Source organism: Pseudomonas sp. PDM25, from assembly GCF_019219045.1.
Taxonomy (GTDB): domain Bacteria; phylum Pseudomonadota; class Gammaproteobacteria; order Pseudomonadales; family Pseudomonadaceae; genus Aquipseudomonas.
This window is the reverse complement of record NZ_JAHUWL010000004.1, coordinates 342,433-397,757: the sequence shown is the minus strand read 5'-3', so window position 1 is coordinate 397,757 and position 55,325 is coordinate 342,433. Positions and strand designations below refer to the sequence as shown.

59 protein-coding genes (2 of these 59 only partly in view) are annotated in these 55,325 nt (G+C 60.2%); 37 read left to right on the top strand and 22 right to left on the bottom strand.

The features are described 5' to 3' along the window. The 7 genes from gshB to KW848_RS09990 form a co-directional block, all read left to right on the top strand. Positions 1–309 carry the 3' portion of a glutathione synthase gene (gshB, locus tag KW848_RS10020; protein WP_056738965.1) on the top strand. It extends 645 nt beyond the left edge of the window, so the window shows 309 of its 954 coding nt (coding positions 646–954); its start codon lies beyond the left edge, outside the window; its stop codon occupies positions 307–309. A 77-nt stretch (positions 310–386) separates the two neighbouring features. Then, positions 387–1,286, top strand: coding sequence for an energy transducer TonB (locus KW848_RS10015; RefSeq protein WP_111448459.1), 900 nt, complete (start codon positions 387–389; stop codon positions 1,284–1,286). A 181-nt stretch (positions 1,287–1,467) separates the two neighbouring features. Continuing rightward, on the top strand, positions 1,468–2,040 hold the full coding sequence (locus tag KW848_RS10010) for a YqgE/AlgH family protein (RefSeq protein ID WP_218536700.1): 573 nt from the start codon (positions 1,468–1,470) through the stop codon (positions 2,038–2,040). After that, a complete protein-coding gene (gene ruvX / locus KW848_RS10005; RefSeq protein WP_005792259.1) occupies positions 2,040–2,477 on the top strand; it encodes a Holliday junction resolvase RuvX in 438 nt (145 codons plus the stop codon). Before KW848_RS10010 ends, ruvX begins: the two co-directional genes overlap by 1 nt. Before the next feature lie 84 nt (positions 2,478–2,561). Next, complete coding sequence (gene pyrR / locus KW848_RS10000; protein ID WP_008152613.1) at positions 2,562–3,065, top strand: bifunctional pyr operon transcriptional regulator/uracil phosphoribosyltransferase PyrR; 504 nt, start codon at positions 2,562–2,564, stop codon at positions 3,063–3,065. A gap of 27 nt (positions 3,066–3,092) precedes the next feature. Further along, complete coding sequence (locus KW848_RS09995; RefSeq protein ID WP_007897943.1) at positions 3,093–4,097, top strand: aspartate carbamoyltransferase catalytic subunit; 1,005 nt, start codon at positions 3,093–3,095, stop codon at positions 4,095–4,097. Then, positions 4,094–5,365, top strand: coding sequence for a dihydroorotase (locus KW848_RS09990; RefSeq protein WP_008152614.1), 1,272 nt, complete (start codon positions 4,094–4,096; stop codon positions 5,363–5,365). The genes KW848_RS09995 and KW848_RS09990 overlap by 4 nt, the downstream gene beginning before the upstream one ends. A 116-nt stretch (positions 5,366–5,481) precedes the next feature. Here the strand turns inward: KW848_RS09990 and KW848_RS09985 are convergent, their stop codons facing one another. Beyond that, positions 5,482–5,913, bottom strand: a complete 432-nt coding sequence (locus tag KW848_RS09985; RefSeq protein WP_218536699.1) for a TM2 domain-containing protein — start codon at positions 5,911–5,913, stop codon at positions 5,482–5,484. A 250-nt stretch (positions 5,914–6,163) separates the two neighbouring features. Between KW848_RS09985 and KW848_RS09980 the strand changes: the two genes are divergently transcribed. After that, positions 6,164–6,781, top strand: a complete 618-nt coding sequence (locus KW848_RS09980) for a C40 family peptidase (RefSeq protein WP_111448455.1) — start codon at positions 6,164–6,166, stop codon at positions 6,779–6,781. A gap of 126 nt (positions 6,782–6,907) precedes the next feature. Here KW848_RS09980 and KW848_RS09975 read toward each other — a convergent pair whose 3' ends face one another. Beyond that, positions 6,908–7,942: a type IV pilus twitching motility protein PilT gene (locus KW848_RS09975; RefSeq protein ID WP_218536698.1), complete on the bottom strand. Its 1,035-nt coding sequence runs from the start codon at positions 7,940–7,942 to the stop codon at positions 6,908–6,910. Between the two features lie 195 nt (positions 7,943–8,137). On the opposite strand from KW848_RS09975, the gene KW848_RS09970 reads away from it, so the two are divergent. The 10 genes from KW848_RS09970 (at position 8,138) to KW848_RS09925 (ending at position 15,129) form a co-directional block, all read left to right on the top strand. Continuing rightward, a complete protein-coding gene (locus KW848_RS09970) occupies positions 8,138–8,824 on the top strand; it encodes a YggS family pyridoxal phosphate-dependent enzyme (protein ID WP_218536697.1) in 687 nt (228 codons plus the stop codon). 33 nt (positions 8,825–8,857) lie between these two features. After that, complete coding sequence (proC, locus tag KW848_RS09965) at positions 8,858–9,676, top strand: pyrroline-5-carboxylate reductase (protein ID WP_218536696.1); 819 nt, start codon at positions 8,858–8,860, stop codon at positions 9,674–9,676. Positions 9,677–9,686: 10 nt separating this feature from the next. Next, positions 9,687–10,277: a YggT family protein gene (locus KW848_RS09960; RefSeq protein WP_046045226.1), complete on the top strand. Its 591-nt coding sequence runs from the start codon at positions 9,687–9,689 to the stop codon at positions 10,275–10,277. 4 nt (positions 10,278–10,281) lie between these two features. Continuing rightward, positions 10,282–10,569 carry a DUF167 domain-containing protein gene (locus tag KW848_RS09955; RefSeq protein ID WP_111448451.1) on the top strand — a complete coding sequence of 96 codons (288 nt, stop codon included), beginning with the start codon at positions 10,282–10,284 and terminating at the stop codon, positions 10,567–10,569. Between the two features lie 190 nt (positions 10,570–10,759). Then, entirely contained in the window at positions 10,760–11,899 is a 1,140-nt protein-coding gene (locus KW848_RS09950; RefSeq protein WP_074871658.1) for a homoserine O-acetyltransferase, read from the top strand. 7 nt (positions 11,900–11,906) lie between these two features. Then, the gene (gene metW, locus KW848_RS09945; RefSeq protein ID WP_218536695.1) at positions 11,907–12,527 is read left to right on the top strand and encodes a methionine biosynthesis protein MetW; all 621 of its coding nucleotides are present in this window, start codon (positions 11,907–11,909) and stop codon (positions 12,525–12,527) included. A 26-nt stretch (positions 12,528–12,553) separates the two neighbouring features. After that, positions 12,554–12,988 (top strand): DUF4426 domain-containing protein, encoded by a 435-nt coding sequence (locus KW848_RS09940; RefSeq protein ID WP_111448450.1) that lies wholly within the window; start codon positions 12,554–12,556, stop codon positions 12,986–12,988. After that, positions 12,985–13,581, top strand: coding sequence for an RdgB/HAM1 family non-canonical purine NTP pyrophosphatase (gene rdgB, locus KW848_RS09935; RefSeq protein WP_008152637.1), 597 nt, complete (start codon positions 12,985–12,987; stop codon positions 13,579–13,581). The genes KW848_RS09940 and rdgB overlap by 4 nt, the downstream gene beginning before the upstream one ends. Next, complete coding sequence (hemW, locus tag KW848_RS09930) at positions 13,578–14,783, top strand: radical SAM family heme chaperone HemW (RefSeq protein ID WP_256365090.1); 1,206 nt, start codon at positions 13,578–13,580, stop codon at positions 14,781–14,783. Before rdgB ends, hemW begins: the two co-directional genes overlap by 4 nt. Positions 14,784–14,805: 22 nt before the next feature. Further along, entirely contained in the window at positions 14,806–15,129 is a 324-nt protein-coding gene (locus KW848_RS09925) for a DUF3392 domain-containing protein (RefSeq protein WP_218536694.1), read from the top strand. Positions 15,130–15,259: 130 nt separating this feature from the next. On the opposite strand, the gene trmB is transcribed toward KW848_RS09925, so the two are convergent. The 4 genes from trmB to KW848_RS09905 all read right to left on the bottom strand — a co-directional run bounded on the left by trmB (position 15,260) and on the right by KW848_RS09905 (position 17,512). Next, positions 15,260–15,985 carry a tRNA (guanosine(46)-N7)-methyltransferase TrmB gene (gene trmB / locus KW848_RS09920; protein ID WP_111448446.1) on the bottom strand — a complete coding sequence of 242 codons (726 nt, stop codon included), beginning with the start codon at positions 15,983–15,985 and terminating at the stop codon, positions 15,260–15,262. Between the two features lie 9 nt (positions 15,986–15,994). Next, the gene (locus tag KW848_RS09915) at positions 15,995–16,789 is read right to left on the bottom strand and encodes a thiazole synthase (protein WP_008068101.1); all 795 of its coding nucleotides are present in this window, start codon (positions 16,787–16,789) and stop codon (positions 15,995–15,997) included. A 60-nt stretch (positions 16,790–16,849) separates the two neighbouring features. Beyond that, positions 16,850–17,050, bottom strand: a complete 201-nt coding sequence (thiS, locus tag KW848_RS09910; RefSeq protein WP_008026157.1) for a sulfur carrier protein ThiS — start codon at positions 17,048–17,050, stop codon at positions 16,850–16,852. Between the two features lie 90 nt (positions 17,051–17,140). Then, positions 17,141–17,512 carry a DUF423 domain-containing protein gene (locus KW848_RS09905; RefSeq protein ID WP_192409123.1) on the bottom strand — a complete coding sequence of 124 codons (372 nt, stop codon included), beginning with the start codon at positions 17,510–17,512 and terminating at the stop codon, positions 17,141–17,143. 74 nt (positions 17,513–17,586) lie between these two features. Here KW848_RS09905 and mtgA point away from each other — a divergent pair, with 74 nt between their 5' ends. After that, entirely contained in the window at positions 17,587–18,309 is a 723-nt protein-coding gene (gene mtgA, locus KW848_RS09900) for a monofunctional biosynthetic peptidoglycan transglycosylase (protein ID WP_218536693.1), read from the top strand. 205 nt (positions 18,310–18,514) lie between these two features. Here the strand turns inward: mtgA and rpoH are convergent, their stop codons facing one another. The 4 genes from rpoH to ftsY all read right to left on the bottom strand — a co-directional run bounded on the left by rpoH (position 18,515) and on the right by ftsY (position 22,684). After that, on the bottom strand, positions 18,515–19,369 hold the full coding sequence (gene rpoH, locus KW848_RS09895; RefSeq protein ID WP_007897890.1) for an RNA polymerase sigma factor RpoH: 855 nt from the start codon (positions 19,367–19,369) through the stop codon (positions 18,515–18,517). Between the two features lie 113 nt (positions 19,370–19,482). Continuing rightward, a complete protein-coding gene (ftsX, locus tag KW848_RS09890; protein ID WP_218536692.1) occupies positions 19,483–20,505 on the bottom strand; it encodes a permease-like cell division protein FtsX in 1,023 nt (340 codons plus the stop codon). Continuing rightward, complete coding sequence (gene ftsE / locus KW848_RS09885; RefSeq protein ID WP_056738938.1) at positions 20,502–21,173, bottom strand: cell division ATP-binding protein FtsE; 672 nt, start codon at positions 21,171–21,173, stop codon at positions 20,502–20,504. The genes ftsX and ftsE overlap by 4 nt, the downstream gene beginning before the upstream one ends. Beyond that, a complete protein-coding gene (ftsY, locus tag KW848_RS09880) occupies positions 21,170–22,684 on the bottom strand; it encodes a signal recognition particle-docking protein FtsY (RefSeq protein WP_218536691.1) in 1,515 nt (504 codons plus the stop codon). The genes ftsE and ftsY overlap by 4 nt, the downstream gene beginning before the upstream one ends. Before the next feature lie 344 nt (positions 22,685–23,028). Between ftsY and KW848_RS09875 the strand changes: the two genes are divergently transcribed. The 5 genes from KW848_RS09875 (at position 23,029) to KW848_RS09855 (ending at position 28,375) form a co-directional block, all read left to right on the top strand. Continuing rightward, complete coding sequence (locus KW848_RS09875; protein WP_218536690.1) at positions 23,029–24,384, top strand: pitrilysin family protein; 1,356 nt, start codon at positions 23,029–23,031, stop codon at positions 24,382–24,384. After that, a complete protein-coding gene (locus KW848_RS09870) occupies positions 24,377–25,867 on the top strand; it encodes a pitrilysin family protein (RefSeq protein WP_218536689.1) in 1,491 nt (496 codons plus the stop codon). The genes KW848_RS09875 and KW848_RS09870 overlap by 8 nt, the downstream gene beginning before the upstream one ends. Continuing rightward, complete coding sequence (rsmD, locus tag KW848_RS09865; protein WP_218536688.1) at positions 25,867–26,478, top strand: 16S rRNA (guanine(966)-N(2))-methyltransferase RsmD; 612 nt, start codon at positions 25,867–25,869, stop codon at positions 26,476–26,478. The genes KW848_RS09870 and rsmD overlap by 1 nt, the downstream gene beginning before the upstream one ends. Positions 26,479–26,541: 63 nt before the next feature. Then, positions 26,542–27,540, top strand: coding sequence for a hydrolase (locus tag KW848_RS09860; protein ID WP_218536687.1), 999 nt, complete (start codon positions 26,542–26,544; stop codon positions 27,538–27,540). A gap of 4 nt (positions 27,541–27,544) precedes the next feature. Next, on the top strand, positions 27,545–28,375 hold the full coding sequence (locus tag KW848_RS09855; protein ID WP_218536686.1) for an AraC family transcriptional regulator: 831 nt from the start codon (positions 27,545–27,547) through the stop codon (positions 28,373–28,375). Positions 28,376–28,438: 63 nt separating this feature from the next. Here the strand turns inward: KW848_RS09855 and KW848_RS09850 are convergent, their stop codons facing one another. Together KW848_RS09850 and KW848_RS09845 are read right to left on the bottom strand one after the other, a co-directional pair. Beyond that, positions 28,439–29,293 carry a sulfurtransferase gene (locus KW848_RS09850; RefSeq protein ID WP_218536685.1) on the bottom strand — a complete coding sequence of 285 codons (855 nt, stop codon included), beginning with the start codon at positions 29,291–29,293 and terminating at the stop codon, positions 28,439–28,441. A 43-nt stretch (positions 29,294–29,336) separates the two neighbouring features. Beyond that, entirely contained in the window at positions 29,337–30,008 is a 672-nt protein-coding gene (locus KW848_RS09845) for a TetR/AcrR family transcriptional regulator (protein WP_218536684.1), read from the bottom strand. Between the two features lie 146 nt (positions 30,009–30,154). On the opposite strand from KW848_RS09845, the gene KW848_RS09840 reads away from it, so the two are divergent. From KW848_RS09840 to KW848_RS09820, 5 genes are all read left to right on the top strand, one after another. Then, a complete protein-coding gene (locus tag KW848_RS09840; protein WP_218536683.1) occupies positions 30,155–31,585 on the top strand; it encodes a coniferyl aldehyde dehydrogenase in 1,431 nt (476 codons plus the stop codon). 31 nt (positions 31,586–31,616) lie between these two features. Next, entirely contained in the window at positions 31,617–32,162 is a 546-nt protein-coding gene (locus KW848_RS09835; RefSeq protein ID WP_218536682.1) for a twin-arginine translocation pathway signal protein, read from the top strand. A 159-nt stretch (positions 32,163–32,321) separates the two neighbouring features. Next, positions 32,322–33,917 (top strand): GMC family oxidoreductase, encoded by a 1,596-nt coding sequence (locus KW848_RS09830; RefSeq protein WP_218536681.1) that lies wholly within the window; start codon positions 32,322–32,324, stop codon positions 33,915–33,917. Between the two features lie 115 nt (positions 33,918–34,032). Continuing rightward, positions 34,033–34,512, top strand: a complete 480-nt coding sequence (gene coaD, locus KW848_RS09825; RefSeq protein WP_008150570.1) for a pantetheine-phosphate adenylyltransferase — start codon at positions 34,033–34,035, stop codon at positions 34,510–34,512. 102 nt (positions 34,513–34,614) lie between these two features. After that, positions 34,615–34,866: a YfhL family 4Fe-4S dicluster ferredoxin gene (locus KW848_RS09820; RefSeq protein ID WP_008150569.1), complete on the top strand. Its 252-nt coding sequence runs from the start codon at positions 34,615–34,617 to the stop codon at positions 34,864–34,866. Between the two features lie 130 nt (positions 34,867–34,996). On the opposite strand, the gene KW848_RS09815 is transcribed toward KW848_RS09820, so the two are convergent. The 3 genes from KW848_RS09815 to KW848_RS09805 are packed head-to-tail and all read right to left on the bottom strand — an operon-like array spanning position 34,997 to position 37,030. Continuing rightward, positions 34,997–35,320, bottom strand: a complete 324-nt coding sequence (locus KW848_RS09815; RefSeq protein ID WP_192409105.1) for a multidrug transporter — start codon at positions 35,318–35,320, stop codon at positions 34,997–34,999. Positions 35,321–35,373: 53 nt separating this feature from the next. Then, positions 35,374–36,186: a bifunctional DNA-formamidopyrimidine glycosylase/DNA-(apurinic or apyrimidinic site) lyase gene (gene mutM / locus KW848_RS09810; protein ID WP_111448431.1), complete on the bottom strand. Its 813-nt coding sequence runs from the start codon at positions 36,184–36,186 to the stop codon at positions 35,374–35,376. A gap of 28 nt (positions 36,187–36,214) precedes the next feature. Then, positions 36,215–37,030: an HDOD domain-containing protein gene (locus tag KW848_RS09805; RefSeq protein WP_165933976.1), complete on the bottom strand. Its 816-nt coding sequence runs from the start codon at positions 37,028–37,030 to the stop codon at positions 36,215–36,217. 322 nt (positions 37,031–37,352) lie between these two features. Between KW848_RS09805 and KW848_RS09800 the strand changes: the two genes are divergently transcribed. The 5 genes from KW848_RS09800 (at position 37,353) to ilvD (ending at position 44,324) form a co-directional block, all read left to right on the top strand. Next, positions 37,353–38,549: a class I SAM-dependent rRNA methyltransferase gene (locus KW848_RS09800; protein WP_008150557.1), complete on the top strand. Its 1,197-nt coding sequence runs from the start codon at positions 37,353–37,355 to the stop codon at positions 38,547–38,549. Positions 38,550–38,972: 423 nt separating this feature from the next. Further along, the gene (locus KW848_RS09795) at positions 38,973–40,052 is read left to right on the top strand and encodes a SagB family peptide dehydrogenase (protein WP_218536748.1); all 1,080 of its coding nucleotides are present in this window, start codon (positions 38,973–38,975) and stop codon (positions 40,050–40,052) included. After that, positions 40,049–41,026 carry a diiron oxygenase gene (locus tag KW848_RS09790; RefSeq protein WP_218536680.1) on the top strand — a complete coding sequence of 326 codons (978 nt, stop codon included), beginning with the start codon at positions 40,049–40,051 and terminating at the stop codon, positions 41,024–41,026. The genes KW848_RS09795 and KW848_RS09790 overlap by 4 nt, the downstream gene beginning before the upstream one ends. Beyond that, positions 41,019–42,224 carry a multidrug effflux MFS transporter gene (locus KW848_RS09785; RefSeq protein WP_218536679.1) on the top strand — a complete coding sequence of 402 codons (1,206 nt, stop codon included), beginning with the start codon at positions 41,019–41,021 and terminating at the stop codon, positions 42,222–42,224. The genes KW848_RS09790 and KW848_RS09785 overlap by 8 nt, the downstream gene beginning before the upstream one ends. 258 nt (positions 42,225–42,482) lie before the next feature. Continuing rightward, the gene (ilvD, locus tag KW848_RS09780; RefSeq protein ID WP_111448426.1) at positions 42,483–44,324 is read left to right on the top strand and encodes a dihydroxy-acid dehydratase; all 1,842 of its coding nucleotides are present in this window, start codon (positions 42,483–42,485) and stop codon (positions 44,322–44,324) included. Positions 44,325–44,396: 72 nt separating this feature from the next. Here the strand turns inward: ilvD and KW848_RS09775 are convergent, their stop codons facing one another. Together KW848_RS09775 and KW848_RS09770 are read right to left on the bottom strand one after the other, a co-directional pair. Then, complete coding sequence (locus KW848_RS09775; RefSeq protein ID WP_218536678.1) at positions 44,397–45,611, bottom strand: SGNH/GDSL hydrolase family protein; 1,215 nt, start codon at positions 45,609–45,611, stop codon at positions 44,397–44,399. Positions 45,612–45,789: 178 nt separating this feature from the next. Next, positions 45,790–46,857 carry a haloacid dehalogenase-like hydrolase gene (locus KW848_RS09770; protein WP_218536677.1) on the bottom strand — a complete coding sequence of 356 codons (1,068 nt, stop codon included), beginning with the start codon at positions 46,855–46,857 and terminating at the stop codon, positions 45,790–45,792. A 240-nt stretch (positions 46,858–47,097) separates the two neighbouring features. Between KW848_RS09770 and KW848_RS09765 the strand changes: the two genes are divergently transcribed. Next, positions 47,098–48,489, top strand: coding sequence for an L-cystine transporter (locus KW848_RS09765; RefSeq protein ID WP_111448424.1), 1,392 nt, complete (start codon positions 47,098–47,100; stop codon positions 48,487–48,489). A 117-nt stretch (positions 48,490–48,606) separates the two neighbouring features. Here KW848_RS09765 and KW848_RS09760 read toward each other — a convergent pair whose 3' ends face one another. Then, positions 48,607–49,119, bottom strand: coding sequence for a dihydrofolate reductase (locus tag KW848_RS09760; protein WP_218536676.1), 513 nt, complete (start codon positions 49,117–49,119; stop codon positions 48,607–48,609). 85 nt (positions 49,120–49,204) lie between these two features. Between KW848_RS09760 and KW848_RS09755 the strand changes: the two genes are divergently transcribed. Further along, positions 49,205–50,584 (top strand): DUF2868 domain-containing protein, encoded by a 1,380-nt coding sequence (locus tag KW848_RS09755; protein WP_218536675.1) that lies wholly within the window; start codon positions 49,205–49,207, stop codon positions 50,582–50,584. Continuing rightward, the gene (locus KW848_RS09750) at positions 50,577–51,953 is read left to right on the top strand and encodes a GTPase/DUF3482 domain-containing protein (RefSeq protein WP_218536674.1); all 1,377 of its coding nucleotides are present in this window, start codon (positions 50,577–50,579) and stop codon (positions 51,951–51,953) included. The genes KW848_RS09755 and KW848_RS09750 overlap by 8 nt, the downstream gene beginning before the upstream one ends. A 146-nt stretch (positions 51,954–52,099) precedes the next feature. Here the strand turns inward: KW848_RS09750 and KW848_RS09745 are convergent, their stop codons facing one another. From KW848_RS09745 to KW848_RS09730, 4 genes are all read right to left on the bottom strand, one after another. Beyond that, positions 52,100–52,522, bottom strand: coding sequence for a hypothetical protein (locus KW848_RS09745; protein ID WP_218536673.1), 423 nt, complete (start codon positions 52,520–52,522; stop codon positions 52,100–52,102). 85 nt (positions 52,523–52,607) lie between these two features. Continuing rightward, entirely contained in the window at positions 52,608–53,174 is a 567-nt protein-coding gene (locus KW848_RS09740; protein ID WP_218536672.1) for a phosphonate degradation HD-domain oxygenase, read from the bottom strand. Next, the gene (locus KW848_RS09735; protein WP_218536671.1) at positions 53,174–54,307 is read right to left on the bottom strand and encodes a TIGR03364 family FAD-dependent oxidoreductase; all 1,134 of its coding nucleotides are present in this window, start codon (positions 54,305–54,307) and stop codon (positions 53,174–53,176) included. The genes KW848_RS09740 and KW848_RS09735 overlap by 1 nt, the downstream gene beginning before the upstream one ends. Positions 54,308–54,431: 124 nt before the next feature. Beyond that, on the bottom strand, positions 54,432–55,325 hold the 3' portion of the coding sequence (locus KW848_RS09730; protein WP_150659029.1) for a putative 2-aminoethylphosphonate ABC transporter substrate-binding protein. The gene runs 132 nt beyond the window's last position; the window shows 894 of its 1,026 coding nt (coding positions 133–1,026); its start codon lies off the right edge, out of view; it ends in the stop codon at positions 54,432–54,434.

Genomic DNA, 55,325 nt, shown 5'->3' with positions numbered 1-55,325 from the left:
GACGGCGAGCCGGTGGATTACTGTCTGGCGCGGATTCCGGCCGCTGGCGAAACCCGTGGCAACCTCGCCGCCGGGGGCCGTGGGGAAGCCCGACCGCTGACCGAGAAAGATCGCTGGATCGCCGCCCAAGTCGGCCCGACCCTGCGTGAGAAGGGCCTGCTGTTCGTCGGTCTCGACGTAATCGGCGAGCATCTGACGGAGATCAACGTCACCAGCCCGACCTGCATTCGCGAGATTGATAACGCGTTCGGCACCGACATCGGCGGCCTGTTGATGGATGCCATCGATCAGAAGCTCAAGGCCCGTTGATATAGAACAGCCAAGAAACGACCAACATTGCGTTATCATCCGCGGCCTGTGAAAAACGCGATGTTGGTTTTTTTGTCATGACGCTCCCGTCCGATCTACCTGCTGAACTCGCCCATCGTGGCGTGCGCCCGGCTGATCGCCTCGGTTTTACCCTGTTTCTCGCGGCGCTGATTCACCTGGCCTTGCTGTTGGGCGTCGGTTTTACGATGGTCGAACCCCAGCAAATCAGCAAAACCCTGGAAATCACCCTCGCCACCTTCAAAAGCGAAAAGAAGCCTGAGAAAGCCGATTTCCTCGCTCAAGAGAATCAGGAAGGCAGCGGCACCCTGGATAAAAAGGCAATTCCCAAGACCACCGAGGTCGCGCCTTTCCAGGACAACAAGGTGCAGAAAGTCACGCCACCGCCGGCGGCCAAGCCTGAAGTGAAGGAAGCCGCACCGAAGGCAGCCGTGACGACCGTCGCGCCCAAGCCGAAAAAGGCCCCGGCCAAAACCGAAGAACCCAAACCCGTCACCAAACCCGCCGTCGCCGCGCCGACGTTTGACAGTGAACAGCTGTCCACCGACATCGCCAGCCTGGAAGCGGAACTGGCTAACGAACAACAGCTGTATGCCAAGCGCCCGCGCATCCACCGCCTGAGCGCCGCGTCGACCATGCGCGACAAAGGCGCCTGGTATAAGGACGAGTGGCGCAAGAAGGTCGAGCGCATCGGCAACCTGAATTACCCCGACGAAGCGCGACGCAAGCAGATCTACGGCAATTTGCGCCTGATGGTGTCGATCAACCGCGACGGCTCGCTCTTTGAAGTGCTGGTGCTGGAGTCGTCCGGGCAACCGCTGCTGGATCAGGCGGCACAGCGCATCGTGCGGCTGGCGGCGCCGTTTTCACCGTTTACCGGGGATTTGTCGGACATCGATCGCCTGGAAATCATCCGGACCTGGAAGTTTGCCCGCGGGGACAGACTCTCCAGCAACTGACACCCCACAAATCCCCTGTGGGAGTGGGCTTGCTCGCGAAGGCGGTCAATCATTCAACATTGATGTCGACTGACACACCGCCTTCGCGAGCAAGCCCGCTCCCACATTTGGTCTGTGCCGACTGCCAAATTGCGCCATCCTCGGCTTGTCAGTTTGCGCCACCAACGCCACACTAGCGCTCATGAAGAACGTCAGCCCCAGCTACCTCAAGCATCAGTTCCTGATCGCCATGCCTCACATGGTCGACCCGAACTTTGCGCACACCTTGACCTACATCGTCGAGCACACGGCCAATGGTGCCATGGGCCTGGTGGTCAATCGTCCGCAAGACCTCAACCTGGCCGATATCCTCGAGCAACTGCGCCCCGACATCGAACCGCCGGTGCTCTGCCAGCATGTGCCGATCTTCATCGGCGGCCCGGTGCAGACCGATCGCGGTTTTGTCCTGCACCCCTCGGGGCAGAGTTATCAGGCCACCGTCGAGCTCGATGAGAAACTGGCCCTGTCGACCTCCCAGGACGTGCTGTTCGCCATCGCCGACGGCGTCGGTCCGGCGAAAAGCCTGATTGCCCTCGGGTACGCTGGCTGGGAAGCCGGGCAGCTGGAAGCCGAACTGGCCCAGAACGCCTGGCTGACCTGCCCGTTCGATGCCGAAATTTTGTTCAACACCAGCAGCGAACTGCGCCTGGAAGCAGCGGCCAAGCACCTGGGCGTCAATCTCAGCCTGCTGACCAGCCAGGCGGGACACGCCTGATGGCCCTGCGCCTGATTTTGGGTTTCGACTACGGCACCAAACAGATCGGCGTTGCGGTCGGCCAGGTGATTACCGGCCAGGCCCGCGAGCTGTGCACCTTGAAGGCACAAAACGGTATTCCCGACTGGAATCAGGTCGAAGCCCTGATTAAAGAGTGGAAACCCGATGCCGTGGTGGTTGGCCTGCCCTTGAACATGGACGGCACGCCGAGCGACATGTGCCTGCGCGCCGAGAAATTCGCCCGCCGTCTCAACGGCCGCTACAACCTGCCCTTCTATACCCACGATGAACGCCTGACCACCTTCGAAGCCAAGGGTGAACGGCGTGATCGTGGCGGACAAAAGGGCAGCTACCGCGACAACCCGGTGGACGCCATCGCCGCTGCCCTGCTGCTGCAAGGCTGGCTCGACGAAAACACCGCATTGTTCGAATCCTGAAGAGCCGCAACACGCGTCTCTACTTAGCGACAACCCGAGCCACCTCTCCAGCAGAACCCGGCTCGGGCCCAAGAAGGAGCAACCATGAGCCTGCCCAATCCCGCCGAACTGATCAGCCAGATGGCGACCCGTCTCAAGGCGCACCTGGAACACCGTGGTATCAGCGAGCCGCGCTACATCGGTATTCGTACCGGTGGTGTCTGGGTCGCCCAGGCGTTGCTCGATGAACTGGGCAGCGACTCGCCCCTCGGCACCCTGGACGTCTCCTTCTACCGCGACGACTTCAGTCAGAACGGCCTGCACCCACAAGTGCGCCCGTCCGCCCTGCCGTTCGAGATCGAAGGCCAACACCTGGTGCTGATCGATGACGTGCTGATGAGCGGCCGGACCATCCGCGCCGCCCTCAATGAGCTGTTCGACTACGGCCGCCCGGCCAGCGTGACATTGGTGTGCCTGCTGGACCTGGACGCCGGCGAGCTGCCGATCCGCCCGAACGTGGTCGGCGCGACCCTGTCGCTGGCCGCCCACGAACGGGTGAAACTGTCCGGCCCGGAACTCAAGCTCGAACTGCAAGACCTCGCCCTTTAATTCGCCCTATTGAGAGTCCCCCTCGCGATGACGCCTCTAGAAACCAAGCGCCCGCTGCAGCTCAATGATCAGGGCCAGCTGCGCCACTTCCTCTCGCTCGACGGTTTGCGCCGCGAGCTGCTGACGGAAATCCTCGACACCGCCGACTCGTTCCTCGAAGTCGGCGCCCGGGCGGTGAAGAAAGTCCCGTTGCTGCGCGGCAAGACCGTGTGCAACGTGTTCTTCGAGAACTCCACCCGCACCCGCACCACTTTCGAACTGGCGGCCCAGCGGCTGTCGGCGGACGTGATCACCCTGAACGTGTCCACCTCGTCGGCGAGCAAGGGCGAAACCCTGCTCGACACCCTGCGCAACCTGGAAGCCATGGCCGCCGACATGTTCGTCGTGCGCCACGGTGATTCCGGCGCGGCGCACTTCATCGCCGAACACGTGTGCCCACAAGTGGCGATCATCAACGGCGGCGACGGCCGTCACGCCCACCCGACCCAAGGCATGCTCGACATGCTCACCATCCGTCGGCACAAGGGCGGTTTCGAAAATCTCTCGGTGGCTATCGTCGGCGACATCCTGCACTCGCGGGTGGCGCGCTCGAACATGCTGGCGCTGAAAACCCTCGGTTGCCCGGACATCCGCGTGATCGCGCCGAAAACCCTGCTACCGATCGGCATCGAGCAATACGGCGTGAAGGTTTACACCGACATGACAGAAGGCCTGAAAGACGTCGACGTGGTGATCATGCTGCGCCTGCAGCGTGAACGCATGACTGGCGGCCTGCTGCCGAGCGAAGGTGAGTTCTACCGCCTGTTCGGCCTGACCACCGCGCGCCTGGCCGGAGCCAAACCGGATTGCATCGTCATGCACCCGGGGCCGATCAACCGTGGGGTTGAAATTGAGTCGGCGGTGGCCGACGGCCCGCACTCGGTGATCCTCAACCAGGTCACCTACGGCATCGCAATTCGTATGGCCGTGCTGTCCATGGCCATGAGCGGGCAAACAGCCCAGCGCCAATTCGAGCAGGAGAACGCCCAGTGAAGCTCAGCATTCTCGGCGCACGCGTCATCGATCCGGCCAGCGGCCTGGATCAAGTTACCGATATCCATATTGAAGCCTGCAAGATCATTGCCCTTGGCGCCGCACCCGCCGGTTTTGTCGCCGTCGATACCCTCGACGCCAAAGGCCTGGTCGCCGCCCCTGGGCTGGTTGACCTGAATGTCGCCCTGCGCGAGCCGGGCTACAGCCGTAAAGGCTCAATCGTCAGCGAAACCCGCGCCGCTGCGGCCGGTGGCGTCACCAGCCTGTGCTGTCCGCCGAAAACCAAACCGGTGCTGGACACCTCGGCCGTGGCCGAACTGATCCTCGACCGCGCCCGCGAGGCCGGCAACACCAAGGTGTTCCCGATCGGCGCCCTGAGCAAAGGCCTGGACGGCGAACAGTTGGCCGAGCTGGTCGCCTTGCGCGATGCCGGTTGCGTGGCCTTCGGCAACGGCCTGGACAGCTTTCGCAACACCCGCACGCTGTGCCGGGCGCTGGAATACGCCGCGACATTCGACCTGACGGTGATTTTCAACTCTCAGGACCATGACTTGGCCGAAGGTGGCCTGGCCCACGAAGGCCCGACCGCCAGCTTCCTCGGTTTGCCGGGCATTCCCGAAACCGCTGAAACCGTGGCGCTGGCCCGGGACTTGCTGCTGGTCGAGCAAAGTGGCGTGCGCGCGCACTTCAGCCAGCTCACCAGCGCCCGTGGCGTGGCCTTGATCGCTCAGGCCCAGGCTCGCGGCCTGCCGGTGACGGCCGATGTCGCCCTGTATCAGCTGATCCTGACCGACGAAGCGCTGATCGACTTCAGCAGCCTCTATCACGTCCAGCCGCCGCTGCGCACCCGCGCCGACCGCGATGGCCTGCGTGAAGCGGTGAAATCCGGTGTCGTCTCGGCGATCTCCAGTCATCACCAACCCCACGAGCGGGACGCCAAACTGGCGCCGTTCGGGGCCACCGAGCCGGGCATCAGCAGCGTTGAACTGCTGCTGCCGTTGGCGATGACGCTGGTGGAGGATGGTTTGCTGGACCTGCCAACGCTGCTGGCGCGCTTGAGCACCGGACCTGCCGAGGCATTGCGCCTGCCGGCGGGCAAACTGGCGGTAGGTGGACCAGCGGACATCGTGCTGTTCGACCCGGCGGCTTCGACCGTGGCCGGCGAAACCTGGCTGTCCAAAGGTGAAAACTGCCCGTTCATTGGCCACAGCCTGCCGGGCGTGGTGCGTTACACCTTGGTGGATGGACGCATCAGCCACCAGGCGTAAGACCGCGTCGCCTGCATTCGCGAGCAAGCCCGCTCCCACATTTGACCGAGTTCCCCCAGAGGAATGCGGTCAAATGTGGGGGCGGCGGTGCGACGATTCGACTTGCTCGCGAAGGCTTACTGAAAAGCGCCTCTATTCTGCGCATTGCGAATCGACACCTGGTCGTTCAGCGTCCAGAAGTCATACAGAACCCCCAGAAAGAAAAACCCGCCCGTCACCAGGTACAGCAATCCGCTGATCCACTTCCCCTGATACATGCGGTGTACGCCGAATACCCCAAGAAACGTCAGCAGAATCCACGCAACGTTGTACTCAATGGGCCCTGCGGTAAAACGCAGGTCCGCTTCACGATCCATGGCCGGGATCAGAAACACGTCAATCAGCCAACCGATACCCAACAAACCGAGGGTTAGGAACCAAATCGTCCCCGTTACCGGCTTGCCGTAATAGAAGCGGTGAGCGCCGGTAAAACCGAAAATCCACAGCAGGTAACCGATGACCTTGCTGTGCGTGTCTTGATGCGAAACGGGTTGTTGATAGGTGTTCATGAAGGACCTCGATTCACACGATAGATAAATATTCTTTAAATCTTTGTGACTTTTTTACAGGTGGCCGACATATGGCAAATGCTACCTTGTGTCCCGTCAAACCCTTGTAACACAAGCGTTGTGTCCGACAATCGCGTCTATTTTCCGCTTATTTGGTTCCGTTGACCCCAAGGTTGAATCGACCAACGGCCGCGGAAGGGCCAAAAAAGCTGTTATAAAGTTGCGCGCTAACTTATATGAGCCTTGCCTAATGCGTCCATTTTTCAAGACATGGCTAACCATTTGCCTTTTGATGCCACTGGCCGCCCACGCCACCAATCGTGAGCAACGTCTTCCTAACGTTAATGGTTACACCCCAAAATCCCATATTTCTGCTCCTTCGAGCAAAAACAAACAGACCGTAAAACGCGCTCCTCAACTGAGCAGCAACAGTGGCCTGGTTCCGCCGATGGCGACCAAGGAAAGCAGCAACGTGCTGAGCCGCGCCGTAAACGTCCTCGGTACTCCTTACCGTTGGGGCGGCAGCAGCCCAAGTAAAGGGTTCGACTGCAGTGGCCTGGTGAAATACGCGTTCAATGACGCCACGTTCGACCTGCCGCGCACTTCCAACGCCATGGCCAGCGGTCATGGGGAGAAAGTCGATCGCAAGGATCTGAAGCCTGGCGACCTGATTTTCTTCAACATCAAGAGCCGTCAGGTCAATCACGTCGCCATCTACCTGGGCAACGACCGCTTCATCCACGCACCACGTCGTGGCAAGTCGGTAACCATCGACACGCTGAAGAAACCCTATTGGGAAAGCCACTACGTGGTTGCCAAGCGGGTTATGCCAAAAGAGAAGAACACCTTACAGGTTGTTCAGCGCTGATTTGTGGCGAGGGGACTTGTCGGAACGCCGCACCGCCCCGTTGGACTGCGCAGCAGTCCCGATTTTGGGGTCGCTTCGCAACCCAACGGGGACAAGTCCCCTCGCCACAGGTCCGCTCTCAATCCCTCAAAAACCATCCGGCGTCCGCGCCTTCTCCCGCGCATGCTCGCGGCTGATCAAGCCCTTGCTCACCAGCTCCTTCAAGCACATATCCAGCGTCTGCATCCCCAGGTTGCCCCCGGTCTGAATCGACGAGTACATCTGCGCCACCTTGTCTTCACGGATCAGGTTACGGATCGCTGACGTGCCGAGCATGATTTCGTGGGCCGCGATCCGCCCGCCGCCGATTTTCTTGACCAGCGTCTGCGACACCACCGCCAGTAACGACTCGGACAGCATCGAACGAACCATCGATTTCTCGTCCCCCGGAAACACGTCCACCACCCGGTCGATGGTTTTCGCCGCCGATGTCGTATGCAGCGTGCCGAACACCAGATGACCGGTTTCGGCGGCGGTCAACGCCAGGCGAATGGTCTCGAGATCCCGCATCTCCCCCACCAGAATCACGTCCGGGTCCTCCCGCAGGGCCGAGCGCAGGGCCGTGGCGAAGCTGCGTGTATCGCGATGGACTTCACGCTGATTGATCAAACATTTGCGCGACTCGTGGACGAACTCGATCGGGTCTTCGATGGTGAGGATGTGTTGATGACGATGGCTGTTCAGGTGATCGATCATCGCCGCCAAAGTGGTGGATTTGCCGGAACCGGTGGGGCCGGTCACCAGCACCAGCCCCCGCGGCGCTTCGGTAATCTTGCGAAACACCTCCCCCATACCGAGGTCGTCCATGCTCAGGACCTTGGATGGAATGGTCCGGAATACCGCGCCAGCACCGCGATTGTGGTTGAACGCGTTAACCCGAAAACGTGCCACGCCGGGCACCTCAAAGGAGAAGTCGGTCTCCAGGTGTTTCTCGAAGTCCACCCGCTGCGTGTCGTTCATGATGTCGTAGATCAGCGCCTGCACCTGTTTGTGGTCCAGGGCTGGCAGGTTGATGCGCCTCACATCGCCGTCGACCCGAATCATCGGGGGCAGGCCGGCAGACAGATGCAAGTCGGATGCGCCCTGTTTCGCGCTGAAAGCCAGCAGCTCAGTGATATCCATAGCGTTCCTCAATTCCAGTAGAATGCCGCGAACCTTCAGCCGCCGGCGCCTAATCCTCGCCTGATAAAGTCGCCGAGCGATGATCAGGCAAGGCAAAAGTCGGCGAAGAAGCGGAGTTGACGTCAGTCAATGAGCATTCTGAGTCGACTTTTAACGCCGCATGATCGAGTGTAGGCACTTTTCAGGCAGGATTTGATGTCCACGATAGCAGACAACATTGCTCAGGTTAGTTCACGCATCCACGCTGCCGCCGTTGCCGCAAAGCGCGACGCAGACAGCGTCCAGCTGCTGGCCGTGAGCAAGACCAAGCCCGCCGAGGCCCTGCGCGAAGCGTATGCCGCAGGGCTGCGCGACTTTGGCGAGAACTACCTGCAGGAAGCCTTGAGCAAACAGCTCGAATTGGCCGACCTGCCCTTGATCTGGCACTTCATCGGCCCCATTCAATCGAACAAGACTCGCGCTATCGCCGAGCACTTCGCCTGGGTGCATTCCGTGGATCGTTTGAAAATCGCACAACGTCTGTCCGAACAACGTCCTGCCGAGTTGCCCCCACTGAACATCTGCATCCAGGTCAACGTCAGCGGTGAAGCCAGCAAGTCCGGCTGCACCCCGGCCGACCTGCCGGCCTTGGCCAATGCCATCAGCGAACTGCCGCGCATCAAGCTGCGCGGGTTGATGGCAATCCCCGAGCCGACTGAAGATCGCGCCGCTCAGGATGCGGCTTTTGCTGCCGTACAAAGCCTGCAAGCCAGCCTGACCCTGCCGCTCGACACACTTTCCATGGGCATGAGCCACGACCTTGAGTCGGCCATCGCCCAAGGCGCCACGTGGGTCCGTATTGGTACGGCCCTGTTTGGCGCCCGCGACTACGGCCAGCCATAACGTGGCTGACATACCTCTCTATAAGGACCTGACATGAGCAAGACTCGTATTGCCTTTATCGGTGCCGGCAACATGGCGGCCAGCCTGATCGGCGGCCTGCGCGCCAAAGGTCTGGACGCCGCGCAGATCCGCGCCAGCGATCCGGGCGCTGAAACCCGCGCTCGCGTGAACGCTGAACACGGTATCGAGGTGTTCGCCGACAACGCCGACGCCATCCAGGGCGCCGAAATCATCGTACTGGCGGTCAAGCCCCAAGCGATGAAAGCCGTCTGCGAAGCGCTTCGCCCAAGCCTCAAGCCCAATCAACTGGTGGTCTCGATTGCGGCCGGCATCACCTGCGCCAGCATGAACAACTGGCTCGGCGCCCAACCGATCGTGCGTTGCATGCCCAACACTCCGGCGCTGCTGCGTCAGGGTGTGAGCGGTTTGTTCGCCACGGCGCAAGTGAGTACCGAGCAACGCAAACAGGCGCAAGAACTGCTGTCCGCCGTTGGCATCGCCCTGTGGCTGGATGAAGAGCAGCAACTGGACGCGGTCACCGCCGTTTCCGGCTCGGGCCCTGCGTACTTCTTCCTGCTGATCGAAGCCATGACCGCCGCCGGCGTGAAGCTCGGCCTGCCAGCAGACATCGCTGCACAACTGACCCTGCAAACCGCTTTGGGCGCTGCTCATATGGCGGTGGCCAGTGACGTCGACGCTGCGGAACTGCGTCGCCGCGTGACGTCGCCTGCGGGCACGACGGAAGCGGCGATCAAGTCGTTCCAGGCCGGCGGCTTCGAAGCCCTGGTAGAAAAAGCACTTGGCGCCGCTGCGCACCGCTCGGCCGAGATGGCCGAACAATTGGGTCAATAAGGAGCCTTACATGATTGGATTGAACACTGCAGCGGTCTACGTGCTGCAAACCCTCGGCAGCCTGTACCTGCTGATCGTGCTGCTGCGCTTCGTACTGCAACTGGTACGCGCAAACTTCTACAACCCGCTCTGCCAGTTCGCCGTGAAAGCCACTCAGCCGCTGCTCAAGCCATTGCGTCGGATCATCCCGAGCATGTTCGGCCTGGACATGTCCTCGCTGGTGCTGGCGATCCTCGTGCAACTGGCGCTGATGGCCCTGACCCTGCTGCTGACGTACGGCACCATCGGTAACCCGCTGCAATTGCTGATCTGGTCGCTGATCGGCGTGACTGCGCTGTTCCTGAAGATCTTCTTCTTTGCCCTGATCATCAGCGTGATCCTGTCCTGGGTCGCACCGGGCAGCCATAACCCTGGCGCCGAACTGGTGAACCAGATTTGCGAGCCGGCCCTGGCGCCGTTCCGCAAGATCCTGCCGAACCTCGGCGGCCTGGATATCTCGCCGATCCTGGCGTTCATGGTACTCAAGCTGATTGACATGCTGGTGATCAACAACCTCGCCGCCATGACGATGATGCCGGAAATCCTGCGTCTGCTGATCTGACCCGATGAGCTACTTTCGCTGGGACGGTGACGACCTGATTCTGGAGTGTCACCTGCAACCGGCGGCCCGCAGCGATGATTTCTGCGGGCTGCATGGGGATCGATTGAAGATCCGCCTGACGGCGCCGCCGGTTGAAGGCAAGGCCAATGCGTATTTGATAGCGTTTCTGGCCAAGGCGTTTGGGGTGTCCAAGAGTCAGGTGAGCTTGATAAGCGGCGAGTTGAACCGGCAGAAGCGAGTGCGGATTTGCTCGCCGAAGAAGTTGCCGGATTTGCCTGGTTTGATGCGATAGAACCGATAAACCGAGGCGCGGCCTTCGCGAGCAAGCCCACTCCCACAGGGGAACGCATTCCAATGTGGGAGCGGGCTTGCTCGCGAATGGCGCACCTCGGTCTGACTGAATGAAATCAGGCCCGGCCTTTGCTTGCCGCTAGCCACACCGGTCTTTAGACTTACGCCTCATTTCAACGAGAGCAGGGTCGATGCCAGCTGCCTTTCCCCCCGATTCTGTTGGTCTGGTGACGCCGCAAGTGGCGCACTTCAGCGAACCCCTGGCCTTGGCCTGCGGCCGTTCGCTCCCAGCTTATGACCTGATCTACGAAACCTACGGCACGCTGAATGCCGCGGCGAGCAACGCCGTGCTGATCTGCCACGCCTTGTCCGGTCATCATCACGCTGCCGGCTTCCACAGCCCCGACGACCGCAAACCCGGTTGGTGGGACAGCTGCATCGGCCCCGGCAAGCCAATTGATACCAACAAATTCTTCGTGGTCAGCCTGAACAACCTCGGCGGTTGCAACGGCTCTACCGGCCCGAGCAGCGTCAATCCGGAAACCGGCAAGCCGTTCGGCGCTGACTTCCCGGTACTGACCGTGGAAGATTGGGTTCACAGCCAGGCGCGCCTGGCTGACCTGCTGGGCATCGGCCAATGGGCTGCCGTGATTGGCGGCAGTCTCGGTGGCATGCAGGCGATGCAATGGAGCATCACCTACCCCGATCGCATTCGCCACTGCCTGGCCATCGCCTCGGCCCCCAAGCTGTCGGCGCAGAACATCGCCTTCAACGAAGTGGCGCGCCAGGCGATCCTCACCGACCCCGAGTTCCACGGCGGTTCGTTCCAGGAAGCGGGCGTGATTCCCAAGCGTGGCTTGATGCTGGCGCGGATGGTCGGGCACATCACGTACCTGTCCGATGACTCGATGGGTGAGAAATTCGGTCGGGGCCTGAAGAGCGAAAAGCTCAACTACGACTTCCACAGCGTCGAATTCCAGGTCGAAAGCTACCTGCGTTATCAGGGCGAAGAGTTCTCCGGGCGTTTCGACGCCAACACGTACCTGCTGATGACCAAGGCGCTGGATTACTTCGATCCGGCGGCGAACTTCGACGATGACCTGGCGAAAACCTTCGCCAACGCCCAGGCCAAGTTCTGCGTGATGTCTTTCACCACCGACTGGCGCTTCTCCCCTGCCCGCTCGCGGGAGCTGGTGGACGCGCTGATGGCGGCCAAGAAAGACGTCTGCTACCTCGAGATCGACGCTCCGCAAGGCCACGATGCCTTCCTGATTCCGATCCCTCGATATTTGCAGGCATTCAGCAATTACATGAACCGCATTACGTTGTGAGAAAGCCATGAGAGCTGATCTGGAAATCATCCAGGAATGGATCCCCGTCGGCAGCCGCGTGCTCGACCTCGGTTGCGGCGATGGCGAATTGCTGACCTGGCTGCGCGACAACAAGCAAGTGACCGGCTATGGCCTGGAAAATGACCCGGACAACATCGCCGAGTGCGTGGCCAAGGGCATCAACGTGATTGAGCAGGACCTGGACAAAGGCCTGGGCAACTTTGCCAGCAACAGCTTCGACGTCGTGGTCATGACCCAGGCGCTGCAAGCCGTGCACTACCCGGACAAGATCCTCGACGAAATGCTGCGCGTCGGTCGCCAGTGCATCATCACCTTCCCCAACTTCGGTCACTGGCGCTGCCGCTGGTACCTGGCGAGCAAGGGCCGGATGCCGGTGTCCGACTTTCTGCCGTACACCTGGTACAACACGCCGAACATCCACTTTTGCACCTTCGAAGACTTTGAAGCGTTGTGTCGCGAACGTGAAGCCAGGGTCATTGATCGGCTTGCCGTGGATCAACAACACCGTCACGGGTGGGCCAGTAAGCTATGGCCTAATCTATTAGGTGAAATTGGTATTTACCGCGTCAGCAGCCCCGGGCTGCAAGACCACAAGGTCGCGGTCTGAATCGCGACACTTCGAGGAGAACGAACATGGGTCGTCTAGCGCTGTTTGTACTTACTGCCTGCCTGAGCGTCACCGCCATGGCCGCCGACGTCATCAAAGGCGAGCGCAAGGAAACCTTTGGCGATGTAACGGTGCACTACAACACCTTCAACTCCACCTTCCTGACACCGGACATCGCCAAAGCAGCCGGGCTGACACGCAGCAAGAACCAGGGTGTGATCAACGTCTCCGTGCTCAAGGACGGCAAACCACTGACCGCTGAAGTCAGCGGATCGGTGAAAGACCTGACCAGCCAGACCATACCGTTGAAGTTCAAACAGATCACCGAACAAGGCGCGATCTACTACATCGCCCAGTTCCCGGTCGATCAGCAGGAAGTCCGGACCTTCGACATCAAGGTGCAGAACGGCGATAAAATCAACACCATCAATTTCAACCAAGAGCTCTTTCCCGGCGAATGATCAACTTCACGCAACTCGTACTGGCCAGCCACAACGCCGGCAAACTCAAGGAACTTCAGGCCATGCTCGGCGAATCGGTGCAACTGCGCTCGATCGGCGAGTTCAGCAGCGTCGAGCCTGAAGAAACCGGCCTGTCGTTCGTCGAGAACGCCATCCTCAAGGCCCGCAATGCCGCGCGCATCTCCGGCCTGCCTGCACTGGCGGACGATTCGGGGTTGGCGGTGGATTTCCTCGGCGGTGCGCCGGGGATCTACTCGGCTCGTTACGCTGATGGCCAGGGCGATGCGGCGAACAACGCCAAACTGCTCGACGTGTTGAAAGACGTGCCGCAAGCCGAACGCGGTGCACAGTTCGTCTGCGTGCTGGCGCTGGTGCGTCACGCCGACGATCCGTTGCCGATTATCTGCGAAGGCTTGTGGCACGGACGCATCCTGCCAGCGGCCAGCGGCGAACACGGTTTTGGTTACGATCCGCTGTTCTGGGTGCCGGAGCGCGATTGCTCCAGCGCCGAACTGAGCCCGAGCGACAAGAACCTCATCAGCCACCGCGCCCGTGCAATGGATCTGCTGCGCCAGCGTCTGGGCCTGAAATGATCCATGACTCATCCGCGTCGCCGCTGATCTTCGGCGGTGCCGCCCAATCGCCTCGGGCCGCCCTCCCCGTGCTACCACCCCTGGCGTTGTACATCCACATCCCGTGGTGTGTGCGCAAATGCCCTTATTGCGACTTCAACTCCCACGCTGCCAGCCCGGTGCTGCCGGAAGAAGAGTATGTGGACGCGTTGCTCGCCGACCTCGATCAGGACCTGCATGCGGTCTATGGTCGTGAGCTGAGTTCGATCTTCTTTGGGGGCGGCACGCCGAGCCTGTTCAGCGCTGAAGCCTTGGGCCGTTTGCTCAAAGGCGTGGAACAGCGCATCCCCTTCGCCAGCGACATCGAAATCACCCTGGAAGCCAACCCCGGGACGTTCGAACAAGAGAAGTTCGTCGCCTACCGGGCCCTGGGCATCAATCGCCTGTCGATCGGCATCCAGAGTTTTCAGGAAGAGAAACTCAAGGCCCTGGGGCGGATTCACAACGGTGACGAAGCGGTACGTGCCGCCGGCATGGCCCGTCAGGCCGGGTTCGACAACTTCAATCTGGACCTGATGCACGGTTTGCCCGATCAGTCCCTGGACGACGCCCTGAGCGACCTGCGCCAGGCCATCGCCCTGAAGCCGACGCATTTGTCCTGGTATCAACTGACCCTGGAGCCGAACACGGTGTTCTGGAACCAGCCGCCAACGCTGCCGGAAGACGACACGCTGTGGGACATTCAGGAAGCCGGCCAGGCGTTACTGGCCGAGCACGGTTACGCGCAATACGAAGTCTCGGCGTATGCCCAGCCCGGCCGTCCGGCGCGGCATAACCTCAATTACTGGAGTTTCGGCGACTTCATCGGCATCGGTGCCGGGGCTCACGGCAAGCTCAGCCACCCGGACGGGCGCATCGTCCGTACCTGGAAGACCCGCTTGCCGAAGGACTACCTCAACCCGGCCAAAAGCTTCAAGGCTGGGGAGAAAGCCCTGACCAATGAGGAAATGCCGTTCGAATTCCTGATGAACGCCTTGCGCCTGACCGAGGGCGTTGAATCGCGACTGTATCCGGAACGCACCGGGATGAGCCTGGAAAGCCTCGCCGAAGGCCGCCAGGTCGCCGAACAAAGTGGCTTGTTGCAGGTCGAACCGTCACGTCTGGCGGCCACCGAGCGCGGACAACTCTTCCTCAATGACTTGCTGCAGACATTTCTGAGCTGATTTCAGCCTTAAGGGAAAACGAATGGATTTGATACTCGACCTGCTCGCCACCGCGTCCCGCTGGAGCCGTAGCAACCTGTCTGAAATCGCTCTGGCACTGGTGGGCTGTCTGCTGGTGTTGTTTGGCACCGATATCAAAGGCTGGGTCGACGCACGTCTGGGCAGCATTGCCGGCGCCTTGCGCGTCCCGCTGATGGCCCTGCTGTGCATGATCGGCAGCGGCGTCGCGCTTATTTACGCCACGCCATGGATCATCAAAGGCCTGAGCCAGTTCAACAACTACAGCCTGGCACCGGTGTTGTTGGTGGTGCTGGTGCTCATCGGTGTCGTCGCCGACCGCCGCTGATTTTTCGGCACACCCAAAACAACTGTAGGAGTGAGCCTGCTCGCGATAGCGGTCTGACAGTCACCTAAGAGGCTGAATGTCAGACCGCTATCGCGAGCAGGCTCACTCCTACATTTTTACGGCGTGATGCTTAGGACTGTTTTTCGAACTTCAAGTCCCACACGCCATGCCCAAGACGTTCGCCGCGGCGTTCGAACTTGGTGATCGGGCGCTCGGTCGGGCGCGGGACGCATTTGCCGTCTTCGGCCAGGTTGCGATAACCCGGCGCAACGTTCATCACTTCCAGCATGTACTCGGCGTACGGTTCCCAGTCGGTGGCCATGTGCAGCACACCTCCGACCTTCAACTTGCTGCGCACCAGTTCAGCGAACGACGCCTGAACGATACGGCGCTTGTGGTGGCGGCTCTTGTGCCATGGGTCCGGGAAAAACAGCATCAGGCGATCGAGGCTGTTGTCGGCCACGCAACGGTTGAGCACTTCGATCGCATCGCAATCGTAGACCCGCAGGTTGGTCAGGCCCTGAGTGAGCACGCCATTGAGCAGCGCGCCGACACCCGGACGGTGCACTTCCACGCCGATGAAATCCTGCTCTGGCGAGGCCGCGGCCATTTCCAGCAGCGAATGGCCCATGCCGAAACCGATTTCCAGCGAGCGCGGCGCCGAGCGACCAAACACTTGGTCGAAGTCCACCGGCGCGTCGGCCAGAGGCAGCACGAACAGCGGGGTGCCCTGTTCCAGACCGCGTTGCTGGCCTTCGGTCATGCGACCGGCGCGCATCACGAAACTCTTGATGCGGCGGTGTTGGCGCTCGTCGCCTTCTTCCGTCTGGATAGGCGTGTCGTTTGATTCAGTCATCAATGGCTCTTACTTGATCAGACCATCCAGCGGCGAAGAGGCGCTGGCATAGAGTTTTTTCGGCATGCGGCCGGCGAGGTAGGCCAAGCGACCTGCAACGATGGCGTGTTTCATGGCTTCAGCCATCATGATCGGCTGCTGGGCGTGGGCGATGGCCGAGTTCATCAGCACCGCTTCGCAACCCAGTTCCATGGCGATGGTGGCGTCGGAAGCAGTACCGACACCGGCGTCGACCAGCACAGGAATCTTGGCTTCTTCGAGGATGATCTGCAGGTTGTACGGGTTGCAGATCCCCAGGCCTGTACCGATCAGACCGGCCAGTGGCATCACCGCGATAACGCCGATTTCCGCCAGTTGACGGGCGATGATCGGGTCATCGCTGGTGTAAACCATCACGTCGAAGCCTTCCTTGACCAGCACTTCGGCGGCCTTGAGGGTTTCGATCACGTTGGGAAACAGGGTTTTCTGGTCCGCCAGCACTTCCAGCTTCACCAGGTTGTGACCACCGAGCAGCTCACGGGCCAGGCGGCAGGTGCGCACAGCCTCGGTAGCGTCGAAGCAACCGGCGGTGTTAGGCAGGAAGGTGTAGCGATCCGGCGACAGGACTTCGAGCAGGTTCGGTTCGCCCGGGTTCTGGCCGAGGTTGGTCCGGCGCACGGCGAAGGTGACGATCTCGGCACCCGAGGCTTCGATGGCCAGGCGGGTTTCTTCCATGTCGCGGTACTTGCCGGTGCCTACCAGCAAACGCGACTGGTAAGTACGACCGGCCAGGACGAAGGGCTTGTCGCTACGAACGATGCTCATGGGAAATCCTCTGTAGGGGTGAGGTTCTTGCAGAATTCTGTGCCCTTGCGGGCCGGACGACTAGCCGCCGCCGATGGCGTGTACGACTTCGACGCTGTCGCCGTCGTTCAGCGTGGTGTCGGCGTGCTGGCTGCGCGGGACGATATCCAGATTGAGCTCGACCGCCACCCGGCGTCCGGTCAGTTCCAGACGGGTCAGCAGGGCCGCAACGGTTTCACCGTCGGGCAGTTCAAGGGATTCGCCGTTCAACTGAATGCGCATGCCGAATGCCGCCATCATTTTTAGGGGCTGGCATTCTAGCCCGATCAGTCTTGGCGACCCAAGCCATTCGTCATGAAATGGACCACCCGGTCAGCTCAACCGCCAGGCGGCAATCCCCAGGCACAACCAGCCGACCAGAAATGCCAGCCCGCCGAAGGGGGTGATGATCCCGAGCTTGCTCACGCCGGTCATGGTCAACAGGTACAGACTGCCGGAAAACAGCAGGATGCCGACGACGAACGATGCACCCGCCCATGTGATCAGGCGACCGGGAATCTGCGTGGCCAGCAGCGCAACGCCCAGCAACGCCAAGGTGTGCACCAACTGATAGGTCACGCCGGTGTGGAAAATCGCCAGGTACTCGGGCGTCAGGCGGCTTTTCAAGCCGTGGGCGGCGAACGCGCCAAGGGCAACGCCGGTGAAGCCGAAAAAAGCGGCCAGCATCAGAAAGCCACGCAGCATGAAGAACTCCAGTCAGACTCGATCCACAGGGTCTGTATAATGGCCCGCTCAACGGGTTCGGCCAAGCCATCTCTATGCTGCGTTTATTTTTGCGACGATTCACGAAGGCACTGCTCTGGTTCGCGGGTGGCAGCGTATTGCTGGTGCTGATCTTTCGCGTGGTACCGCCACCGGGAACCACGTTGATGGTCGAGCGCAAGGTCGAATCCTGGTTCGACGGCGAGCCCATCGACCTGCAACGCACCTGGAAACCCTGGGATGAAATCTCCGATGACCTGAAAGTCGCGGTGATTGCCGGCGAAGATCAGAAATTCCCGGAACATTGGGGCTTTGACTTTGGCGCGATCCAGGCCGCACTGGCCCACAACGAACTCGGCGGAACGATTCGCGGCGCCAGCACCCTGAGTCAACAGGTCTCGAAGAATCTGTTTCTGTGGTCCGGCCGCAGCTGGCTGCGCAAAGGCCTGGAAGCCTGGTTTACCGGGCTGATCGAAGTGTTCTGGCCCAAGCAGCGAATTCTTGAGGTGTACCTCAACAGTGTCGAGTGGGATGACGGTGTGTTTGGCGCTGAAGCAGCAGCCAGGCATCACTTTGGCGTCGGCGCTCGTTCGCTGTCTCGCCAGCAGGCCAGCTTGCTGGCTGCGGTGCTGCCGAACCCGCGAGTGTGGAGTGCCAGTCATCCGACTAGCTACGTCGCACGGCGAGCGGGATGGATTCGACAGCAGATGAGTCAGCTCGGTGGCGACAGCTATCTGGTAGGGATCAATGATTCACGCCGCGCGCCTTGGTCCCAATAACACTGCAAATCCCCTGTGGGAGCGAGCCTGCTCGCGATAGCTATTGATCATTCAATATTTATAGCGACTGACCTGACGCCATCGCGAGCAGGTCGAATCGTCGCACCGTCGCTCCCACATTGGTTTATGGTGATTCAGGAAAAATGGGTACAAATAAAAACGCCCCGATCAATGATCGGGGCGTTTTTTTATGCCTGAGCTGCGGTTAGGCGGCGATCGACAACTTGAGTTTGTTCATCGCGCTCTTCTCGAGCTGACGAATACGCTCGGCCGACACGTTGTACTTCTGCGCCAGGTCATGCAGCGTGGCTTTTTCTTCCGCCAGCCAGCGCTGGTAGAGGATGTCACGGCTGCGGTCGTCCAGCACCTCAAGCGCTTCATGCAGGTTGTGGTTGGAGTTGTCGCTCCAGTCGGCATCTTCCAGCTGACGCGCCGGGTCGTACCGGTGGTCTTCCAGATAGTTGGCCGGCGATTGGAAAGCGCTGTCGTCGTCCGCTTCCGCGGCCGGGTCGAAGGCCATGTCATGGCCGGTCAGGCGACTTTCCATCTCACGCACTTCCCGAGGCTCTACACCGAGGCTTTCCGCCACACGGTGAACTTCCTCGTTGTTCAGCCACGCCAGACGCTTCTTCTGGCTGCGCAGGTTGAAGAACAGCTTGCGCTGGGCCTTGGTGGTCGCGACTTTCACGATCCGCCAGTTGCGCAGGATGAACTCGTGGATTTCCGCCTTGATCCAGTGCACTGCAAAGGACACCAGGCGTACACCCATTTCCGGGTTGAAGCGCTTCACCGCCTTCATCAGGCCGACGTTGCCTTCCTGGATCAGGTCAGCCTGAGCCAGACCGTAGCCGGAATAGCTACGGGCGATATGTACAACAAAACGCAGGTGGGCGAGCACCATCTGCCGAGCCGCCCCCAAATCCTGCTCATAATAGAGACTCTCGGCCAGTTCACGCTCCTGCTCCGGCGTCAGCAATGGAATGCTGTTCACCGTGTGCACATAGGCCTCCAGGTTCGCACCCGGGACCAGAGCATATGCAGGTTGCAAAGAATTGGTCATACGAAAAAACCTCCGACTTACATAACTCGTGCAGTTCAGCACTGCGAAAATTGACCGGAAACCAAAAGACAAGTTCCCATAAACGCTGAAAGGTCAATACGAGCAAAATGATACTACTTAGGCGCAAGCTCCCTCAGGTGGCGTGCGACTGCAATCCATGCACCGATATACCCCAACAGCACCGCGCCAAGCAAGAGAGACAGACCGTCGGCTACTGGCACTCCGGCCAGCGCAAAATCACTGCCGTACAGACCGGCCAGCCCAACCACCGCGTCGTTCAGCCAATCAAGGCCAAACGCCAATACGCCCCAGGAAAGAATCCCCGCACCGAAGCCATAAAGCGCACCCATGTACAGAAAGGGCCTGCGCACATAGCTGTCAGTGCCGCCGACGAGTTTAATCACTTCTATCTCTGTGCGGCGGTTTTCAATATGAAGACGAATGGTATTGCCTATCACCAAAAGTAATGCAGAAACCAGAAGCACGGTCAGACCGAAGACAAAACGGTCACCCAGCTTGAGAATGGCTGCCAGACGCTCGACCCAGACTAGATCAAGTTGCGCCTGTTGTACCTTGGGCAACTCGGAAAGTTTTTGTCGTAATGCTTCAAGGGCTGGCTTATCGACCTCATTCGGCGTCACCAAAACCACGCCCGGCAGCGGGTTTTCCGGCAGTTCCTTGAGCGCCTCGCCCAGACCGGATTGCTGCTGAAACTCTTCCAGCGCTTGATCGCGGCCGACATATTCAGCATCAGCTACGCCAGGCATCCCCTTGATCTGCTCGCGTAACGACTCGCCTTCAGCGGGGCTGGCCTCGATTTGCAGGTACAGGGAAATCTGCGCCGCACGCTGCCAGGAACCGCCGAGACGCTCGACGTTACTTAGCAAAAGTGACAGGCCCATCGGCAAACTCAGGGCCACCGCCATCACCATGCAGGTGAAGAAGCTACCGATGGGCTGCTTGCCCAAACGACGCAAGCTATCGAGCAGGCTGGCGCGATGACTCTCGACCCAGGCACGAAACAGCGTGGCGAAATCCGGGCCGTCATCATCGTCGCGTTTTTTCTTCTGCGGCTGCTGTTCGGCGGCCTTCGGGGCCACGCGCTCGGAAACCTTGGGGCTGCGTGTCGCACTCATACGCCGGCCTCCCCGTCACCGATCAATCGACCGCGCTGCAGGGTCAGCATGCGGTGGCGCATGCGGGCGATCAGTGCCAGGTCGTGACTGGCAATCAGCACGCTGGTGCCCAAACGGTTGATGTCTTCGAACACGCCCATGATTTCTGCCGCCAGACGTGGATCGAGGTTACCGGTCGGTTCGTCCGCCAGCAGCAAGGCCGGGCGGTGAACGATGGCGCGAGCGATGCCGACACGCTGTTGCTGACCGGTGGACAGGTCGCCAGGGTACAAGTCGGTCTTGTCCGACAGCGCCACGCGCTCGAGCGCCGAATCCACGCGCTTGGTGATCTCGGCCTTGGACAACCCAAGGATCTGCAAGGGCAGCGCGATGTTGTTGAACACCGTGCGATCGAACAACAGCTGGTGATTCTGGAACACCACGCCGATCTGCCGACGCAGGTAAGGAATCTGTGCGTTGCTGATGGTGCTCAGGTCTTGCCCGGCCAGCAGCAATTTGCCGGTGGTCGGACGCTCCATCGCCAGCAGCAGGCGCAACAAGGTGCTTTTACCGGCCCCAGAGTGGCCGGTCACAAACAAAAACTCGCCCCGACGGACTCGAAAGCTCAGCTCATGCAAGCCGACGTGGCCGTTCGGGTAGCGTTTACCGACCTGTTCGAAACGAATCATGAACGCTCCCGCTCGGCAAACAGTGCCTGGACAAAGGGTTCTGCTTCAAAAGTACGCAAATCATCGATGCCTTCACCGACGCCGATGTAGCGAATCGGCAAGCCAAACTGCTTGGCGAGGGCGAAAATCACCCCGCCTTTGGCGGTGCCATCGAGCTTGGTCAGCGCCAGGCCGGTCAGTTCGACGGTCTGGTTGAATTGTTTGGCCTGGCTGATCGCGTTCTGCCCCGTACCGGCATCAAGCACCAACAGCACCTCGTGAGGCGCGTCGGCGTCGAGTTTGCTGATGACCCGGCGAACCTTCTTCAGCTCTTCCATCAAATTGTCTTTGGTGTGCAGGCGACCGGCGGTGTCGGCGATCAATACGTCGATGCCACGGGCCTTGGCCGCTTGCACGGCATCGAAGATAACCGAAGCCGAGTCCGCGCCGGTGTGCTGGGCGATGACCGGGATCTTGTTGCGCTCGCCCCAGACCTGCAATTGTTCGACGGCGGCGGCGCGGAAGGTATCGCCGGCCGCGAGCATGACTTTCTTGCCTTCGAGCTGCAGCTTCTTCGCCAGTTTGCCGATGGTGGTGGTCTTGCCGGCACCGTTGACGCCGACGACCAGGATGACGAACGGCTTGGTCTGCGAGGTGATTTTCAGCGGTTGCTCGACAGGCTTGAGCATTGCCGCCAGTTCCGCTTGCAGGGATTTGTACAGCGCATCGGCATCGGCCAGTTCTTTGCGAGCGACCTTCTGGGTCAGGCGCTGAATGATCACCGAAGTCGCCTCGACGCCGACATCGGCGGTCAGCAGGCGGGTTTCGATGTCTTCGAGCAGCTCGTCATCGATGATCTTCTTGCCCAGGAACAGGCTGGCCATGCCTTCGCCGATGCTGGCGCTGGTCTTGGACAAGCCTTGTTTCAGGCGGGCGAAGAAACCGGCTTTGGTTTCTGCGGTACGCGCGGGCTCGGCAGGCGTTTCAACGGGAACGACAGGTGCGGCGGCAACAGGAGCTACGGGAGCGACGACCGGCGCAGGCGCCTGAGCAATCGGAGCAACGAATGCGGACACCACAGGCTCCGGAACAACAGGTTCAGGCTCGGCCACCACCACTGGCGCGACAACCGGCTCAACCACTGGCGCTTGAACGGGCTCAGGAACAAACGCAGTCGGCGCTGGAATCGGTGGCGTAACGTGCGGCGCCAGCTCATCTTCGACCAATGCCACCGGCTCTTCCGCCACTGGCAACGTCAGCCATGGCTCGGCAATGGGCGTGAGCGGCACCTGGGCCACGACTTCGGCGACGGCGTCGGGCTCAGGCTCGATAACCGGTTGCAACACCGGCTCGGCGATCGGCGGGACAATCGGCGCCGGCTCTTCTTCTATTACCGGCGCAGGCGTGGGCTCAGGAAGTGGCTGTGGCTGTTCGACGACGGGTTCCTGCGGCTTTTTGCGCAGCCATCCGAACAGGCTTTTCTTCTCACCAGCCGCAGCTGGGGCTTTCTTGTCGTCGTTGGAACCAAACATGGAGGACGGCTATCTCACGGTAGCGACGCGCCAAAGGGCGCCTCGGCAAATAAATATTCGATGCAGAACAGACTGCGATTGACCCAGCTTGTTCACGCGCAACATTTTGTCGAGGTGCAAACGGCACCTTACAAAAACGATTTCACGAAGGACTGAAGCGGAAAAATCGGCGAAAAAGCAGAGTTTAGTTGATAAACCATAGCCTTCTGCCGCAAACCCATTCAACCTGATCAAACGCAAAGGCCTGATAGGCGTGGCCGCCAGTAAAACGGATCAGTATCCTAGCACCCTCTCGCCCGCCGACGCTAAGACCAAGCGGGCAGCTCAACAGGTTTAAAAAACGAATGAATGCTCTAGCCCGCCGCGCTGCAGGCCTGCTGCTCAGCACAGTTTGTCTGCCCCTCTCGGCCCTGGCTGCCGATCCACAACCCACCCACGAATTCACCCTCGATAACGGCCTGAAGGTCGTCGTGCGCGAAGACCATCGTGCGCCGGTGGTGGTTTCCCAAGTCTGGTACAAGGTCGGCTCCAGCTACGAGACCCCCGGTCAGACCGGTTTGTCCCACGCCCTGGAACACATGATGTTCAAGGGCAGCGAAAAAGTCGGCCCCGGCGAAGCCTCGCTGATCCTGCGCGACCTCGGCGCCGAAGAGAACGCGTTCACCAGCGATGACTTCACGGCGTATTACCAAGTGCTGGCCCGCGACCGTCTGGGCGTGGCCTTCGAGCTGGAAGCCGACCGCATGGCCAGCCTGCGCTTGCCGGCCGACGAGTTCGCCCGCGAGATCGAAGTCATCAAAGAAGAACGTCGCCTGCGCACCGACGACAAGCCGATGTCCAAGGCCTACGAACGTTTCAAGGCCATGGCCTACCCGGCCAGTGGTTACCACACGCCGACCATCGGCTGGATGGCTGACCTGGACCGCATGAAAGTCGAAGAGCTGCGCCACTGGTACCAATCCTGGTACGTGCCGAACAACGCCACGCTGGTGGTGGTGGGCGACGTGACCCCGGACGAGGTCAAAACCCTGGCCCAGCGCTACTTCGGCCCGATCGCCAAACGTGATGTGCCGCCAGCGAAAATCCCGATGGAGCTGGCCGAGCCCGGTGAGCGCCAGATTACGCTGCATGTGCAGACCCAACTGCCAAGCCTGATGCTGGGCTTCAACGTGCCAAGCATCGCCACCACTGAAGATAAACGCTCAGTCAACGCCTTGCGTCTGATCTCCGCCCTGCTCGACGGCGGCTACAGCGGACGTATCCCGACACAACTGGAGCGCGGCGAAGAGCTGGTCTCTGGCGGTTCGTCGAGTTACGACGCCTATACCCGTGGCGACAGCCTGTTCACCTTGTCGGCAACGCCCAACACCCAGAAAAACAAAACCATGGCTCAGGCTGAAGCTGGCCTGTGGAAGCTGCTCGAACAGCTGAAAACCACCGCGCCGTCCGCTGAAGAACTGGAACGCGTCCGCGCGCAGGTCATCGCTGGCCTGGTTTACGAGCGTGACTCGATCACCAGCCAGGCCACCGCAATTGGCCAACTGGAAACCGTCGGCCTGTCCTGGAAGCTGATGGACACCGAACTCGCCGAGCTGGAAAGCGTGACTCCGGAAGATATCCAGAAAGCCGCCAAGCTGTATTTCACCCGCGAACGTCTCAGCGTCGCCCATGTATTGCCAGAGGAGACGACTCATGAGTGAGCGTAAAAAACCGCGCCTGGCGCTGATTGGCCTGATCGCTGTCGCCTTGATCGGGTCTGCCGCGTTCTACTTCTCGAAGACCGACGATTCCAAGGCCAGCGAAGCCCTCGACAAGGCCAAGGCCAGCCAGAAACTGCAATCACTGGCCGAGCTCGATGGCAAAGCGCCAAGCCACCGCACCCTGGACGTGCAGACCTGGAAAACCGCCGAGGGCGCCAAGGTGCTGTTCGTTGAAGCCCGGGAGCTGCCGATGTTCGACATGCGCCTGATCTTCGCCGCCGGCAGCAGCCAGGACGGCGACGCACCTGGCCTCTCCATGCTGACCAACGCCATGCTCAACGAAGGTGTAGCCGGCAAAGATGTCGGCGCCATCGCTCAGGGCTTCGAAGGCCTGGGCGCAGACTTTAGCAACGGCGCATTTAAAGACATGGCCCTGGCTTCCCTGCGCAGTCTCAGTGCCGCGGACAAACGCGAACCGGCGCTGAAGTTGTTCTCTGAAGTCATCGGCAAACCGACCTTCCCGGCCGATTCCTTTGCGCGCATCAAGAACCAGATGCTCGCCGGCTTCGAGTACCAGAAGCAGAACCCGGGCAAACTCGCGAGCCTGGAGCTGATGAACCGTCTGTACGGCGATCACCCGTACGCGCACTCCAGCGACGGCACAGCGAAAACCGTTCCGGCGATCACCGTGGCGCAACTGCGCGCGTTCCATGAGAAAGCCTATGCGGCTGGCAACGTGGTGATTGCGTTGGTGGGCGACCTGTCTCGCACCGAGGCCGAAGCGATTGCCGCACAAGTCTCCAGCGCGTTGCCGAAAGGCCCGGAGCTGGCGAAAATCCCTCAGCCGGAGGAACCGAAGGCCAGCATCGGTCACATCGAGTTTCCGTCCAAGCAGACCAACCTGATGCTCGCGCAATTGGGCATCGACCGTGACGACCCGGACTACGCGGCACTGTCCATGGGCAACCAGATCCTCGGTGGCGGTGGTTTCGGTACACGACTGATGAGCGAAGTGCGCGAAAAGCGCGGCCTGACTTACGGCGTCTATTCGGGTTTCACCCCGATGCAGGCCCGCGGCCCGTTCATGATCAACCTGCAAACCCGCGCCGAGATGAGCGAAGGTACGTTGAAACTGGTGCAGGATGTGCTCGCCGACTACCTCAAAACCGGCCCGACCCAGAAAGAACTCGACGACGCCAAGCGTGAACTGGCCGGCAGCTTCCCGCTGTCTACCGCCAGCAACGCCGATATCGTCGGCCAACTCGGCGCCATGGGTTTCTACAACCTGCCGCTGAGTTATCTGGATGATTTTATGCGCGAGTCCCAGAGCCTGACGGTCGAGCAGGTCAAAACCGCACTGAACAAACACTTGAGCACGGACAAAATGGTCATCGTCAGCGCTGGCCCGACCGTGCCGCAAAAGCCGTTACCGGCCCCAACTGATAAACCTGCCGAGCAACCGCTCGGGGTTCCGGAGCATTAATGGCCACTCGTCCTAAAAAACCCGCACACAACGTGCATAACGGCGTGAACCAACTGCGCATCATCGGCGGTGAATGGGGCAGCCGAAAGCTGAGCTTCCCGGATGCACCGGGCCTGCGTCCGACCCCGGACCGGGTGCGTGAAACCCTGTTCAACTGGCTCGCGCCTTATGTCGCTGGCGCCAAGGTTCTGGACCCGTTCGCCGGCAGCGGCGCATTGTTCCTCGAAGCCTTGTCCCGTGGCGCGGCCATGGGTCAGGCGCTGGACGCCAGCAACATCGCGGTCGCCAGCATCAAGGAGCATCTGGGCACGCTGCGCTGCACCACCGGCCAGATTCAGACCGCCGATGCCCTGCGCTATCTGGAAACCCAGACAGCGACTGCGTACGACCTGGTGTTCCTCGATCCGCCGTTCAACCAGAACCTGTTGCCAGGCGTTTGTGCATTACTTGAAGAGCGTCAGTGGCTGGCCGACGAAGCCTGGATCTACACTGAAAGCGAGAATGCGCCATCGAGCCTTGGCTTACCAGGCAACTGGCGCCTGCACCGGGAGCAGAAATCCGGGCGGGTGTATTACGCGCTGTGGCAACGTATGGCAGAGATTGCCGGTTAATCAACCGGCCTGAAAAAGGTGCGCGCCTCAAGCGAGGCTCGCACCGCTGCATCGAGAACCATCGTGCCCCATTTGCCAGAACGTTTCACCCCCGCCTTCGGCCTCGGCAACCCGCACTTGCAAACCTTGTGGGGACCGCTGTGGCGCAAAACCACACACATCGAACGCCAGCGCGAACGCTTGTGGCTTGAGGATGGCGACTTTCTCGACCTCGACTGGCACGGCCCGCACAGCGTCGAGGCGCCACTGGTGCTGGTATTGCACGGGCTGACCGGCTCTTCAAATTCGCCTTACGTGGCCGGCATGCAAAAAGCGTTAGGTGCCCAAGGCTGGGCCAGCGTCGCACTGAACTGGCGCGGCTGTTCGGGCGAACCGAATCTGTTGCCGCGCAGTTACCACTCCGGCGTCAGTGAAGACCTCGCCGAAACCATCAAACACCTGAAAGCCCAACGACCGCTCGCGCCGCTGTATGCGGTCGGCTATTCCCTGGGCGGCAATGTGTTGCTCAAGCACTTGGGCGAATCCGGCAGCAACAGTGGCGTGGTCGGTGCGGTGGCGGTGTCGGTGCCGTTTCGTCTTGATCAATGCGCCGACCGTATCGGCCAGGGTTTTTCGAAGTTCTATCAGGCGCATTTCATGCGGGAGATGGTCGCCTACATCAAGAACAAGCAGCGCCAGTTCCAGCATGACGGGCGCGAGGATGGTCTGGCGGCATTGGCCGCGCTGGGTTCACTGGAGAACTTGCGCACGTTCTGGGATTTCGATGGCCGGGTCACCGCGCCGCTGAACGGTTTTGCCGATGCCGAGGATTACTATCGCCGCGCTTCGAGTCGCTATTTCCTTGGCGAGATTCGTACGCCGACCCTGATCATTCAAGCGGCCGATGACCCGTTTGTCTTTCCTCATAGCCTGCCGCAAGCCGACGAATTGTCCGCCTGCACTCAATTCGAGCTACAGACCAAGGGGGGGCATGTCGGCTTCGTCGATGGCTCGTTCAGGCAACCGGGTTACTACCTGGAACGCCGCATCCCGCAGTGGCTGACCGCTGTGGGTCGCCAGTAAGGCCATGGGCGTCGATCAGGGCGAGTCGATCCGATTCTGGCAAACAGCACCGTTGGCCGGCGTCGAGCTATTGTCCGCGCGCTACATCGAACACCGTTTCGCACCCCATGTGCATGACGGCTACGTGATCGGCATGATCATGGCCGGCGCCCAGCGTTATCGCTATCGCGGCGCCGAACACCTGGCCGGTAGCGGCACGCTGGTGCTGATCAATCCGGACGAACTGCACACCGGTCATAAAGGCACCGAAGATGGTTGGTTGTATCGGGCGTTCTATCCGGACAGCGGTCAGATTCTGTCGCTACTCGATGAGTTGGAACTGCCGACCAACAACTTGCCGGCGTTTGGCGCGACGCTGTATCGCGATCCGGATCTGGTGAAGGGTTTCTGCCAACTGCATCGTCTACTGGAAAGTCCGTCCACGGCCCTGCAACAACAAACGGTCTGGCGGGAAATGATGCTGTTGCTGCTGCAACGGCACGCGACCGTGCCGATTGCCGGCAAGCCGGGCAAGGAACATCGGGCGGTGACGCTGGCCAAGGATCTGCTGCAAGCACAATTGGCGACGCCGCCTTCGCTGGAAGAACTGGCCGCGGCGGTCAACCTTTCACCCTTCCACTTCGCCCGGGTGTTCCGCCGCGCCACGGGCATGCCACCGCACACCTGGCTGATGCAGCAGCGCATCGCTCGGGCGCGGGCGTTATTACAGAACGGTTGCTTGCCGCTGGAAGTGGCGACGCAGCTGGGGTTTGCTGACCAGAGTCATCTGAGTCGGCAGTTCAAGCAGGTTTACGGGGTTGGGCCGGGGGCGTATCGCAGTTCCCGCCTACGGTGATATCTCAACGCATCAATTACCCCTGTGGGAGCGAGCCTGCTCGCTCCCACAGGGGTTAAGCGTTTATTCGCCGATGGCGATGCCGTGCGCAGGATCGTTGATCCACTCACTCCATGAACCGGCATACAACGAGCCCAACGGATAGCCGGCCAGGCACAACGCGAACAGGTTGTGACAGGCCGTCACGCCAGAACCGCAGTACGCCACCAGATCGGTCGGCGAACGATCACCGAGCTTCGCGGCAAAACGCTGCTTGAGCTGATCGGCCGGCAGAAAACGCCCGTCGCCGCCCAGGTTGTCGGTGAACGCCGCACATTGCGCGCCGGGAATATGCCCGGCAATCGGGTCGATCGGTTCTACTTCGCCCTTGAAACGCGGCAAGCCGCGGGCATCAAGGAGGGTCAGCGCGGGCTGGCCGAGACGTTTCTGGAGTTGTTCGGCGCTCAGGACCAGCGTGTTGTCCGGCGTCCCCGTGAAGGTGCCACGCTCAATCTGCGGCGGATCAAGACTCAGGGGCAAACCGGCAGCGTGCCAGGCCTTGAGCCCGCCATCGAGGATGAACACGCCGTCACGCTTGCCCAGCCAGGCCAGCAACCACCAGGCCCGCGCCGCGTAGGCACCCGGGCCGTCATCGTACAAAATCACATCGCTGTCGGCGTTGACGCCCCAGGCTTGCAGTCGCTCGATCAAGTCTTCAGGTTCAGGCAGCGGATGGCGCCCGGTCACCCCCTTGACCACTGTCCCGCTCAAATCACGCTCGAGATCGGCAAAGCTCGACTGGGCAATATGCCCTTCGGCATAGCTGCGCTGTCCGTAATCCGGGTCTTCAAGGGCAAAACGACAATCCAGAATCACCAGCCCCGGCTGCTCCTTTTTCAGGTCCAACGCTTGCGGGCTGATCAGTTGCGCTATGGGCATAACGGGCTCCTGTGATAGGCGATGTTTGATCCTACTGCACTTTCTATCCCACTTCTTCAAGCGCCTGGGCCAACGGCACGTAAAACTCCTCGAACAGCGCATTCACCGCGTCGCGAGACTGATCCGTGACAAAACCGGCCTCAAGCACCAGCACCTGATACACACCACGTTTTATGGCCTGCTCGCTCAGATGATTGGAATTTTCACGCGTGGTGCACAGAAAACGGACCCAGGACGTCAGGATGATCCAGGCATTGAGCGTCAGGGACTCGATCTGAACCTTGTCCATTTGCAGGATGCCGGCCTCGACGAAGCCCGCGTAGATATGCGTGCCATAGATCAGACAGCGTTGGGAAAAGCGCCGATAACGGGCGGCCAGCTCCGGATCACTGTCGAGCAAGTGCTCCAGATCACGGTGCAAAAACCGGTAGCGCCACATGGCGGCCAGCAATTCCTGGAGGTAGAAGCGCTTGTCTTCGACCGTGGCGGCACGCCCCTGGGGCGGGCGCAGGAAGCTGTCCACCAGGCTTTCGTACTCACTGAACAGCACGGCGATGATCGCCTGCTTGTTGGGGAAGTGGTAGTACAGGTTGCCCGGGGAAATTTCCATGTGGGCAGCAATGTGGTTGGTGCTGACGCTGCGCTCACCCTGCTGATTGAACAGCTCCAGGCTGTTCTGCACGATGCGCTCGCTGGTTTTGATCCGAGGGGCCATGGCTTGGGCTTTAATTCAAAAGGCGTTGACGGGCATCTTACGACCTATCCGCGAGTGGATAAAACAAAGCTGCGCCAGGATGTCATTTGACTTTATAGAGCATAGACTCTAAAAAGTCCCTCATTACAATAAATCCGGAGCCTACAATGACTGCTGACATCGCCTACTTGCAGAACCTGCAGCAGCCCCTGGAAGAGCTCCAGACTCTGTTCGACGCCCAACGCGCGGCGTTTGCCGCCAACCCGATGCCACCCGCCGGCCAGCGCCAGCAATGGCTAAAAGCCCTGCGCGATCTGTTGAGCAATGAGCGTCAGGCATTGATCGATGCCATCAGCCAGGATTTCAGCCATCGCAGCGCCGATGAAACCCTGCTCGCCGAACTGATGCCCAGTCTGCACGGCATTCACTACGCCAGTCAGCACCTCAAAGGCTGGATGAAGGCGTCGAAGCGCAAGGTCGGGGTTGCCTTTCAACCCGCGGCGGCCAAAGTCATTTATCAACCGTTGGGTGTGGTCGGGGTGATCGTGCCCTGGAACTACCCGCTGTATCTGGCCATCGGCCCATTGGTGGGCGCGTTGTCGGCAGGCAATCGGGTGATGCTCAAGCTCAGCGAATCGACCCCCGCCACCGGCGTGTTGCTCAAGGAACTGCTGGGCCGAATCTTCCCGCAAGACCTGGTCTGCGTGGTGCTGGGCGAAGCCGATATCGGTATAGCGTTCTCCAGATTGCGTTTCGATCACCTGCTGTTCACCGGCGCCACCAGCATCGGCAAACACGTGATGCGTGCAGCGGCCGAGAACCTGACCCCGGTGACCCTCGAACTCGGCGGCAAATCCCCGGCCATCGTGTCGCGCGACGTACCGCTCAAGGATGCTGCCGAACGCATCGCCTTCGGCAAGACGCTCAACGCCGGGCAGACCTGTGTGGCCCCGGACTATGTGCTGGTGCCGGAAGATCGCGTCGGAGCTTTCGTCGAAGCCTATCGTCAGGCGGTTCGTGGGTTTTATCCGACCTTGACCGACAACCCGGACTACACCGCGATCATCAATGACCGACAATTGGCGCGCCTCAACGGCTACATCAGCGACGCCACCAGCAAGGGCGCGCTGCTGATTCCGTTGTTCGACAAGGGCCAGGGGCGCCGCATGGGCCACAGCCTGCTGCTCAACGTCAGCAACGACATGATGGTGATGCAGGACGAAATCTTCGGCCCGCTGTTGCCGATCGTTCCGTACAAGGATCTGGATCAGGCCTTTGCCTACATCAATGAGCGACCTCGTCCGCTGGCCCTGTATTACTTCGGCTACGACAAGCGTGAGCAACACCGCGTACTTCACGAAACCCATTCCGGCGGCGTGTGCCTGAACGACACCCTGCTGCACGTCGCTCAGGACGACATGCCATTCGGCGGCATCGGCGCCTCGGGCATGGGTCATTACCACGGCCACGAAGGTTTCTTGACCTTCAGCAAAGCCAAAGGTGTGCTGATCAAACAGCGGTTCAATGCGGCGAAATTGATCTACCCGCCGTACGGCAAATCCATTCAGAAGCTGATCCAGAAGCTGTTTATTCGCTAACGATCATCATCCCCTTCGGGTAATAACAATAATGAGCCCAAGTCTGTCCGACACACCCGCGCTGTCACGGCGCGGCTTGCTTAAATTCAGCCTGGGTGCCAGCGCTTTTCTCGCCACCGCCGGTTTGGGCGCGAGCCTCAGCGGCTGCTCATCGAGCATTCCAGCCAGCGGTTTCGCGATTCTGCGCAGCGGTGACTTGCTGTTTCTGCGGTCATTGATTCCAGTGATGCTCGACGGCGCTGTGGCTGTCGAAAAAATGCCGACGGCCGTCGGTGACACCCTGCACTGCCTGGATAACGGTCTGAATCACCTGTCGCCGGAAATGCTCAAGCTGACCCGGCAGTTATTCGATGTGCTGGGAATGAGCATCACCCGCGGACCGCTCACCGGGATCTGGGGCAGTTGGGAAAACGCCAGTGCCGACGAAATCCGGCATTTTCTCGATCGCTGGGAAAACAGTTCGTTAAGTCTGCTGCGCATGGGCCACAGCTCGCTGCTGCAACTGGTGATGATGGCTTGGTATAGCCGGGCGGAGTCGTGGGCGCATTGCGGGTATCCCGGGCCGCCTACGGTCTGAAACCGTGGCGCCTCCTTCGCGAGCAAGCCCGCTCCCACAGGGTTTGAGTCGCTCACAAAAGGGTGGCCCATCACAATTCCTGTGGGAGCGTGGCTTGCCCGCGAAGGCGTCCTCATGAACACCACTGCATCCAAACCATAACAACAAGAGAACCTGAAGATGCCCGTACCCGATCCGTTCCGCGAAGGCCTGGCCCGTGGCTGGAAAACCTATAACGGCTCGCAACTGACCCAGGACCTGACCCTCGAAGCGGACGTGGCGATTATCGGCAGCGGCGCGGGCGGCGGCACCACCGCCGAAATCCTCAGCGCCGCGGGCTACAAGGTATTGCTGATCGAGGAAGGCCCGCTCAAGACTAGCAGCGACTTCAAGATGCTCGAAGACCAGGCCTACACCAGCCTCTACCAGGAAGGTATAGGCCGCATGAGCAAGGACGGCGCGATCACCATCCTTCAGGGCCGGGCGGTGGGCGGCACCACACTGATCAACTGGACTTCAAGTTTTCGCACGCCGGACCCGACCCTCGACCACTGGGCCAAGGAACACGAGGTCAAAGGCCACACGCCGGCCGAGATGGCGCCGTGGTTCGAAAAAATGGAGCAACGCCTGGGCGTCGCCCCCTGGATGATCCCGCCCAACGCCAACAATGACGTGATCCGCAAAGGCTGCGAAAAACTCGGCTACGCCTGGCATGTAATCCCGCGCAATGTGCGTGGCTGCTGGAACCTGGGCTACTGCGGCATGGGTTGCCCGACCAACGCCAAGCAATCGATGCTGGTCACGACCATTCCGGCGACGCTGGAAAAAGGCGGCGAGTTGCTCTATCTGGCTCGTGCCGAAAAGCTCTTGATCAGCAGCGACAAGGTCACAGGCTTGCACTGCGTAGCGCTGGACGACCGCTGCGTCGCACCTACCGGACACACGATCACGGTCAAGGCCCGGCATTACGTGCTGGCCGGTGGCGGGATCAACAGCCCGGCGTTGCTTATGCGCTCCGAGGCGCCGGATCCGCACAAACGGCTGGGTAAACGGACTTTTCTACACCTGGTGAACATGTCCGCCGGGCTGTTCGACGAGGTGATCAACCCGTTTTATGGCGCGCCACAATCAATCTATTCCGACCATTTCCAATGGCAGGACGGCACCACCGGAAAAATGTCTTACAAACTCGAAGTACCGCCGCTGCACCCGGCGCTGGCCACGACCCTGCTCGGCGGTTTCGGTAAGGAAAACGCCCAACACATGGAAAACCTGCCCCACACCCACGCCATGTTGGCCCTGCTGCGGGACGGTTTTCACCCGGACAGCCTCGGCGGCAGCGTCGAGTTGCGCGGTGACGGCACGCCGGTGCTCGACTATCAGGTTTCACCCTATGCCTGGGACGGATTGCGTCGGGCGTTCCACAGCATGGCAGAGATCCAGTTCGCTGGCGGTGCCAAGGCAGTAATGCCCATGCACGCCGACGCTCGCTACGTGAAAACCCTCGCCGAAGCGCGCACGCTGATCGACGGCCTGAGCCTGGAGCTGTATCGCACACGCCTGGGCAGCGCCCATGTGATGGGCGGTTGTGCCATGGGTGAAGACCCGAAAAACGCCGTGACCGACAGCCTCGGCCGGCATCATCAGCTGGGCAATCTGTCGATTCATGACGGCTCGCTGTTCCCCACCAGCATTGGCGCAAACCCGCAATTGTCGGTCTACGGGCTGACAGCGCAGCTGGCAACTTCTTTGGCCGAACGTTTGAAAAACCCATGAAAAGGGAGAATATTCCCATCGTCTATAGTGCTTTCTTACTCAAAAGGCGACTTGGCCGACCGGGAAGGCTGCGATACCATCCGACTCCCCAACGGACTCCCGCCAGGACGACGCGATGAACCGAGTGTTGTACCCAGGTACCTTCGACCCTATTACCAAGGGCCATGGCGATCTGGTCGAACGCGCCGCGCGCCTGTTCGATCATGTGATCATCGCCGTCGCCGCCAGCCCGAAGAAAAACCCGTTGTTTCCCCTGGAACAGCGTGTGGCGCTGGCCCGCGAGGTCACTAAACACCTGCCCAACGTTGAAGTCGTCGGCTTCTCGACGTTGCTGGCGCATTTCGCCAAAGAGAAGAACGCCAACGTGTTCCTGCGTGGTTTGCGAGCGGTGTCGGACTTCGAATATGAATTCCAGCTGGCCAACATGAACCGTCAGCTGGCGCCAGATGTGGAAAGTCTGTTTCTTACCCCGTCCGAGCGTTATTCGTACATTTCCTCGACGCTGGTCCGTGAAATCGCAGCCCTGGGCGGCGATATCACCAAGTTTGTACACCCTGCGGTGGCGGATGCCCTGAACGAACGCTTCAAGAAGTAGCAACCGCTCAAGCGGCGTCCGCGTGCACTGCGGGCGCCAATGCGGCACAATTGTGCGCATTGGTTTATTGCGCCCGGGCCTTCCGCCCTGGCTGGAGTTAGCATGTCCCTGATCATCACCGACGATTGCATCAACTGCGACGTCTGCGAACCCGAGTGTCCGAACGCCGCCATCTCCCAGGGCGAAGAGATCTACGTGATCGACCCGAACCTGTGCACCCAGTGCGTCGGCCACTACGACGAACCTCAGTGCCAGCAAGTGTGCCCGGTGGATTGCATTCCGCTGGACGAGGCGCACCCGGAGACTGAAGAGCAGTTGATGGAGAAGTACCGGAAGCTTACCGGCAAGGCTTGAGTCAAATAGTTTTGTAGCGACTGTGCCGGCCCTATCGCGAGCAGGCTCGCTCCCACAGTTGATCGCGGTCTACTGTGGGAGCGAGCCTGCTCGCGATAGGGCCATCAGCCACACCAAAGTAGTAACTGGCTCACTCCCGCTGCTCAAACCCCTCCCCGATACACCCAAGACACCGCACGAACGCCGCTTTCGCCGGGTCGACCACCAACGCCTGCCCCGCATCGCCGACACCGCCACCCAAGGCGGTAAACGGCAACGACACCACAAACGCTCCGGCACCAATCACCGTCGCCACGACCAGCAAGGGTCGGGCAATCAGCAAATCGCCGATCATCGCGTACGCCGGGGGATTCTGGATGGTGTAGCGCGGGTCGCCGCTGCCCGCATTTGCTGCCAGCACTGGCGCACCGATGCTCAGCAGCAAAACGACGACAAGGGTTCGAAACAGGTTCATGGCACAGTCCTTGGGCGAGGCAGTCAGAACACTGACTATAGACCCTGAGCGTTTCAACTCTGACAACGCGGGCAAAAGACGCTCGCACGCTGCCCGAGCTTCACTTCCCGCAACTCCGTGCCACAGACCTTGCAGGGCGCACCGCCACGGCCGTACACGAACAGTTCCTGCTGGAAGTAACCCGGCTGACCGTCACCGCCGATAAAGTCGCGCAGTGTGGTGCCGCCGCGCTCGATAGCGGCCGCCAGGATGCGTTTGATCTCGATCGACAGTTTCAGATAACGCCCCCGAGAGATGCTTTTGGCCTCACGACGCGGGTCGATACCGGCGGCGAACAACGCTTCGGTTGCATAGATATTGCCCACGCCGACCACCACCGCGTTATCCATGATGAACGGCTTGACCGCCATGGATCGCCCGCGGGACTGCTGGAACAAGCGTTCCCCGTCGAACAGGTCGGTCAACGGCTCCGGCCCCAGGCGGATCAACAATTCGTGGTTGAGCGGGTCGAGGCTCCAGAGCATCGCGCCAAACCGGCGCGGGTCGGTGTAACGCAGGGCCAGGCCGGACTCCAGCTCGATGTCCACGTGCTCATGCTTGGCCACCGGCGTGCCGATTTCCACCAGACGCAGATTTCCCGACATCCCCAAATGGCTGATCAGCGTGCCGACTTCGGCATTAATCAGCAGGTACTTCGCGCGTCGCTCCACCAGCACGATGCGCTGGCCAGACAGCCGCACATCCAGGTCTTCGGGAATCGGCCAGCGCAAGCGCCGCTCACGCACGATCACCCGGCTGACGCGCTGGCCTTCCAGGTGTGGCGCAATTCCGCGGCGAGTGGTTTCGACTTCAGGCAGTTCCGGCATGGTGCTCTCGAATCAGGCTGTGCAACGCTCAGCGGTGAGCGCCAAGGTCACGAATCGTTTGTTTGAGGGTCTCGAAGTCGTAGTCCGAGAGGCCGACATAATCGAGAACCAGCGGTGCGATGCTGTTCCACTCATGGTCATCACGCTGGTTGCCCAGCACCCGGAAGGACGCACAAATGTGCTCGGCCATTTTCAGGATCGCCAGCAGGTTTTTCAGCTGACTGTTGCGCGACGACTCATCGCTGAAGATCGCCAACGCGTTGTGGTGATTGGCGATGGCGGCGGTCACATGCTCCGGCAGGCGCCAGGATTTGGCGGTGTAATAACCGACCACTGCGTGGTTGGTATTGAACACCCGATTCTCAGTGTCCACCACCCGGCATTCAGCGCTGGCGCTGGCGTAAGCCTCTTCCAGAACGGTCATGTAGTTGGGGAAGCGCTTGAGCATCAGCGGCACGCCGCAGTCATGGAACAGACCCAGCGCGTACGCTTCATCGCCGGCCTGGACGCCGATGCGCTTGGCCAGGGTCAGGCAGGTCATCGCCACGTCCTGGGCGGTATCCCAGAAACGATTCAAGGTAACGATGGTGTCGTCGTTCATCTCGCCCTTGATCGACTGCGCGTTGATCAGGTTGATGATCGAGCGGCTGCCCAGCAGGTTCACTGCACGCTGAATCGAGGCGATCTTGTTGCTCAAGCCGTAATACGGCGAGTTGACGATTTTCAACAAGGCGCCAGAGAGGCCTGGGTCCTGGGAGATCAGCTTCGCGATCACCTCCAGATCCGGATCGGGCATGTACTGTTCCATCTGCAAATCCACCATGATTTGCGGCTGGGCCGGCACGCTGATGCCTTGCAGGGACTGTTGAATCTGTTCGGAAGTCAGCTCTGGGGACATAAGTACACACTCTGGGACAGGCGGCGATTCTAACCCTTAAGAAGATGGATCCGACAGTCAGTCAAGCGCAATCCATGTGGGAGCGGGCTTGCTCGCGAAGGCGGCGTGTCAGTCGACATTAATGCTGCCTGGCACCCCGCCTTCGCGAGCAAGCCCGCTCCCACAGGTTCAGCACCTTACTGACGACCCTCATCGGCGTTTCATCGACCACCAAACCCGCCACTACCTCAACACGCTATACTCCCGCTCTTTTTTCCGGAGCGACGTCATGTCCCTGCCTAGCCTGCGCCTCAAAGCCAACGCCGACCGTCGCCTGCGAAACGGCCACTTGTGGGTCTACAGCAACGAAATCGATGTAGCCGCCACCCCATTGCACGGCTTCAAGGCCGGCGACCAGGCGATCCTCGAAGCCGCCAGCGGCAAGCCGCTGGGCATCGTTGCCATGAGCCCGAACAACCTGATCTGTGCCCGCCTCTTGTCGCGCGACATCAAGTTGCCGCTGGACAAGTCGCTGCTGGTGCATCGCCTGAACGTCGCGCTGTCCCTGCGCGATCGCCTGTTCGACAAGCCGTTCTATCGCCTGGTCTACGGCGATTCCGACCTGCTGCCAGGTCTGGTAGTTGATCGTTTCGGCGACATCCTGGTGGTACAGATCGCTTCGGCAACCATGGAAGCCCATAAAGAAGACGTGATCGCAGCGCTGACCCAAGTGGTCAAGCCTAGCGGCATTCTGTTCAAGAACGACTCCGCTGCCCGTGATGCCGAAGGCCTAAACCGCTACGTCGAAACCGTGTTCGGCCTGGTGCCGGAGTGGGTTGCCCTGGAAGAAAACGGCGTGAAGTTCGAAGCACCCGTCATCCAGGGACAGAAAACCGGCTGGTTCTACGACCACCGCATGAACCGCGCGCGCCTGGCACCTTACGCCAAAGGCAAACGCGTGCTGGACTTGTACAGCTACATCGGCGGCTGGGGCGTGCAAGCGGCTGCATTCGGCGCCAGTGAAGTGTTCTGCGTCGACGCATCGGCCTTCGCCCTCGACGGCGTCGAGCGCAACGCCGCGCTGAACGGTTTCGCCGACAAAATGACCTGCATCGAAGGTGACGTGTTCGAAGCCCTGAAAGAGCTGAAAGCCAGCGAAGAGCGTTTCGACGTGATCGTTGCCGATCCTCCGGCGTTCATCAAACGCAAAAAAGACATGAAGAACGGTGAAGGTGCCTACCGTCGCCTGAACGAGCAAGCCATGCGCCTGCTCAGCAAGGACGGCATCCTGGTCAGCGCTTCATGCTCGATGCACCTGCCGGAAGACGATCTGCAGAACATCCTGCTGACCAGCGCCCGTCACCTGGACCGCAACATCCAGATGCTGGAGCGTGGCGGTCAGGGCCCGGATCACCCGGTTCACCCGGCTATCGCCGAAACCCGCTACATCAAGAGCATCACCTGCCGTCTGCTGCCAAACAGCTGATTTCGCCGGTTTGACGGGGAGCCTGCCGGCTCCCCGTTCTATTATCTGTTATTGAACTCTCTAACTTCCTACTCCAGCGATCTTAATGACTTGCAGGACGTTTCGCCCTGTCTGTTATTTAAGCGGACAGAACTTACAAGATTCATCCAACCCTCAGATCAATCCGACAAAATTACTGGAATATTCCTACCCAATTTCCCCTTGATAAGAATTCATTACAAACTATGATTAAGTCGTCACAAAGGAGTGACACTCACTATCAATTACAAGGAGTTCAAAACATGAAAGCAATTACTCTGGAAACCAACAAAATCGCTAACCTGGCTTTTCTGGTCGCACCAAAAGCCCGCTAAGTAAATGAAACGCTGGGGAGTGCCGGCTACCCAGCGTTTTCTATGGAAAGACCAGAGTGAATCGCCAATCATGCAGATAAACCCTTATATATTCATACTTCCTCGCACGCCCGACCAAATAGTCTGGGATTACAAGAACCACAAACAATTCGAATTGAATCTTGAGTATTCAACCCGTCTCGCACACCTTATCGAAAACCCTGAAAAGTTTGATGACAATAACATAATAGACACACAACTCATGAACGCGGGAATACTCACACCCTCAATACAAAGCCCTCTTGAATGGGGTTGGGATGAACTGTCGAAGATATTTCATATCGGCACCAAGAACATTCCTTGTGAATATGTCCCCCAAGATATTAATGAATGGTCGAGACACTATCTGGACCATTGCGCCGAAGTACTGGCCACTCCTGCCCCCCAGACCAGGCGCACAGAGCGCCCGACAACCGAACGAATTGCCCTGCCTCAACCCTCCTGCTTCCCGGTAAAAGCGCTGGTAAAGACATTGATCGAGCGAAAGACCTGTCGCACCTTCACGGGTGAAAGGGTTTCCCTCGATGATGTGAGCACTCTTCTGTATTTGTCCCTTGGCTATTTGCGTGAGCGCGACAACGACATCGACGAAACCATCGCTGACGGTCTCGGCGCCCGGCGCACCAGTCCATCCGGTGGCGGGCTGAATGCCTGCGAAGGTTTTCTTCATGTTCAGAACGTCAGCGGCCTGAATCCCGGTCTCTACGCCTACCACCCCGACGAACATGCTCTGAGCTTCGTCAGTCCGGTGCCTGACTCGCCCTTGGGCCAGTTGTTGTGTGGGCAGCATTTCATCAACAACCTGCCAGTCGGCCTGTTCATCACCGCTCGCTTCGACAAACTGTGGTGGAAATATGAACACTCGCGGGCGTACCGAATGGCCTACATGGAGGCCGGTCATATTTCACAGACCTTTCAACTGGTGGCCACCGCACTTGGGTTAAGCACCTGGCTGACCGGTGCGTTGGCGGACGATCAGGTCGAAACGTTGCTGGGGATCGAGGACAGCGCCGAACAACCGTTGTTTTTTGTGGGCTGCGGCCAGAGTGACGGGCAAGTGATGTGCAAGGAATTAAAAGCACTGCTGCGCAGCCGAGGCTCACAACAATGACCGAGCCCCGCACAGACGACCTGTCACTGCCCGACGCCTGGGCACAGCGCTTCACCCTCGGTGACTGGAACACCCGAGCCTCGGTACGAACCAGCGAACACACCTATCAATTGCCATCAGATCTGGAACGGCAACTGGAAACACGACACTGGTTCCCGCCCGCCTTCTTGCCCTACCTGAATCACCCGGTGATCGAAGCAGCCGGCAGCGCGATCACCCATCGATTATCGGCCAACCATCTGGTGTATTTCCTCGACTACACCACCCGGCTCGAACATCGGATCGTCAACCGCTCCGTGGAAACCATCGTCCACGATGAGCTCGGTGCGCCCATCCCCCGACGGATGAAAACGGCCGCCCTCCAGCTCTATACCGATGAGGGTTATCACGCGCTGTTCTCCAATAGTCTCGCCGAGCAGATAGCCGACCTCTACGGCATGACCCAACGCCCGGTGATGCCGCGCCGCATTACCCGACTGAACGCCCTGATTGACCACTGCCCAGACAGGCATAAAGCGCTGGCCTGGTTTCTCGTCGGTTTCGTGTCCGAGACCATCATCGCCAGGGAACTGCTCGAGGTTTGCCGCAACGAGCTGGTGTCCAGCGTCCAGGAAATGCTCAGGGACCACCTCACCGACGAGGCCCGACACAGTCGTTATTTTTGCGAGGTGTTCCATTATCTGTGGCTGACCCTGAACAGCAGCCAACGCACGTTCGCCGCAAAGCTGCTGGTGGACATCCTCCTGATGTTCTTTGAGGTCGATGAACGATGGCTGAAGGAAAGCCTGAACAGCGTGGGCCTCAGGGAAAATTGCGTCGCAGAAATCCTCAGTGCCCTGACCGGCCCGCAAGCCTGCCTTCAGCGCGCCCGATCAGGTGCAGGCGCGACGCTACAGGCAATGGAAAAGGCAGGTTTTTTCGACCTGCCTTTTAACCAGCGAATCTTCGTACAGGCAGGACTTGTCGATGGATGAAGGAAAATCTGCGGTCAGTGTCAAACACCGCCGCTCTGCGATCACCCTGTTAATGACCATGGTCATGCTGGGGGTCTTCCCTCTGGATGTTCTTCTGCCATCGTTCCCGGCGCTGGCCGAACACTTCCGCACCACGCCAGGCGACATCGCGTTTTCCATCAGCCTGTTTGCCATCGGGATCGCACTTTCCCAACTGCTGGTCGGGCCGCTCTCGGATGTCATCGGGCGCAAAAGTCTGCTGCTGGCGGGAATGGCGGTCTCGATTGTCGGTGCGACGGGTTGCGTGCTGTCCACCGACTACGCCTGGTTCCTGATGTTCCGGGTGGTACAGGCCATCGGCTGCGGTTGCTTCGTACTCTCGCAGGCACTGGTCCAGGACCTGTTCGACGGCAAGGAGCGGGATCAACTGCGGATCCTGATGGTCACCGCCAGCGGGATCTTCATTTCCGTCTCGCCACTGGCTGGCACCCTGTTGCAACAGGCACTGGACTGGCCCGCAAGCTTCATTATCTTTATTGCCCTCGCCGCCGCCGTGTTCCTCAAGGCCTGTTTCTTTCTTGAGAACCGGCACACCGCCACAACCCCGCGCCGAAGCATTCTTCAGTCCTACCGGCGCGTCTGTCGCGATGCGGGTTTCCTCGGCTATTGGCTGATCGCCGCAATCGCCTTCACCTGCCACTTTTCCTTCATTGTCATCTCGCCCCTGATCTTCATGGAGCAGTTGCAGCTTTCGGCCTACGAGTTTTCCCTGACATTGTTGCTGTATGGCGTGGCCTACATCATCGGCGGCATTGTCGCTCGAGTCCTCGCCGGGCGGATCGCGGCCAATACACAGATAGTCGTTGGCCTGGGCCTGATCTTCATTTCTGGACTGGTGATGCTCTTGCTCTCAAATCTGCTGGGGCTTTCAGCCCTGACCGTGCTGATCCCCATGATCATCTGCACCGCCGGCACAACCATCGTCCGCCCTGTTGCCACCTCCAAAGCCATGGAAGTGTTCCCGGACAATGCCGGTACATCGGCGTCGGCCGGGAACACGCTGATCTTCATCTTTGGCGGGGTGATCAGCGCCCTGATCAATCTGAGTGGCGCCCATCTGCAAACGACTCTCGCATTGAGTTTCATCGTCTTGAGCACCGTCGGCGTTTCCTTCAATGCACTGATCACACGTCGGCAGCTCTCGCTGAATACCGGATGATTCCTGCCGGTCGTCATCCCACACGCTCCGTCAGTGCTGGATCCCCCTTTTCCGGCATTCCCTCCTGACGCCAGCCGTGTAGAATCGCGACATTCATCGCCAGTCATCCCCCGGCGGGTTTATGAGCTCAAGCTGAAGCGCGCGGCGATCCCGCAAAGTTATCGGCAACTTCCGGACACACGGCCATTTCTGAGTGTTCCAGACGTCAATAGAAGCTCACTTCCCTTTTGATACCTGATTAGCCGCCCGGAGTGCTTCATGCCTGATTACCGCTCGAAAACATCCACCCATGGCCGCAACATGGCCGGCGCCCGCGCACTGTGGCGCGCAACGGGTATGAAAGATGACGACTTCAAAAAGCCGATCATCGCCATTGCCAACTCCTTCACCCAGTTCGTACCGGGCCACGTCCACCTCAAGGACCTGGGCCAACTGGTCGCCCGTGAAATCGAACGCGCCGGCGGTGTCGCCAAAGAATTCAACACCATCGCCGTGGATGACGGCATCGCCATGGGCCACGACGGCATGCTGTATTCGCTGCCGAGCCGCGAGATCATTGCCGACTCCGTCGAGTACATGGTCAACGCCCACTGCGCCGATGCGATCGTCTGCATCTCCAACTGCGACAAGATCACCCCTGGCATGCTGATGGCCGCCCTGCGCCTGAACATCCCGGTGATCTTCGTTTCCGGCGGCCCGATGGAAGCCGGCAAGACCAAACTGGCCAGCCACGGTCTCGACCTCGTCGACGCCATGGTGATCGCCGCCGACTCCAGCGCTTCTGACGAGAAAGTCGCTGAGTACGAGCGCAGCGCCTGTCCGACGTGCGGTTCGTGCTCCGGCATGTTCACCGCCAACTCGATGAACTGCCTGGTCGAAGCCCTGGGCCTGGCATTGCCGGGCAACGGTTCGACCCTGGCCACCCACAGCGACCGCGAGCAACTGTTCCTGCAGGCCGGTCGCACCATCGTCGAGCTGTGCAAACGTTACTACGGCGACAACGATGAGTCGGTATTGCCGCGCAACATCGCCAACTTCAAGGCGTTCGAAAACGCCATGACGCTGGACATCGCCATGGGCGGCTCCACCAACACCATCCTGCACTTGCTGGCTGCGGCCCAGGAAGCCGAGATCGATTTCGACCTGCGCGACATCGACCGTCTCTCCCGTCACGTTCCGCAACTGTGCAAAGTTGCGCCGAACATCCAGAAGTACCACATGGAAGACGTGCACCGCGCCGGCGGGATCTTCAGCATCCTCGGCTCGCTGGCCCGTGGCGGTCTGCTGCACACCGACCTGCCGACCGTGCACAGTAAAACCCTGGCCGAAGGCATCGCCAAGTGGGACATCACCCAGACCAACGACGAAGCGGTGCATCACTTCTTCAAGGCCGGCCCTGCGGGCATCCCGACCCAAACCGCGTTCAGCCAGTCGACCCGTTGGGAAACCCTGGACGACGACCGTGAAAACGGCTGCATCCGCAGTGTCGAACACGCCTACTCGAAAGAAGGCGGCCTGGCCGTTCTCTACGGCAACATCGCGCTGGACGGCTGCGTGGTGAAAACCGCCGGCGTCGACGAGTCGATCCACGTGTTCGAAGGCAACGCGAAGATCTTCGAAAGCCAGGACAGCGCCGTACGCGGCATCCTCGCGGACGAAGTGAAAGCCGGCGACATCGTGATCATTCGTTACGAAGGCCCGAAAGGCGGCCCGGGCATGCAGGAAATGCTGTACCCGACGTCGTACCTGAAATCCAAAGGCCTGGGCAAAGCTTGCGCCCTGCTCACCGATGGCCGTTTCTCCGGCGGCACCTCGGGCCTGTCCATCGGCCACGCTTCGCCAGAAGCGGCGGCCGGCGGCGCGATTGGTCTGGTGCAGGATGGCGACAAAGTGCTGATCGACATTCCGAACCGCTCGATCAACCTGTTGATCAGCGACGAAGAAATGGCCGGTCGTCGTGCCGAGCAGGATCAGAAAGGCTGGAAGCCTGTGGAAAAACGTCCACGTAAAGTGACCACCGCACTGAAGGCCTACGCCCTGCTGGCGACCAGCGCCGACAAGGGTGCTGTGCGTAACAAGGCGATGCTCGACGGGCTGTAAGCGTCGATCACCGCGATAAGAATGCCCCGCCAAGTGCGGGGCTTTTTTATGGGCCTATGATGAGATCTCGCTTTACGGCCCCACCAGCCGGGCTTGCAGATAATCGTAAAGTTCGCCGGCGCTTTTTTTGTAACCTTCACTACTCAGGTGAATCAGATCATTTTGAGCCAAATGCGCTACCTGCCAGCGCTCAATTGAACAGGCGCCACCCATGTAAGCTTGCCAGTCCCAGAACAAGGCGGCGGCCTTCAGTGCTGCTTGCCTTTGAATTTGAATGATCTGAGCAAGTTTTGCCGGTTGGCGCCCGGCGCATGAGTCAGCGGACCGTTGTTTTATCGAGTCTGCTGGCCCGACCAGCAAGATCACGACATCAGGCAAGGTGCGTCGTAACAGGACAAGCTTCTCGCTCAGGTCAGCCTCATAAAGTGTCAGGTCCAGATCGTCGTCAAATGCTTCATTACCCCCATACGCGAGTACCAGCAAGTCAGGGTGCAAGGCTTGCAGGGTGCTTTGCCAGCCGTCTTGCCACCTATCGAGAATCTTCAACATCGCACCATTAACACCCAATGCAGAGTACGTCACTCCAGTCTCTGTCAACGACTCGATGTTCCAGCCTCCCAGTTCTACGGTCTGATTCGAGGCTATCACCAGATCAACCGGCAGGCTTACGGGTTGGATAGCGGGGCTGAAACGCCATTGTCCAGATGTTGGCAACAGCTCGACACTGGCAGAGTCCCCTCCAGCACTGGCGGTCAGGCGGCTATTGAAGAGCGCACGGTACAGCGCTGATATTCGATATATGCCGTCATTCGATGCTCGTGATTCGATATGCACCCCTGCGCCCGGGCTCATGGGCAGCGACAGATAGCCTCCCAATGGAAACTCGCCGCTGTACTGATTGCGACTGGAAACCAGACGCCATTGCCCATCTACCGTCGACAGAACAACCTGATCGTAACGAGTGCCTGGTACAGGCATCGCCGCGATGAAGCCAATGCCGCCAGCACCGTATTGTTTCTGGAACAGTCGACGCATTTCGCCTGTGAACAAATCGGCAGCCGTGTGAGAGTCTCCCAATTGCACAATACTGACCGACGTGCTGCGCGAGGCCTTTAGTTTGCCCACCAGCTTACTCAAGTTCAGGGGCGAGACCCCTTGAGGCACGGTGGGTGAAATGACCTGATCATTTCGCGGCATCGACTCAGCCGCCGCACTCGTGCAAAGCCAGCCGTATCCGCTCAGCGTGGCGATCATCCACGCGATAAAGACCCGATGTAATCGTCGCATGCCCCCGTTCCTTCGGTCGTTGCCCGAGCCAACTGCCCAGCGCCGTATCACCCAATGATAAATCAATGAATATAGGCAGCAGACAGCCACTGCGCGTCGTTATTCCGAACAAAAAAAGGCCCCGCATTTGCGGGGCCGGTCGCGCGCCCACACTGTGCGGGGGCGATTATCGTGGCATTTACTGAATCTCTTCCGGCTTCACGATCACCCAGTTCTTGTCCGCCGTGACCTGCAACCCTTCCTTGGCCTGAGCCGCCGCGTGCTTGGCCATCATGCCGTTAATCTGGTTCATGTATTTGTCTTTGCGGTTAACCCACAAGTGGATGCCACCCTTGGCCACGTCAACATCGTGGAACAGCATGTAACCGTCGCTGCTCGGGGTATCGCCGCCCACCAATACCGGTTTTTTCCACTCGTCGATGTAGGTCAGGATCGCCGCATGCTTGCCGGCCATCCAGGTCGCCGGGGTCCACAGGTACGGGGTCAGTTCGAGGCCGAGGTTGGCTTTCTCGTCATACTTGCCCGCGGTGATCTGCTTGCGCGCCGTGGTCAGTTCGCCGGTCTGGCGGTCCTTGAGCAGCGTGGTCACGCCGATCACGTTCTGCGGTTTGACGTTGTAGCCGTACTTCGGATCGGCGGCGACCATGCGCACCAGCTCCTCGGAGGCGGCGGTCATCACGTAGACATCGATGCCGTTCTCCATCAGCTTGTTGTAGAGCTCTTTCTGGCCGGTGAAGATTTTCGGCGGGTTGACGTCGAGGTTCTTGACCACGTCGCCTTCGTAATACGTCGCCGGCACCGGTTTACCAGACGTCATTAACTCATCGACGTAGCCTTTGAGTTCCTGGAGGGTGAAGCCGGAGAACACTTGGGCGACCCATGGGTAGCAAACCATGTCGTCGACTTCGCAGAGTCGATAGTAGTAGCTGAACAAACTTTCCTTGTGGTCGGCAGTGTCTTTGAACGGCATCAGTTTCAGGGAGGGATCGAGTTTCTCGCGGGTGATCAGGCCCTTGTTTTCCATGAACGGCAGCAACGACTCTTCGAGGTCGTAGCGGTAACTGGTGTTGTCCATGTCGAACACCGCGTAGTTACCTTTGTTGGCGTTGGCAGCAATCATTGCGTCCAGCGCCTTGGCCTGATCGGCTGGCCAATGCTTCAAATCCGTGGCGAATACCTGGCCGGCGAGGCCAAGACCCAAACTCAATCCCAACGCGGCAGCCAGAAATTTCGGTGCAAGCTTCATCGGCATTTCTCCCTGAATGAAAGACATCGACGCTAACAAATAAGTGTGACAGTCCTCGCCTGTCAGCGACCGCTCACGTCTCCATTGCGCCAGCTGCATCCCTGTGAGCGACGCGCGCTTATTCCAAAAACGACGGTTTTCATACGTTTTTGGTATTAATTCATTGGAAATCAAGCTGTTAGGCTTGCCGGTTCGCAGTCACCCCGGAAGGTGGCTGGCACAAGTCTTATCGGAGTTCTCATGAATCTGCCGCTGATCCTCAATCTGCTGGTGTTCCTCGCGTTACTTTTTGGTCTTGCACAAACCCGTCACACCACCTGGAGCCTGGCGAAAAAAGTTCTGCTCGCGCTGGTGCTGGGCGTGGCGTTCGGTGTGGCGCTGCACACCCTTTACGGTGCCGGCAACCCGGTACTGAAAGCCTCGATCGGCTGGTTCGATCTGGTGGGCAACGGTTACGTGCAGTTGCTGCAAATGATCGTGATCCCGCTGGTGTTCGCCTCGATCCTTAGCGCCGTGGCCCGCCTGCACAACGCCTCGTCGCTGGGCAAGATCAGCTTCCTGACCATCGGCACGCTGCTGTTCACCACGGCCATTGCGGCGCTGATCGGTATCGGGCTGACCAACCTGTTTGGTCTGACCGCTGAAGGCCTGGTGGCCGGCACTCAGGAAATGGCCCGTCTGCAAACCATTCAGACCGACTACGCGGGCAAGGTTGCCGACCTGAATGTGCCGCAGCTGTTGCTGTCGTTCATTCCGCAAAACCCGTTCGCCGACCTCGCTCGCGCGAAGCCGACCTCGATCATCAGCGTGGTGATTTTTGCTGCGTTCCTTGGGGTCGCGGCGCTGCAACTGTTGAAAGATGACGTGGAGAAAGGTCAGAAAGTGATCAACGCCATCGACACCTTGCAAGCCTGGGTGATGCGCCTGGTACGTCTGGTGATGAAGCTGACCCCGTACGGCGTTTTGGCGCTGATGACCAAAGTGGTCGCCGGCTCCAACCTGCAGGACATCATCAAACTCGGCAGTTTCGTGGTGGTTTCCTACATCGGGCTGGGCCTGATGTTTGTGGTCCATGGCCTGCTGGTCTCGGCCGCCGGGATCAATCCCCTGCGCTTCTTCCGCAAGATCTGGCCGGTGCTGACGTTTGCTTTCACCAGCCGCTCCAGCGCTGCGACCATTCCGCTGAGCATCGAAGCCCAGACCAGCCGTTTGGGTATTCCACAGTCCATCGCCAGTTTTGCCGCGTCGTTCGGCGCGACCATTGGCCAGAACGGTTGTGCCGGTCTGTACCCGGCGATGTTGGCAGTGATGGTTGCACCGACTGTGGGCATCAACCCGCTGGACCCACTGTGGATCGCGACGCTGGTGGCGATTGTGACGCTGAGCTCGGCGGGTGTGGCCGGAGTGGGCGGTGGCGCGACGTTTGCCGCGTTGATCGTGTTACCGGCGATGGGCTTGCCGGTGTCACTGGTGGCGTTGCTGATTTCGGTTGAGCCGCTGATTGATATGGGGCGCACGGCGTTGAACGTGAGTGGTTCGATTACCGCCGGTGCGATCACCAGCCAGATCATGCAGCAGACCGATAAAGAGCTGCTGGATGCGGATGAGCATTCGGAGTTGGCTCACGCTTAAGTAGCGCCTGATAGTCCGCCTTCGCGAGCAAGCCCGCTCCCACATTGGTCCTGCGGTGTACATAGAACTTATGAACACCCGAGATCAACTGTGGGAGCGGGCTTGCTCGCGAAGCTTTTAGGCCTTTTCCCACACCTCGAAGTTGTACGCTGGCTTATCGCCTTCCGCTGGATTCGCAACATTCGACACCAGTTTCCACTGCCCCAAATCAAACTCCGGAAACCACGCATCCCCTTCCGGGCTCAGCGCCACGCGCGTCAAATACAGCCGATCAGCCTGGGCCAACCCCTGCGCATACAACTGCGCCCCACCAATCAGCATCAGCTCATCGACGCCCTGTTCCCGCGCCCACTCTTCCGCGCGAACCACTGCAGCCGCAAGCGACGGATAAACTTCCGCGCCTTCCAACTTCAGATCTGCCTGACGGCTGACCACGATGTTCAACCGGCCCGGCAACGGGCGACCGAGGGAATCCCAGGTCTTGCGACCCATGATGATCGGCTTGCCGAGGGTCGTGGCCTTGAAGTATTTGAAGTCCCCCGGCAAGTGCCAGGGCATGCTGTTGTCGACGCCGATCACACGGTTTTCACCGAGGGCTGCGATCAGGCTGAGGGGGAGTGATTTAGTCATGCCGGCGAGGATACCAGAGCCTCCCGTACCCCGATAAGCGCCACAGCGGTTATGCTCACCGTTCAATTGAGCGACGGGATGCCGCGTGACTGAACTGACTCCACTGCAAAACCTCTGGCTGACCGAGACGGTGCGCCTGCGTGAAGAACATGCCGGCCCCCTGGATGATCTGGAAGCCAACCGACTGGCCCGCAGCGCGGGCGGCGATCTGCCGACACGTATTCAACGCCGTGCCCTGTGGCTGGCCGAGCGTGATGGGCTGACCAGCGCCCTCAAACATTGGCTTCAAGGCGCGCGTCTGGCGCTGATCGTGATGGCGGTGCTGGCCATTGCCAGCGGCGCCGGTCTGGCGTTTGCCGCGTTGGGCGACGGACAAACTCCGGTGAATGTGTTCTGGGCCTTGGGCAGTTTGCTCGGGCTGAACCTGATTCTATTGCTGAGCTGGGCGCTGGGCTTGGTCTTCGCCGGCGAACACGGCGCCACCCTCGGCCGCTTATGGTTATGGCTCAGCGAAAAACTCGCCCGCAATGCCAAAGCCGCGCAACTGGCCCCGGCCCTGCTGCTCTTGCTGCAACGACAGAAACTCAATCGCTGGGCGGTCGGCATACTGGTCAACAGCTTGTGGTTGCTGGCGATGCTCAGCGCACTGGTCATGCTATTGATGCTGATGGCGACCCGCCGTTATGGCTTCGTCTGGGAAACCACGCTCCTGGGCGGCGACACTTTCGTCGCCATGACCCAAGCCCTCGGTGCCCTGCCGGCCATGCTGGGCTTCAACGTTCCGACCGTGGAAATGATCCGCGCCAGCGGCGACGCCGCATTGAATATCGAAAGCGCCCGTCAGGCCTGGGCAACATGGCTGGTCGGCGTGCTGGTGGTCTACGGTGTTTTGCCGCGACTGTTGTTGGCGCTGTTTTGCCTGTGGCGCTGGAAAACCGGGCAAGCAACATTGCATCTGGATTTGAACCTGCCCGGTTACGCCCAACTGCGCGAACGGCTGATGCCGACCAGCGAACGCCTGGGCATCAGCGACGCTGAGCCAGAGCAATTGCACCGTATTGAAAGCGGTGTCAGCGACCTGCCAAGCGATGGCGCGCTGTTGGTGGCCATCGAGCTGGACGACCAACGCCCCTGGCCGCCGCCACTGCCGAAATCCGTGAGCAACGCCGGCGTCCTCGACAGTCGCGAATCGCGGCACAAACTTCTCGAACAGCTGAGTCGCTTCCCCCCGGCCCGTCTGGCCATCGCTTGCGATCCGCGACGTTCGCCGGACCGCGGCAGTCTGGCACTGATCGCCGAACTGGCCCGCAGCGCCAGCGCCACCCGCGTCTGGCTGCTGCAAGCTCCGCCGGGTGAAGCGCTGGATGCCGAAAGGCTCGGCGACTGGCACGTGGCGCTGCAACAGCTGGACTTGCCGTTCGCCGATTGCGCGCCGTTGAACTGGCTGGAGAGCGGTCATGACTAACCCCTGGAAACCGCCCTTGAAGCTCGCGGTGGTCGGCCACACCAACGTCGGCAAAACCTCATTGCTGCGCACCCTGACCCGCGATGTCGGTTTCGGTGAGGTGTCTCATCGCCCCAGCACCACACGACACGTCGAAGGCGCACGGTTGTCGGTGGACGGCGAGCCGTTGCTCGACCTCTACGACACCCCCGGCCTGGAAGATGCCATCGCCCTGCTCGACTATCTCGAACGCCTGGAGCGTCCCGGCGAACGCCTCGACGGCCCGGCACGGTTAGCGCGATTTCTTGAAGGCAGCGAAGCACGACAACGGTTTGAACAGGAAGCCAAGGTGCTGCGGCAACTGCTGACCTGCGACGCCGGTCTCTACGTGATCGACGCCCGGGAACCGGTGCTGGCCAAGTACCGCGACGAACTGGAAGTGTTGGCCAGCTGCGGCAAACCGCTGCTGCCGGTGCTGAATTTCGTCAGCAGCGCCAACCACCGCGAACCGGATTGGCGCGAAGCGTTGGCACGCCTCGGCTTGCACGCCTTGGTCCGCTTCGACAGCGTCGCACCGCCGGAGGATGGCGAACGTCGACTGTATGAAAGCCTCGCCCTGCTGCTGGAGAACGCCCGCCCGCAACTGGAACGCTTGATCGTCGATCAGCAAGCCCAACGCCAGGCCCGGCAACAGAGTGCGGCGCGGCTGATTGCCGAATTATTGATCGACTGCGCCGCGTGCCGGCGTAGCGTGATCAGCGAAGCCGAGCAAGAACAGCAAGCCATCAACGAACTGCGCAAGGCGGTTCGACAACGGGAACAACGCTGCGTCGAAGCGCTGCTCAAGCTCTACGCCTTCCGTCCACAGGACGCGGCGGCCAGTGACCTGCCGCTGCTCGATGGCCGCTGGGGGGATGACCTGTTCAACCCGGAAACCCTGAAACAGCTCGGCGTGCGAGTCGGTGGCGGTATCGCGGCCGGCGCGGCAGCCGGGGCCGGGGTCGATTTGCTGGTAGGCGGCCTGACCCTCGGTGCGGCCGCATTGGCTGGAGCGATTGCCGGTGGCGCCCTGCAAACGGCCCGCAGTTATGGCAGTCGGTTGATGGGCAAGATCAAAGGCCAGCGCGAACTGACCGTCGATGACAGCGTGCTGCGGCTATTGGCGCTGCGTCAGCGACAACTGCTGCAAGCACTCAATGCGCGTGGGCATGCGGCGATGGACAGCATTCAAGTCGCCACACCCCAGGACAAGACCTGGCGCGAAGGCAAACTGCCCGAACCGCTGAACAAGGCCCGGGCGCATCCGCAGTGGTCTTCGCTTAATCCGCATTCGAAGTTGAGTCAGGGGGAGCGCCAAGAGCAGGTTGAGGTGTTGGCGCAACAGTTGTAAAGCCCGAGTGATGTGCAGCTCAGGCGGGCCTCTTCGCGAGCAAGCCCGCTCCCACATTTAATCTGCAGTGATTAGAGGTTTTGTGTACGACGCAGATCCAATGTGGGAGCGGGCTTGCTCGCGAATGCAGCGGCTCGTTCCCGGGTTTATACGCCGAGCTTCAAAAACTCCCCCGCCATCGAGGCGACTCGTCGCCGATCCGTGCGATCCGCGCGTCCGTCATTGTCCACATCCGAACTCAGTATCACCTCCAGTCCACCATCGTTATCAAGATCGTGAGCCGCAGCTTTATAAGCAATCTTCTGCCCCTCGTGAAAATGTAGCCGCACCGTTTCAGGTGTGCCGTCAGCGGATGGATTCTGCAAGAAGATGCGCAAGTGCCGCTCCTCACCTTCACCCTCGTTGAACCAGGCGCATTTCAAATAGGTTTTGCCGAGCGACCTGAGTTGTTGCCGATCTGCATCCGTCGTCTCACGCTGCAACCGATCAGCGTCATGGAATTCAAAATGAACGGTATCTGCCGAGCCCTTCCCGCTTCGATCCTGTGCAATCACTTTCAAATAACGCATCCGTGCGCTTCCTTGCGAAAAGCCCAGATTGAACCGCTATCGCAAGCCCCTCCATCCGCCGTTTCTCAATTGCCTGTGAGACAACTCATTGCGCCTCGCGGGACAGTAGACCGACCGCTTTGCGTTTCAACACCTCCAGATCAATCACCGGCACCGCCATCTCCTTCGCCAACTCATCCCACTGGCGCATGCGCAGACTGACCTCGCACAACGGATCCTGCTCGAAGGCTTCTGTCTCTTCAGCGGTCATCACACCGCCCTGATACTCCAGCGTTCGACGGCTGGCTTCACTCAAGCGCTCGTAGTAACCCGGTTCTTTAAGTGTCAAATAACGCTTGGCCTGAACGTGGTACTCCACCAGCCGCGCCATGCGCTCACTGAAACCTGCACGGCGTAAATAATCCGCGCCCAGGCGCTCGTGACTGACCACGCCGAAGCCGCCCATGTTCTCGGCACTCTCTGCGCAGATATGCCCGATGTCGTGGAAGAACGCGGCCAGCACCACTTCGTCATCGAAGCCCTCGGCCATGGCCAGTTCGGCGGCCTGGGACATGTGCTCGATCTGCGACACCGGTTCGCCGATGTAATCGCTGTCGCCAAAGCGCTCGTACAGACCGAACACCTCGGCGATCACTTGCTCATTGCGGTCCATCAATGCTCTCCCAACAACGTTGCTAGGTTGTGTTCAGCCATCGCCGGCCCGACGCTCATGCCGACACCCGTGTGCATCAGCGCCACGCTCACGCCCGGCATCGGCCGCAGGAACGAGAACGGCCCCGGACCACGAGAACCATAGACGCCTTGCCAACGTTCGACCACTTGCACCCTGCAACCCAGGGTGTGTTCCGCGAGTTCAAGCATCCAGTTATCCACCTGCTCAGCGTTGAACGGCGACGGGTCGCTGCCGTAATGGTGGGAGTCGCCGATGATCAATTCGCCATACGGTGTCGGGCTGATCAGCAGGTGAATACCGTTTTCATGCAGGTGCGGCGCATCGCGCTGGATTTGCGCCTGTACCGCCGCCGCTTCCGGCAGATCGGCGAAGGCGCCGTAGTGCACGCAGCTCAAACCGGTGAGCAACGCGTGTTGCAGGTTGAGGTTGATTTGCGGTCGGGCCCGAAGCATTTGCAGGCGGCAGATTTGCGGGTTGAGTTCAGCGATCGGCTCGGCCAGCAGCGTCTGATAATCGTGGCCGGAACAGACGATGATCTGCTCGGCACTGAAGGATCCGGCGGTGCTGTGCAAGCGGCCGGGCTCGATGTCGCGCACGAGGGTGGAGAAGTGAAACGTGACACCGAGTTCGCGGCGCAGGTAGTCGATCAGCGCTGGAATGGCTTCACGGGAATACAGTTGCTGATCGTCCATCCCGTGCAACGCGGCGCGGTGATGGCTGAACTGGCCGCGGTACACATCGCGCAATGCAGCGCCACGCAACAGGTCGACGCGGTAACCGTGTTCCACGGCGCGACCGGCGCAGAAGGCTTCCAGCAGGTGTTCTTCGGCTTCGGTGCGGGCAAACAGGTATGAGCCGTTGCGCTTGAGTTGCAGGCCGGCGAGTTGCGCCCATTGGCCCCAGATCTCGCGACTGGCTTTGGCCAGTTCGAGCATCGGGCCCGGTGGTTGGCCGGTGACCAGGGCCTGGCCGAAGTTGCGCACCGAGGCGCCCAAAGGCGTTTCGCTGCGTTCGAAAACGGTGACTTTCAGACCGCGCCGGGCGGCGGCGTAGGCGTGGGACAGACCGAGAATGCCGGCGCCGACGATCAGCATGTCGTTGTGGTGTGTCATGGAGAGATGTCCTGAATTCGAAGCCGCCTTCGCGGGCAAGCCCGCTCCCACAGGGTCCGTGGTGTTCACAAAACCTGTGGGAGCGGGCTTGCCCGCGAAGGGGCCCTGTCAGCCGATGAAGATCTTACTTGGCAGCCACTTTCTCGGACTTGCCGTCATAGCGCTTGCGCCATTCGGTCAGGATTTCGTCGCGATTCTTCGACGCCCAGGCGAAGTCGTTCTTGATCAAACGCTGCTCGTAGTCGGCCGGCAATTCGGTCTGCGGCTTGGCGATACCCGGTTGCGCGAGCACGGCGAAGTTCTCTTTATAAAGCTCCATCGCTGCCGGGCTGGCGGAGAAGTCAGCCAGTTTCTTCGCCGCTTCTTCGTGCGGTGTGCCCTTGATCACAGCCGTCGCTTCGATCTCCCAGCCCAGGCCTTCTTTCGGCAGGATGATGTCCAGTGGCGCGCCTTGGCGTTTCAGCTGAACGGCCGGGTATTCAAAGGAAATACCAATCGGGAATTCGCCCGCCGCCGCCAGTTTGCAAGGCTTGGAACCGGAGTGAACGTACTGGCCGATGTTCTGGTGCAGGTCGTCCATGTACTGCCAGCCCTGCTTTTCGCCGAAGGTTTGCAGCCAGGCGCTGACATCGAGGAAACCGGTGCCGGACGAGGCCGGGTTCGGCATCACGATCTTGCCTTTGTACTCAGGCTTGGTCAGGTCCTGCCAGCTCACCGGTTTGCTCAGGCCCTGCTTCTCGGCTTCGACGGTGTTGAAGCAAATAGTCGCGGCCCAGACGTCCATGCCGACCCAGGCTGGCGGGTTGGCGGCGTCGCGGTAGTTGCCGCCGATCTTGCCCAGGTCCTTCGGCGCATAGCTTTGCAGCATGCCTTGCTGATCAAGAATCGCCAGGCTTGAAGCCGCCAGGCCCCAGACCGCGTCAGCCTGCGGGCGAGCTTTTTCGGCCAGCAGCTTGGCGGTGATGATGCCGGTGGAGTCGCGCACCCACTTGATCTCGACGTCCGGGTTGGCTTTTTC

Bases quoted from the DNA above. Each gene is read 5' to 3' on its own strand.
- KW848_RS09775 (WP_218536678.1), bottom strand. From the start codon at position 45,611: ATGCGACGATTACATCGGGTCTTTATCGCGTGGATGATCGCCACGCTG.
- KW848_RS09855 (WP_218536686.1), top strand. From the start codon at position 27,545: ATGGGCGTCGATCAGGGCGAGTCGATCCGATTCTGGCAAACAGCACCG.
- metW (WP_218536695.1), top strand. From the start codon at position 11,907: ATGAGAGCTGATCTGGAAATCATCCAGGAATGGATCCCCGTCGGCAGC.
- KW848_RS09750 (WP_218536674.1), top strand. From the start codon at position 50,577: ATGACTAACCCCTGGAAACCGCCCTTGAAGCTCGCGGTGGTCGGCCAC.
- KW848_RS09800 (WP_008150557.1), top strand. From the start codon at position 37,353: ATGTCCCTGCCTAGCCTGCGCCTCAAAGCCAACGCCGACCGTCGCCTG.
- rdgB (WP_008152637.1), top strand. From the start codon at position 12,985: ATGATCAACTTCACGCAACTCGTACTGGCCAGCCACAACGCCGGCAAA.
- KW848_RS10010 (WP_218536700.1), top strand. From the start codon at position 1,468: ATGAAGAACGTCAGCCCCAGCTACCTCAAGCATCAGTTCCTGATCGCC.
- KW848_RS09950 (WP_074871658.1), top strand. From the start codon at position 10,760: ATGCCAGCTGCCTTTCCCCCCGATTCTGTTGGTCTGGTGACGCCGCAA.
- rpoH (WP_007897890.1), bottom strand. From the start codon at position 19,369: ATGACCAATTCTTTGCAACCTGCATATGCTCTGGTCCCGGGTGCGAAC.
- pyrR (WP_008152613.1), top strand. From the start codon at position 2,562: ATGAGCCTGCCCAATCCCGCCGAACTGATCAGCCAGATGGCGACCCGT.
- KW848_RS09995 (WP_007897943.1), top strand. From the start codon at position 3,093: ATGACGCCTCTAGAAACCAAGCGCCCGCTGCAGCTCAATGATCAGGGC.
- coaD (WP_008150570.1), top strand. From the start codon at position 34,033: ATGAACCGAGTGTTGTACCCAGGTACCTTCGACCCTATTACCAAGGGC.
- KW848_RS09940 (WP_111448450.1), top strand. From the start codon at position 12,554: ATGGGTCGTCTAGCGCTGTTTGTACTTACTGCCTGCCTGAGCGTCACC.
- ftsX (WP_218536692.1), bottom strand. From the start codon at position 20,505: ATGAGTGCGACACGCAGCCCCAAGGTTTCCGAGCGCGTGGCCCCGAAG.
- KW848_RS09770 (WP_218536677.1), bottom strand. From the start codon at position 46,857: ATGAAGCTTGCACCGAAATTTCTGGCTGCCGCGTTGGGATTGAGTTTG.
- KW848_RS09925 (WP_218536694.1), top strand. From the start codon at position 14,806: ATGGATTTGATACTCGACCTGCTCGCCACCGCGTCCCGCTGGAGCCGT.
- KW848_RS10015 (WP_111448459.1), top strand. From the start codon at position 387: ATGACGCTCCCGTCCGATCTACCTGCTGAACTCGCCCATCGTGGCGTG.
- KW848_RS09830 (WP_218536681.1), top strand. From the start codon at position 32,322: ATGCCCGTACCCGATCCGTTCCGCGAAGGCCTGGCCCGTGGCTGGAAA.
- ftsE (WP_056738938.1), bottom strand. From the start codon at position 21,173: ATGATTCGTTTCGAACAGGTCGGTAAACGCTACCCGAACGGCCACGTC.
- KW848_RS09735 (WP_218536671.1), bottom strand. From the start codon at position 54,307: ATGACACACCACAACGACATGCTGATCGTCGGCGCCGGCATTCTCGGT.
- KW848_RS09875 (WP_218536690.1), top strand. From the start codon at position 23,029: ATGAATGCTCTAGCCCGCCGCGCTGCAGGCCTGCTGCTCAGCACAGTT.
- thiS (WP_008026157.1), bottom strand. From the start codon at position 17,050: ATGCGCATTCAGTTGAACGGCGAATCCCTTGAACTGCCCGACGGTGAA.
- KW848_RS09765 (WP_111448424.1), top strand. From the start codon at position 47,098: ATGAATCTGCCGCTGATCCTCAATCTGCTGGTGTTCCTCGCGTTACTT.
- KW848_RS09980 (WP_111448455.1), top strand. From the start codon at position 6,164: ATGCGTCCATTTTTCAAGACATGGCTAACCATTTGCCTTTTGATGCCA.
- KW848_RS09820 (WP_008150569.1), top strand. From the start codon at position 34,615: ATGTCCCTGATCATCACCGACGATTGCATCAACTGCGACGTCTGCGAA.
- proC (WP_218536696.1), top strand. From the start codon at position 8,858: ATGAGCAAGACTCGTATTGCCTTTATCGGTGCCGGCAACATGGCGGCC.
- KW848_RS09870 (WP_218536689.1), top strand. From the start codon at position 24,377: ATGAGTGAGCGTAAAAAACCGCGCCTGGCGCTGATTGGCCTGATCGCT.
- hemW (WP_256365090.1), top strand. From the start codon at position 13,578: ATGATCCATGACTCATCCGCGTCGCCGCTGATCTTCGGCGGTGCCGCC.
- KW848_RS09845 (WP_218536684.1), bottom strand. From the start codon at position 30,008: ATGGCCCCTCGGATCAAAACCAGCGAGCGCATCGTGCAGAACAGCCTG.
- KW848_RS09850 (WP_218536685.1), bottom strand. From the start codon at position 29,293: ATGCCCATAGCGCAACTGATCAGCCCGCAAGCGTTGGACCTGAAAAAG.
- ruvX (WP_005792259.1), top strand. From the start codon at position 2,040: ATGGCCCTGCGCCTGATTTTGGGTTTCGACTACGGCACCAAACAGATC.
- KW848_RS09955 (WP_111448451.1), top strand. From the start codon at position 10,282: ATGAGCTACTTTCGCTGGGACGGTGACGACCTGATTCTGGAGTGTCAC.
- ftsY (WP_218536691.1), bottom strand. From the start codon at position 22,684: ATGTTTGGTTCCAACGACGACAAGAAAGCCCCAGCTGCGGCTGGTGAG.
- KW848_RS09815 (WP_192409105.1), bottom strand. From the start codon at position 35,320: ATGAACCTGTTTCGAACCCTTGTCGTCGTTTTGCTGCTGAGCATCGGT.
- KW848_RS09975 (WP_218536698.1), bottom strand. From the start codon at position 7,942: ATGGATATCACTGAGCTGCTGGCTTTCAGCGCGAAACAGGGCGCATCC.
- KW848_RS09790 (WP_218536680.1), top strand. From the start codon at position 40,049: ATGACCGAGCCCCGCACAGACGACCTGTCACTGCCCGACGCCTGGGCA.
- KW848_RS09970 (WP_218536697.1), top strand. From the start codon at position 8,138: ATGTCCACGATAGCAGACAACATTGCTCAGGTTAGTTCACGCATCCAC.
- rsmD (WP_218536688.1), top strand. From the start codon at position 25,867: ATGGCCACTCGTCCTAAAAAACCCGCACACAACGTGCATAACGGCGTG.
- KW848_RS09835 (WP_218536682.1), top strand. From the start codon at position 31,617: ATGAGCCCAAGTCTGTCCGACACACCCGCGCTGTCACGGCGCGGCTTG.
- mtgA (WP_218536693.1), top strand. From the start codon at position 17,587: ATGCTGCGTTTATTTTTGCGACGATTCACGAAGGCACTGCTCTGGTTC.
- KW848_RS09760 (WP_218536676.1), bottom strand. From the start codon at position 49,119: ATGACTAAATCACTCCCCCTCAGCCTGATCGCAGCCCTCGGTGAAAAC.
- KW848_RS09905 (WP_192409123.1), bottom strand. From the start codon at position 17,512: ATGCTGCGTGGCTTTCTGATGCTGGCCGCTTTTTTCGGCTTCACCGGC.
- KW848_RS09785 (WP_218536679.1), top strand. From the start codon at position 41,019: ATGGATGAAGGAAAATCTGCGGTCAGTGTCAAACACCGCCGCTCTGCG.
- KW848_RS09985 (WP_218536699.1), bottom strand. From the start codon at position 5,913: ATGAACACCTATCAACAACCCGTTTCGCATCAAGACACGCACAGCAAG.
- KW848_RS09960 (WP_046045226.1), top strand. From the start codon at position 9,687: ATGATTGGATTGAACACTGCAGCGGTCTACGTGCTGCAAACCCTCGGC.
- trmB (WP_111448446.1), bottom strand. From the start codon at position 15,985: ATGACTGAATCAAACGACACGCCTATCCAGACGGAAGAAGGCGACGAG.
- ilvD (WP_111448426.1), top strand. From the start codon at position 42,483: ATGCCTGATTACCGCTCGAAAACATCCACCCATGGCCGCAACATGGCC.
- KW848_RS09795 (WP_218536748.1), top strand. From the start codon at position 38,973: ATGCAGATAAACCCTTATATATTCATACTTCCTCGCACGCCCGACCAA.
- KW848_RS09740 (WP_218536672.1), bottom strand. From the start codon at position 53,174: ATGGACCGCAATGAGCAAGTGATCGCCGAGGTGTTCGGTCTGTACGAG.
- mutM (WP_111448431.1), bottom strand. From the start codon at position 36,186: ATGCCGGAACTGCCTGAAGTCGAAACCACTCGCCGCGGAATTGCGCCA.
- KW848_RS09915 (WP_008068101.1), bottom strand. From the start codon at position 16,789: ATGAGCATCGTTCGTAGCGACAAGCCCTTCGTCCTGGCCGGTCGTACT.
- KW848_RS09745 (WP_218536673.1), bottom strand. From the start codon at position 52,522: ATGCGTTATTTGAAAGTGATTGCACAGGATCGAAGCGGGAAGGGCTCG.
- KW848_RS09840 (WP_218536683.1), top strand. From the start codon at position 30,155: ATGACTGCTGACATCGCCTACTTGCAGAACCTGCAGCAGCCCCTGGAA.